General features: G+C 60.7%; 58 protein-coding genes (2 of these 58 only partly in view). 32 read left to right on the top strand and 26 right to left on the bottom strand.

The genetic code is table 11. From position 1 onward, the window contains the following. The 5 genes from ACK509_RS10495 to ACK509_RS10475 form a co-directional block, all read right to left on the bottom strand. Positions 1 to 949, bottom strand: the 5' portion of a protein-coding gene (locus ACK509_RS10495) for a hypothetical protein (protein ID WP_410766489.1). It extends 26 nt beyond the left edge of the window; 949 of the gene's 975 nt are visible here — the first part of the coding sequence; the start codon lies at positions 947 to 949; its stop codon lies beyond the left edge, outside the window. A gap of 147 nt (positions 950 to 1,096) precedes the next feature. Further along, complete coding sequence (locus tag ACK509_RS10490; protein WP_410766488.1) at positions 1,097 to 2,290, bottom strand: hypothetical protein; 1,194 nt, start codon at positions 2,288 to 2,290, stop codon at positions 1,097 to 1,099. A gap of 67 nt (positions 2,291 to 2,357) precedes the next feature. Beyond that, positions 2,358 to 4,589 carry a DUF3488 and DUF4129 domain-containing transglutaminase family protein gene (locus ACK509_RS10485; protein ID WP_410766487.1) on the bottom strand — a complete coding sequence of 744 codons (2,232 nt, stop codon included), beginning with the start codon at positions 4,587 to 4,589 and terminating at the stop codon, positions 2,358 to 2,360. After that, positions 4,586 to 5,587: a DUF58 domain-containing protein gene (locus tag ACK509_RS10480; RefSeq protein WP_410766486.1), complete on the bottom strand. Its 1,002-nt coding sequence runs from the start codon at positions 5,585 to 5,587 to the stop codon at positions 4,586 to 4,588. Before ACK509_RS10480 ends, ACK509_RS10485 begins: the two co-directional genes overlap by 4 nt. Continuing rightward, a complete protein-coding gene (locus ACK509_RS10475) occupies positions 5,584 to 6,540 on the bottom strand; it encodes an AAA family ATPase (protein WP_410766485.1) in 957 nt (318 codons plus the stop codon). Before ACK509_RS10475 ends, ACK509_RS10480 begins: the two co-directional genes overlap by 4 nt. A gap of 175 nt (positions 6,541 to 6,715) precedes the next feature. Between ACK509_RS10475 and mutS the strand changes: the two genes are divergently transcribed. The 3 genes from mutS (at position 6,716) to ACK509_RS10460 (ending at position 11,441) form a co-directional block, all read left to right on the top strand. Beyond that, complete coding sequence (gene mutS, locus ACK509_RS10470) at positions 6,716 to 9,352, top strand: DNA mismatch repair protein MutS (RefSeq protein WP_410766484.1); 2,637 nt, start codon at positions 6,716 to 6,718, stop codon at positions 9,350 to 9,352. Then, positions 9,349 to 11,001 (top strand): DNA mismatch repair endonuclease MutL, encoded by a 1,653-nt coding sequence (gene mutL / locus ACK509_RS10465; RefSeq protein WP_410766483.1) that lies wholly within the window; start codon positions 9,349 to 9,351, stop codon positions 10,999 to 11,001. Before mutS ends, mutL begins: the two co-directional genes overlap by 4 nt. A 68-nt stretch (positions 11,002 to 11,069) precedes the next feature. After that, positions 11,070 to 11,441: a hypothetical protein gene (locus ACK509_RS10460; protein ID WP_410766482.1), complete on the top strand. Its 372-nt coding sequence runs from the start codon at positions 11,070 to 11,072 to the stop codon at positions 11,439 to 11,441. A 40-nt stretch (positions 11,442 to 11,481) separates the two neighbouring features. On the opposite strand, the gene ACK509_RS10455 is transcribed toward ACK509_RS10460, so the two are convergent. Further along, entirely contained in the window at positions 11,482 to 11,700 is a 219-nt protein-coding gene (locus ACK509_RS10455) for a hypothetical protein (RefSeq protein ID WP_410766481.1), read from the bottom strand. Between the two features lie 90 nt (positions 11,701 to 11,790). On the opposite strand from ACK509_RS10455, the gene ACK509_RS10450 reads away from it, so the two are divergent. Further along, positions 11,791 to 12,033, top strand: a complete 243-nt coding sequence (locus ACK509_RS10450) for a hypothetical protein (protein ID WP_410766480.1) — start codon at positions 11,791 to 11,793, stop codon at positions 12,031 to 12,033. On the opposite strand, the gene ACK509_RS10445 is transcribed toward ACK509_RS10450, so the two are convergent. From ACK509_RS10445 to ACK509_RS10435, 3 genes are all read right to left on the bottom strand, one after another. After that, on the bottom strand, positions 11,981 to 12,973 hold the full coding sequence (locus tag ACK509_RS10445) for a 5,10-methylenetetrahydromethanopterin reductase (protein ID WP_410766479.1): 993 nt from the start codon (positions 12,971 to 12,973) through the stop codon (positions 11,981 to 11,983). The genes ACK509_RS10450 and ACK509_RS10445 overlap by 53 nt on opposite strands. After that, positions 12,973 to 13,728 carry a coenzyme F420-0:L-glutamate ligase gene (locus ACK509_RS10440; RefSeq protein ID WP_410766478.1) on the bottom strand — a complete coding sequence of 252 codons (756 nt, stop codon included), beginning with the start codon at positions 13,726 to 13,728 and terminating at the stop codon, positions 12,973 to 12,975. Before ACK509_RS10440 ends, ACK509_RS10445 begins: the two co-directional genes overlap by 1 nt. Positions 13,729 to 13,844: 116 nt before the next feature. After that, the gene (locus ACK509_RS10435; protein WP_410766477.1) at positions 13,845 to 14,345 is read right to left on the bottom strand and encodes a metallophosphoesterase family protein; all 501 of its coding nucleotides are present in this window, start codon (positions 14,343 to 14,345) and stop codon (positions 13,845 to 13,847) included. Positions 14,346 to 14,404: 59 nt separating this feature from the next. Between ACK509_RS10435 and ACK509_RS10430 the strand changes: the two genes are divergently transcribed. After that, positions 14,405 to 15,643 (top strand): NUDIX domain-containing protein, encoded by a 1,239-nt coding sequence (locus ACK509_RS10430; RefSeq protein ID WP_410766476.1) that lies wholly within the window; start codon positions 14,405 to 14,407, stop codon positions 15,641 to 15,643. Here ACK509_RS10430 and ACK509_RS10425 read toward each other — a convergent pair. The 4 genes from ACK509_RS10425 to ACK509_RS10410 all read right to left on the bottom strand — a co-directional run bounded on the left by ACK509_RS10425 (position 15,640) and on the right by ACK509_RS10410 (position 19,827). Further along, entirely contained in the window at positions 15,640 to 16,962 is a 1,323-nt protein-coding gene (locus ACK509_RS10425; RefSeq protein ID WP_410766475.1) for a permease, read from the bottom strand. The genes ACK509_RS10430 and ACK509_RS10425 overlap by 4 nt on opposite strands. A gap of 158 nt (positions 16,963 to 17,120) precedes the next feature. Further along, entirely contained in the window at positions 17,121 to 17,576 is a 456-nt protein-coding gene (locus tag ACK509_RS10420; RefSeq protein WP_410766474.1) for a VOC family protein, read from the bottom strand. Positions 17,577 to 18,594: 1,018 nt separating this feature from the next. Then, positions 18,595 to 19,203 (bottom strand): hypothetical protein, encoded by a 609-nt coding sequence (locus tag ACK509_RS10415; protein WP_410766473.1) that lies wholly within the window; start codon positions 19,201 to 19,203, stop codon positions 18,595 to 18,597. Between the two features lie 6 nt (positions 19,204 to 19,209). Continuing rightward, complete coding sequence (locus ACK509_RS10410) at positions 19,210 to 19,827, bottom strand: hypothetical protein (RefSeq protein WP_410766472.1); 618 nt, start codon at positions 19,825 to 19,827, stop codon at positions 19,210 to 19,212. A gap of 506 nt (positions 19,828 to 20,333) precedes the next feature. On the opposite strand from ACK509_RS10410, the gene ddh reads away from it, so the two are divergent. Then, the gene (gene ddh / locus ACK509_RS10405; RefSeq protein WP_410766471.1) at positions 20,334 to 21,260 is read left to right on the top strand and encodes a D-2-hydroxyacid dehydrogenase; all 927 of its coding nucleotides are present in this window, start codon (positions 20,334 to 20,336) and stop codon (positions 21,258 to 21,260) included. 67 nt (positions 21,261 to 21,327) lie between these two features. Here the strand turns inward: ddh and engB are convergent, their stop codons facing one another. Beyond that, a complete protein-coding gene (gene engB, locus ACK509_RS10400) occupies positions 21,328 to 21,945 on the bottom strand; it encodes a GTP-binding protein EngB (RefSeq protein WP_410766470.1) in 618 nt (205 codons plus the stop codon). Positions 21,946 to 22,052: 107 nt separating this feature from the next. Continuing rightward, a complete protein-coding gene (locus tag ACK509_RS10395) occupies positions 22,053 to 22,535 on the bottom strand; it encodes a hypothetical protein (RefSeq protein ID WP_410766469.1) in 483 nt (160 codons plus the stop codon). Between the two features lie 210 nt (positions 22,536 to 22,745). Between ACK509_RS10395 and ACK509_RS10390 the strand changes: the two genes are divergently transcribed. Further along, on the top strand, positions 22,746 to 23,411 hold the full coding sequence (locus ACK509_RS10390; RefSeq protein WP_410766468.1) for a helix-turn-helix domain-containing protein: 666 nt from the start codon (positions 22,746 to 22,748) through the stop codon (positions 23,409 to 23,411). A 6-nt stretch (positions 23,412 to 23,417) separates the two neighbouring features. Here the strand turns inward: ACK509_RS10390 and ACK509_RS10385 are convergent, their stop codons facing one another. After that, complete coding sequence (locus ACK509_RS10385) at positions 23,418 to 23,903, bottom strand: GNAT family N-acetyltransferase (RefSeq protein ID WP_410766467.1); 486 nt, start codon at positions 23,901 to 23,903, stop codon at positions 23,418 to 23,420. Between the two features lie 84 nt (positions 23,904 to 23,987). Here ACK509_RS10385 and ACK509_RS10380 point away from each other — a divergent pair, with 84 nt between their 5' ends. From ACK509_RS10380 to ACK509_RS10370, 3 genes are all read left to right on the top strand, one after another. Then, a complete protein-coding gene (locus ACK509_RS10380; RefSeq protein WP_410766466.1) occupies positions 23,988 to 24,713 on the top strand; it encodes a 5-formyltetrahydrofolate cyclo-ligase in 726 nt (241 codons plus the stop codon). A gap of 37 nt (positions 24,714 to 24,750) precedes the next feature. Next, complete coding sequence (locus ACK509_RS10375; protein WP_410766465.1) at positions 24,751 to 26,055, top strand: TIGR00341 family protein; 1,305 nt, start codon at positions 24,751 to 24,753, stop codon at positions 26,053 to 26,055. An 89-nt stretch (positions 26,056 to 26,144) separates the two neighbouring features. Beyond that, positions 26,145 to 26,918 (top strand): SIMPL domain-containing protein, encoded by a 774-nt coding sequence (locus ACK509_RS10370; RefSeq protein WP_410766464.1) that lies wholly within the window; start codon positions 26,145 to 26,147, stop codon positions 26,916 to 26,918. Positions 26,919 to 26,933: 15 nt separating this feature from the next. Here ACK509_RS10370 and ACK509_RS10365 read toward each other — a convergent pair whose 3' ends face one another. Then, the gene (locus tag ACK509_RS10365) at positions 26,934 to 27,746 is read right to left on the bottom strand and encodes a hypothetical protein (RefSeq protein WP_410766463.1); all 813 of its coding nucleotides are present in this window, start codon (positions 27,744 to 27,746) and stop codon (positions 26,934 to 26,936) included. Positions 27,747 to 27,824: 78 nt separating this feature from the next. Continuing rightward, positions 27,825 to 28,802, bottom strand: coding sequence for an NOG1 family protein (locus ACK509_RS10360; protein WP_410766462.1), 978 nt, complete (start codon positions 28,800 to 28,802; stop codon positions 27,825 to 27,827). Between the two features lie 123 nt (positions 28,803 to 28,925). On the opposite strand from ACK509_RS10360, the gene ACK509_RS10355 reads away from it, so the two are divergent. Continuing rightward, positions 28,926 to 29,288 carry a DUF5518 domain-containing protein gene (locus ACK509_RS10355; RefSeq protein ID WP_410766461.1) on the top strand — a complete coding sequence of 121 codons (363 nt, stop codon included), beginning with the start codon at positions 28,926 to 28,928 and terminating at the stop codon, positions 29,286 to 29,288. A 363-nt stretch (positions 29,289 to 29,651) separates the two neighbouring features. Here the strand turns inward: ACK509_RS10355 and ACK509_RS10350 are convergent, their stop codons facing one another. Beyond that, positions 29,652 to 30,149 (bottom strand): DUF367 family protein, encoded by a 498-nt coding sequence (locus tag ACK509_RS10350; RefSeq protein ID WP_410766460.1) that lies wholly within the window; start codon positions 30,147 to 30,149, stop codon positions 29,652 to 29,654. A gap of 80 nt (positions 30,150 to 30,229) precedes the next feature. On the opposite strand from ACK509_RS10350, the gene ACK509_RS10345 reads away from it, so the two are divergent. Continuing rightward, positions 30,230 to 30,577 (top strand): nuclear transport factor 2 family protein, encoded by a 348-nt coding sequence (locus ACK509_RS10345; RefSeq protein ID WP_410766459.1) that lies wholly within the window; start codon positions 30,230 to 30,232, stop codon positions 30,575 to 30,577. Between the two features lie 18 nt (positions 30,578 to 30,595). Here ACK509_RS10345 and serS read toward each other — a convergent pair whose 3' ends face one another. Continuing rightward, positions 30,596 to 31,975: a serine--tRNA ligase gene (serS, locus tag ACK509_RS10340; protein WP_410766458.1), complete on the bottom strand. Its 1,380-nt coding sequence runs from the start codon at positions 31,973 to 31,975 to the stop codon at positions 30,596 to 30,598. Positions 31,976 to 32,074: 99 nt separating this feature from the next. On the opposite strand from serS, the gene ACK509_RS10335 reads away from it, so the two are divergent. The 3 genes from ACK509_RS10335 to ACK509_RS10325 all read left to right on the top strand — a co-directional run bounded on the left by ACK509_RS10335 (position 32,075) and on the right by ACK509_RS10325 (position 37,129). Further along, the gene (locus ACK509_RS10335) at positions 32,075 to 32,983 is read left to right on the top strand and encodes an MBL fold metallo-hydrolase (protein ID WP_410766457.1); all 909 of its coding nucleotides are present in this window, start codon (positions 32,075 to 32,077) and stop codon (positions 32,981 to 32,983) included. Positions 32,984 to 33,088: 105 nt separating this feature from the next. Continuing rightward, positions 33,089 to 35,092, top strand: coding sequence for an AMP-dependent synthetase/ligase (locus tag ACK509_RS10330; RefSeq protein WP_410766456.1), 2,004 nt, complete (start codon positions 33,089 to 33,091; stop codon positions 35,090 to 35,092). Between the two features lie 129 nt (positions 35,093 to 35,221). Further along, positions 35,222 to 37,129 (top strand): cation:proton antiporter, encoded by a 1,908-nt coding sequence (locus ACK509_RS10325; RefSeq protein WP_410766455.1) that lies wholly within the window; start codon positions 35,222 to 35,224, stop codon positions 37,127 to 37,129. A 22-nt stretch (positions 37,130 to 37,151) separates the two neighbouring features. On the opposite strand, the gene ACK509_RS10320 is transcribed toward ACK509_RS10325, so the two are convergent. After that, entirely contained in the window at positions 37,152 to 37,619 is a 468-nt protein-coding gene (locus ACK509_RS10320; protein ID WP_410766454.1) for a hypothetical protein, read from the bottom strand. Between the two features lie 162 nt (positions 37,620 to 37,781). Next, on the bottom strand, positions 37,782 to 38,864 hold the full coding sequence (locus ACK509_RS10315; RefSeq protein WP_410766453.1) for a phosphotransferase family protein: 1,083 nt from the start codon (positions 38,862 to 38,864) through the stop codon (positions 37,782 to 37,784). Between the two features lie 108 nt (positions 38,865 to 38,972). On the opposite strand from ACK509_RS10315, the gene ACK509_RS10310 reads away from it, so the two are divergent. Next, positions 38,973 to 40,667 carry an aldehyde ferredoxin oxidoreductase family protein gene (locus ACK509_RS10310; protein ID WP_410766452.1) on the top strand — a complete coding sequence of 565 codons (1,695 nt, stop codon included), beginning with the start codon at positions 38,973 to 38,975 and terminating at the stop codon, positions 40,665 to 40,667. Positions 40,668 to 41,193: 526 nt separating this feature from the next. On the opposite strand, the gene ACK509_RS10305 is transcribed toward ACK509_RS10310, so the two are convergent. Further along, positions 41,194 to 42,327: a thiolase family protein gene (locus ACK509_RS10305; protein ID WP_410766451.1), complete on the bottom strand. Its 1,134-nt coding sequence runs from the start codon at positions 42,325 to 42,327 to the stop codon at positions 41,194 to 41,196. 253 nt (positions 42,328 to 42,580) lie between these two features. On the opposite strand from ACK509_RS10305, the gene ACK509_RS10300 reads away from it, so the two are divergent. Genes ACK509_RS10300 through ACK509_RS10285 form a run of 4 tightly spaced genes read left to right on the top strand, consistent with a single transcriptional unit; the run spans position 42,581 to position 45,337 of the window. Continuing rightward, positions 42,581 to 44,008: an ATP-binding protein gene (locus tag ACK509_RS10300; RefSeq protein WP_410766450.1), complete on the top strand. Its 1,428-nt coding sequence runs from the start codon at positions 42,581 to 42,583 to the stop codon at positions 44,006 to 44,008. 51 nt (positions 44,009 to 44,059) lie between these two features. Next, positions 44,060 to 44,884, top strand: a complete 825-nt coding sequence (locus ACK509_RS10295) for an MBL fold metallo-hydrolase (RefSeq protein WP_410766449.1) — start codon at positions 44,060 to 44,062, stop codon at positions 44,882 to 44,884. A gap of 33 nt (positions 44,885 to 44,917) precedes the next feature. Then, a complete protein-coding gene (locus tag ACK509_RS10290) occupies positions 44,918 to 45,127 on the top strand; it encodes a hypothetical protein (RefSeq protein WP_410766448.1) in 210 nt (69 codons plus the stop codon). Positions 45,128 to 45,157: 30 nt separating this feature from the next. Continuing rightward, a complete protein-coding gene (locus ACK509_RS10285; RefSeq protein WP_410766447.1) occupies positions 45,158 to 45,337 on the top strand; it encodes a hypothetical protein in 180 nt (59 codons plus the stop codon). A 3-nt stretch (positions 45,338 to 45,340) separates the two neighbouring features. Here ACK509_RS10285 and ACK509_RS10280 read toward each other — a convergent pair whose 3' ends face one another. Further along, positions 45,341 to 46,324 (bottom strand): DUF5787 family protein, encoded by a 984-nt coding sequence (locus tag ACK509_RS10280; RefSeq protein ID WP_410766446.1) that lies wholly within the window; start codon positions 46,322 to 46,324, stop codon positions 45,341 to 45,343. A gap of 107 nt (positions 46,325 to 46,431) precedes the next feature. On the opposite strand from ACK509_RS10280, the gene ACK509_RS10275 reads away from it, so the two are divergent. The 10 genes from ACK509_RS10275 to ACK509_RS10230 all read left to right on the top strand — a co-directional run bounded on the left by ACK509_RS10275 (position 46,432) and on the right by ACK509_RS10230 (position 53,451). Then, positions 46,432 to 47,241 (top strand): hypothetical protein, encoded by an 810-nt coding sequence (locus ACK509_RS10275; RefSeq protein ID WP_410766445.1) that lies wholly within the window; start codon positions 46,432 to 46,434, stop codon positions 47,239 to 47,241. Positions 47,242 to 47,370: 129 nt separating this feature from the next. Then, positions 47,371 to 48,606 (top strand): translation initiation factor IF-2 subunit gamma, encoded by a 1,236-nt coding sequence (locus tag ACK509_RS10270; protein WP_410766444.1) that lies wholly within the window; start codon positions 47,371 to 47,373, stop codon positions 48,604 to 48,606. A 22-nt stretch (positions 48,607 to 48,628) separates the two neighbouring features. Beyond that, positions 48,629 to 48,997, top strand: coding sequence for a DUF188 domain-containing protein (locus ACK509_RS10265; RefSeq protein WP_410767249.1), 369 nt, complete (start codon positions 48,629 to 48,631; stop codon positions 48,995 to 48,997). A 7-nt stretch (positions 48,998 to 49,004) separates the two neighbouring features. Beyond that, positions 49,005 to 49,577, top strand: a complete 573-nt coding sequence (locus tag ACK509_RS10260; protein WP_410766443.1) for a DNA-directed RNA polymerase — start codon at positions 49,005 to 49,007, stop codon at positions 49,575 to 49,577. Further along, positions 49,577 to 49,774 (top strand): transcription elongation factor subunit Spt4, encoded by a 198-nt coding sequence (gene spt4, locus ACK509_RS10255; RefSeq protein WP_410766442.1) that lies wholly within the window; start codon positions 49,577 to 49,579, stop codon positions 49,772 to 49,774. Before ACK509_RS10260 ends, spt4 begins: the two co-directional genes overlap by 1 nt. A gap of 1 nt (position 49,775) precedes the next feature. Next, on the top strand, positions 49,776 to 50,315 hold the full coding sequence (locus tag ACK509_RS10250; RefSeq protein WP_410766441.1) for a GTP-dependent dephospho-CoA kinase family protein: 540 nt from the start codon (positions 49,776 to 49,778) through the stop codon (positions 50,313 to 50,315). 60 nt (positions 50,316 to 50,375) lie between these two features. Beyond that, the gene (locus tag ACK509_RS10245; RefSeq protein ID WP_410766440.1) at positions 50,376 to 50,699 is read left to right on the top strand and encodes a 30S ribosomal protein S24e; all 324 of its coding nucleotides are present in this window, start codon (positions 50,376 to 50,378) and stop codon (positions 50,697 to 50,699) included. A 36-nt stretch (positions 50,700 to 50,735) separates the two neighbouring features. After that, the gene (locus ACK509_RS10240; RefSeq protein WP_410766439.1) at positions 50,736 to 52,388 is read left to right on the top strand and encodes a bifunctional N(6)-L-threonylcarbamoyladenine synthase/serine/threonine protein kinase; all 1,653 of its coding nucleotides are present in this window, start codon (positions 50,736 to 50,738) and stop codon (positions 52,386 to 52,388) included. A 102-nt stretch (positions 52,389 to 52,490) separates the two neighbouring features. After that, a complete protein-coding gene (locus ACK509_RS10235) occupies positions 52,491 to 52,769 on the top strand; it encodes a DUF5808 domain-containing protein (protein WP_410766438.1) in 279 nt (92 codons plus the stop codon). A 49-nt stretch (positions 52,770 to 52,818) separates the two neighbouring features. Further along, positions 52,819 to 53,451: a non-canonical purine NTP pyrophosphatase gene (locus ACK509_RS10230; protein WP_410766437.1), complete on the top strand. Its 633-nt coding sequence runs from the start codon at positions 52,819 to 52,821 to the stop codon at positions 53,449 to 53,451. A 36-nt stretch (positions 53,452 to 53,487) separates the two neighbouring features. On the opposite strand, the gene ACK509_RS10225 is transcribed toward ACK509_RS10230, so the two are convergent. Next, the gene (locus ACK509_RS10225; protein WP_410766436.1) at positions 53,488 to 54,288 is read right to left on the bottom strand and encodes an alpha/beta fold hydrolase; all 801 of its coding nucleotides are present in this window, start codon (positions 54,286 to 54,288) and stop codon (positions 53,488 to 53,490) included. A 92-nt stretch (positions 54,289 to 54,380) separates the two neighbouring features. Between ACK509_RS10225 and ACK509_RS10220 the strand changes: the two genes are divergently transcribed. Next, a complete protein-coding gene (locus ACK509_RS10220; RefSeq protein WP_410766435.1) occupies positions 54,381 to 54,773 on the top strand; it encodes an ACT domain-containing protein in 393 nt (130 codons plus the stop codon). Here ACK509_RS10220 and ACK509_RS10215 read toward each other — a convergent pair whose 3' ends face one another. Next, positions 54,774 to 55,250 carry a PIN domain-containing protein gene (locus tag ACK509_RS10215; protein ID WP_410766434.1) on the bottom strand — a complete coding sequence of 159 codons (477 nt, stop codon included), beginning with the start codon at positions 55,248 to 55,250 and terminating at the stop codon, positions 54,774 to 54,776. A gap of 245 nt (positions 55,251 to 55,495) precedes the next feature. Here ACK509_RS10215 and ACK509_RS10210 point away from each other — a divergent pair, with 245 nt between their 5' ends. Further along, positions 55,496 to 55,521: the 5' portion of a substrate-binding domain-containing protein gene (locus ACK509_RS10210; protein WP_410766433.1), read on the top strand. It continues 991 nt past the right edge of the window; the window shows 26 of its 1,017 coding nt (coding positions 1-26); its start codon is at positions 55,496 to 55,498; its stop codon lies beyond the right edge, outside the window.

The raw sequence follows: 55,521 nt of genomic DNA, 5'->3' as shown, positions 1-55,521 counted from the left end.
CTCCGTCTTGAGACGAGTCACTCGTCGTTGTCGTCGTGGTGGTCGTCTCGTCGTCCGTCGTCCCCGAACTATCGGACGTGTCGTCGCTGTCGGTTGTCACCGTGGTGCCGTCTGCGTCTTTCGCCTGTTGACCACGGTTCGCGTTGTCGTTCGCGCTCTTCGAGTTGTCCGACCCACCGTCCGAGGGGCGGCGGTCAGACGCGTTGTCGCTGCCGTTACCGCGTTCTCGTTCGCTGTCGGCACCGTCTCCACGGGCGGTACTCGTCTCGTTTCGCTCGTCGTCTTCCGAGTCCTCGCGTCCGAGTCCTTTGCCGGGTGCGTCACCAGTGAGGTCACGGGCGATAGCCGAGACTTCGGGGCCAGTGAGGTTGTTCGCTCGGGTTCGAAGGTCTTCCAGTTCGGTAGTGTTCACACCGCGTTCGCGGAGGTCCGATTCGGGAACCGTCGTGGCCGCCGATTCGGTACGGTTGAGAATCGCCTTCGTCTGTTCGAGGTCGGCGACGATGCGCGTCATCTGCACGCGGTAGCGTGCTTCCGAGATGTTTCCTTGCTCGTAGAGCGTCTCTAATCGCTCTTGTCGCTCTTCGAGCGTTTCGAGTCGCACGCTAGCGCTCTGGAGTTGGCCAGCGACGACGGCCGCTTTCGAGGCGTTCGAATTCGCGTTTTCGAAGCGCCGGTCGAAGCTTCGTCGCTCGATTTCACCGTTCGTTTCGGAACCCTGGACGCCGATAACCCCGGCGAGTTTCTGCCCCGGCGGTGTCGCATTGGCGGTGTCGTTGGTCGGGCTCTCGGTGGTCGTGCTGTTGTTGGCAGCCACCTGTGGAGCGACCGACCCACTGGGGGCAATCGCGGTGTTTGCGGGACCTGCTGGCGCAGCCAAAGCGAGCGGTGCACCCATCGACACCACGACCAGCGTGGCGACGAGGAGCGCAACAATTCGTCGGCTCATTACCAGCCTCTTTGAACCGTTATCAGATATAAACGGGCGGTCTTCTCGGTGAATCAACGACGTTCAACGGGATTTTCCACCGTTCAAAAATGTCGCCGTTGTCGTGCGGTTAGTAGACATCGACCGATGTGAACGGTCGTAAGGTATTTATTCGAGGTTCGATTCGGCGTCTTCGTCCGACTCGGGGAGTCGAAGGACGTTCTCGCGGCCGAGACGGAAGCCTTCGATAGTTCCTTCGTCGCGCATGCCGCGAACGACCTTACTCGTCTTCGCGTCGGTCCAATCGAGTGCACCCGCGACTTCCTGCTGTTTGACGCGGCCGCCCTGTGATTCGATGAATTGCAGGACGCGCTCTTCGTTGCTGAGCAGTTCGGCGGGCGTCTTTTCAGTGCCACCCTCGCGCTCGTCGCTGTCGGTACTCGTGGTCGAGTCGGATTCATCGCCCACGTCAGTTGCCGCCGCGGGCACTCCTGTACGAGCGGAGTCGGAGACTGGGTCGTCGGAAGTCAGCTCCGAATCGTCGCCGAAGACGCCGCGAGAGCGAGCATAGAGGACGCCCCCGACGAGGAGTGTGCCAACGATGGCGAGCGCCGCAAGTGCCGTCGTCGGGAACGGGTCGTCAGCGACGTTGCCGTCACCGCCCGGCGTACTGTCTTCTGTGGTGGCTGTCGAAGGCGCACCCGCGCCCGGTTCGAGGACGACCTGTGGCTCGCCGGAGACGAACTCGGTGTCCGAACCGCGCCAGATGACGGTGTTCTCGCGAGTTTCGTCCGGCGACGGGGCGACCGAAAGGGTGCCGTACGATTCGGGCCACGAAATCATCAACCGAGAGTCGGCATCGAGGAAGAAACCCTCGATTGCGTCGCCGACGACGAGTTGGTCGCCATCGACGGCGGCGAAGTTCGACCACTCGAACGAGTAGGTCACGACCCCGTAGCTATCGGGCAGTGAGCGAGTCTCGGCCGCGACAGTGACGTTGGAGACGGCCATCTCGCGCCCGGTAGAGTTCTCGGCGGCCGCGACGGTGCCTTCGATTCGGTCACGGAAGTCGGTCGTGTAGTTGTCCGGATTCGACTCGATGTCCGCACTGAGCGAATCGAACGCCTCGGTGGTGTTCTGGTCGTCGAGTCGAGTCCAATATTGGATTTGCCAGTGGGCAGAGCCATTTTCTCGGATATCGACGGTGATGCGTGTGCTATCCGGAACGACACCCTGCTGAACGAGTGGTTCGACGCCGGGACCGGCGGCAGACCCCTCTTGGGTGGCCGCGACGGGGGCGACCATCGCAAGCACGCAGAGCAGCGCAAAGAGCATCGCGGGGACAGCGTCTCTTTTTGCCATTGCACAGTCCTCCACAGGGGAGCATCAAAAAGGGACGAGGTTCAGTGTGCCGGGGCGGCGTGTCGGTTCAGCGTCCCCAGCGCTTGAACACGGGCAAGCGAGACCGAACCGCGGCGTTGGCGATGGCTATCGCTTCTTTGGCGTCCTCGCGCGAGACGCCGCGTCCGTAGCGTGCGCGCTCGTACAACCCACCGAGTGACTGCGTTCGGCTATCGACACCGACCCGCGAGAGTGAGTCGAGGTAAGCACGTACGGTCTCTCCCGAGCGTCGCGGGCGATAGGTTCGTTCGAGGATTCGTTCGAGGCGGTCGTAGGCCCGAAGCACGTCCGCAGTGGGATGACCTGTCCGCCGCTGGAAGGCGAGATAGAGGAGCAACCAGAGTTTGTACGGTAGACGCAAGCGTCGCGCACCGGCGACGATGCCAACCAGTCCGGCGAACCAGACGAACATGGTCTCGCGCGATGGCGTCGTCGAGAACAGGCCGCCATCAGACTGCGAACTCCCGACCGGCGGTGGCGTGATGCCGAGTCGGTCACCCAAGCCAGGTCCGATGTTGCTCTCGTTCGAGTCGTTCGAGACGGGCGTGTCGGTCGAATCCGTCGAATCCGAGGGCGTCGGCGTGTCGGTCGAATCTGTCGAGTTTTCGGTCGTTTCGGGGCGCGTTTCGTTTGTATCGACACCCTGTTCGCCTTCGTCGCGTGCCTGCACGAGACGTTGGTTCTCTGCGGCCTGTCGAGGCTCGGTCGGCGTCGGGTCGAACCGCACCCAGCCGGTGTCCTCGAAGTACACTTCCACCCACGCGTGGGCGTCGAGGCCGCGGACGACGTATCGGTCGTCTTCGACGGGTTGACCGGTCGTGTAACCGGTGACGAAGCGTGCAGGGACGCCCTCAGAACGCAATAGGACGACCATACTGGAGGCGTAGTAGGTACAGTACCCCGAGTCCATCTCGAAGAGGAATCCTTCGACGATGTCGCCCTCGGGACGAGTCACCTGTAGTGAGTACTCTTTGTTCTCTTCGAGCCACCGCTCGACGGCGACCGCCTTGTCGTAGGGCGTCTCCGCATCGGCAGTTATCGTTGCTGCCTGTTGGCGAACCCGGTCGGACGTACTGTCCGGCAGCGCGAGATAGCGGTCACGAATCTCTTCTGGGTAGTCGGTTCCTGTCCGACGAAGCGACGCGGCGGTGTACTGCGGAACCGCACTCGTCACGGTGTAGTTTTCACCCGCTGCAATCGACCGACCTGGCCGGATGCTTCCTTGCGACGTGACGAGGGTGTCCGAGGCGACGTCACCCTCGACGTTGATGGGACGCCACGCCGCAGGCATCGCATCGAGCGGCGTCGCGGGCGTCACGGTCTGGCGGATGCGACGCGACGGTCCGGGCGGTTCGTCCAATCGACCACCGGTGTAGGGAGCAGTGTTACCGGTTCGGACCCATCCATCACCGGTGTAACGGTCGAACGATGCCGTTTGCCAGTACGACGGCGTCGTGCTTTCGACTTCGAATCTGACCTCCGGTGAGAGACTGATGCTCCCGACGATGCCGATGTTGTCGCTCGCGCTCACGAGGCTGGCTTCGACGGTCGGTTGGTCCGAGAGGCCGCTGTTTGGAATTATCGGCGCAGCACCTGCACCGGGCAGAACACTCACCGTCGCGGCGACGACAATCATCGTGGCGATGACGACGGTAAGTGCGTCGAGTTGGCCACCGTCCGAACCGAACCGGTCGAGCGAGTCGAATCCGAGTGTCGCCGCCCCGGCGCACACACCGACGAGCGTCAGCAAGCCATCGGCGTCGCCCGTCAGGACGAACAGGCCGAGGCCGACACCCGCGACGATGACTGCGGGGCCGTAGCGTCCGCGAACGGCGAAGTACCACGCGAGAAACAGCGGCGCGGGCGTCACGGCCAGTGCCCACACGTCGGCTGCGACCAACCGAAGCACCGAGAGGCCACTTGCCAACGCGAGCGAGTCGGCCGCGAGTTGGTCGAACGAGAGAAGCGCCAGTTGGCTCTCTGGGAGCGACAGGATGTAGGCAGCGAAGCCACCGCCCAGAATGAGCAGGGTCAACGTGAGTGCAACCACCGGTCGAAGCGTCTTTCCGACGAGCGTCGCCGCGACGAACGTCGCAACGACGAGTAGGACGAACTGGTCGCGGCGACCGACGATGTTCGTCACGTCGTAGAGGACCGCCAAGAACGCCCCAAGCAGGACCAAAAGCGACGCTACTGCGAGATAGCGAGTCGGAATTCCGAGGGTCGTCCTCGGCGTCCGAGTCGCTGTTTCGGTACTCACGAGACCACCTCTGAGACAGGCGACTCACCGACCGCAGCGTCGAACGCACTATCCTCACGGAGTTGTTCGAACGTGAACTCCTGGCCGCTGAGAGAGATTACTGTCTGTGGCGTCTCGCCGCGAACGACGACTTCTGCACTCGGTTCGGGCACCGAACCGGGGCGGAACTGCGCGAGATGGGAGAGAACGTGGCGACGGTTCCCCGGCACCGCATCGAGCGTCCCGACCGGCGTCGAGAGATTGATGGGTATCTCCAATTCGAGAAGGGAACAACAGACAGCGGCGGCCGCTTCGGCAACGTCGTCTTCGGTCCCATCGACGCCGCCGACCGAGACTTGGACGGCGCTCGGGTCGGTACGGTCGGTGAAGGCTTTGACCACGAGGTCGTCGGATTTCGCGCTCGACTTCCAGTGGATGTCGCGGAGGGGGTCGCCGTGGACGTAGCCCCGAAGACGGTCGAACTCGCCGCGTTCGTTCGTGACGCCGCTATCGGAGAGTCGCGCGAGCGTCCGTCGAGCGGGCGTCGAGAGCGCACGCAGACGCGGGAAGACGAGTACTTCGGTACGCGAAGAAACGTCGAATTTTCGCGAGAAGAACCTGAGAATGTCGTACCCGACGAGTGTGGTCGGGCCAAGCGTCTGCCGACCACGCGTCAGGTACTCGACTTCGTACGTAATCGGGTCGTCGCCGACGACGGCTTCGACGGTCGAGTCGCCAGTCAGTCCAACTGAAAGTTGGTCGGTCACGCGTGCCGGAAACGCCGGGGTCGAATCGAACGACAGTTCGACGGTGTGTCGTTCGTCAGGAAACCCATCGTCCAGTGGATTTCGGGTGACGCGAGGCGGAGAGAGACGGCGGATTTGAATCGCAGAGATGACGAGAGCGACGACGACGGGGACGACCACCGCGTTGAGCGCCCGCGGGCCGAACGCGACGGCGTTACCGATACCGACCGCGACGATTACGAGCGCAAACCACCCACGACGTGTTGGTCTCATTCGACTTCGATATCGTCGAGTGCCCGTTCGACGATCGTTGCGCCGGGTGTTCCGTCAGAGGTGCGAATCCGGTGTGCCCACACGCTCTGAATTTCGCGTTGCACGTCGTCGGGGACCACGAAGTCCCGCGCATCCAGTGCGGCACGTGCTTGGGAGGCGCGGATGAGGGCAATCGACCCGCGGGGACTGACGCCCAGATGCGCGTATTCGCGGGTGGATGCCGCGAGTCTGGAGACGTATGCTCTCACGGGTTCGCTCACGGTGACGCCGACAACGGCCTCACGGGCGCGACGAACGTCGCTCGCGGTGGCAACCGCCGAGAGCGACTCGATTGGGTGGTGGCCCGAGACCCGGCCGAGGAGTTCGGCTTCGTCCGCGACGCTCGGATAGCCGAGGTGGATTTTCTTCATAAAGCGGTCGAGTTCGGCGAGCGGGAGGTCGTAGGTGCGGTCGGGTTCCACGTCGTTCTGGGTGGCGATGACGGTGAATGGGTCGGGGACGCGTCGTGTGGTTCCATCGACGGTCACTTGCAACTCCTCCATGACTTCGAGGAGCGCGGCCTGTGTCTTCGGCGGCGCACGGTTGATTTCGTCGCCGAGGACGACGTTGGCGAAGACGGGGCCTTGGCGGAATTCGAACTCGCGGGTTTGTTGATTGAACACGTTGACGCCGGTCACGTCCGAGGGGAGGAGGTCGGGCGTGAACTGCACGCGCTTGAACGAGGCGTCGATGGAGGTGGCTATCGCGCGGGCGAGCATGGTCTTACCCACGCCCGGCACGTCCTCCAAGAGGAGATGCCCACGGGCGAAGAGGGCGACGAGAATGTCTTCGATAGCGTCGTGATGGCCGACGATGACCTGTTCGACGTTGTCGGAGATACGTACAGCGAGGTCTGCTACCGACTCGACAGAGAGGGCGGGGTCTAAGTCGGATTCTGCGTGTGCGTCAGTCATTGATAGAGGGAACAGTCCGGAGTACCGCGGTGGACTGATTCATTGTTCACGTATATTAGCCGGACATACCTAACGTTGCTGGATGTGTGCATACCACAATCAAAGGAGAACGAGACGCAATAGGGGGACGAGACGGCTTCCCGAAGCTTTTGTCCCTCGGCGACTGCGTACAGGTATGGACGCGGACGCCCCGAGCGCATCGGTCTACGGCGCCCCAGACGAGATGCTGGCGGTGCGCGAGGACCTCACCCCGATGCTTTCGCAGTACGCCGACTGCTGTGAAGCCCACGACGACGCGCTCGTACTCTTTCAAGTCGGCGACTTCTACGAAGCATTCTGCGGCGCGGCCAAGACAGTCGCACGAACCTGCGAGGTAACGCTGACCCAACGCGAGGATTCGACCGGTACGTGGCCGATGGCTGGTATTCCCATCGAAAACGCCGCTGGCTACATCGAACGCCTGCTCGATGCGGGCTATCGCGTCGCCCTCGCCGAACAGGTCGAAGACGCATCTGAAGCATCTGGACTCGTTGACCGCGCGGTCACGCAACTCATCACGCCCGGCACTGTCGTGGACGAAGAACTCCTCGAAGCAGGCCGAGCGACCTACCTCGGGGCAGTCGCCCGCGACGGCGACACCTACGGACTCGCAGTTGTGGACGTTTCGACCGGCGAGTGTCTTGTTACGGGTGCAGACCGCGCACTCACCCTCGAAGAACTCGAACGCCTCGCCCCCGCCGAACTCGTCGTTGGCCCGAAGTTCGACCTCCCAATGCTCTCGTTCGACCCGATGGTGACACCCTTCGAGACGTCGGCGTTCGACCTCGACGTCGCCCGCGAGACGCTCTCTTCCTATACCACCCAACCCGATGCTATCGTCGAATCTGACGCCGAACTCCGGGCGGCGGGCGCACTTCTCTCCTATGCGGAGTACGCCCACGGCCAAACGACGCTCGAATACGTCTCTCGAATCACCCGCTTCGACCCGCGAGAGTTCCTGCAACTCGACGCGACCGCACTTCGAAGCCTCGAACTCTTCGAATCGAGAAGCGTCCGTTCCGGAAGCACCCTCCTCGACGTGTTGGACGAGACGGCCTGCGCACTCGGTCGCCGCCGGTTAGAGGCGTGGCTTCGCCGACCGCTCGTCGAACGCGACGAAATCGAGCGCCGACTCGACGCGGTGAGTGAACTCACCGACGACGCCCTCCTCCGTGACGACCTCCACCAGCACCTCTCTTCAGTATACGACCTCGAACGACTCGTCACACGCATCTCGCGCGAACGCGCCAACGCCCGCGACCTGCGCTCGCTGAAAGGCACGTTGGACCGCGTTCCAGAACTCAACGATGCGCTCGAAGACGCAGAATCCGACCTCCTTCGGTCGATTCGCGCGAACCTCGATGAACTCGAAGACGTTCGGAACCTCGTCGGCGACGCCATCGTCAGCGACCCGCCGCAGGAGATTACCGAAGGCGGCGTCATCGCGGATGGATTCGATACCGAACTCGACTCGATTCGCTCGACTGCGACCGAAGGCAAAGCGTGGGTGTCGAACCTCGAAGCCCACGAACAGGAGCGAACCGGTATCGACTCGCTCGAAGTCGGCTACAATCAGGTTCACGGCTACTACATCGAGGTGACGAATCCGAACCTCGACCGCGTGCCTGAAGAGTACGTCCGCCGTCAGACGCTCAAAAATTCAGAGCGGTTCTACACACCCGAACTCAAGGAACGCGAAGACGAGATTCTGCGCGCCTCCGACCGCGCCGACGCCCTCGAATACGACCTCTTCTGCGAGGTTCGTCGCGACGTCGGCGCCGAAGGCGAACGCGTTCAGGAAGTCGCCAGCGCACTCGCCGACCTCGACGTACTGCGGACACTGGCCGACGTTGCGGTCGCCAACAACTACACGCGACCGGAATTCGGCGGCGAAAATATCGACATCGACGCAGGCCGTCACCCGGTGGTCGAACAGGCCCAAGCCGAGTTCGTCCCCAACCCGGCGTCGCTTCCCCGCGGGTCGATTGCGCTCATCACCGGCCCGAACATGTCCGGCAAATCGACCTACATGCGACAGGTCGCGCTCATTTCGGTCCTCGCGCAAGTCGGGAGTTTCGTCCCTGCACGAAGCGCCTGTCTTCCGGTTATCGACCGTATCTTCACACGGATTGGTGCTTCCGACGACATCGCGGGCGGGCAATCGACGTTCATGCGTGAGATGAGCGAACTCACCGAAATTCTCCACAACGCCACCGAGAACTCACTCGTCCTCCTCGACGAGGTTGGGCGCGGAACTTCGACGACGGACGGCCTCGCCATCGCCCGCGCCGCAACCGAATTCCTGCACGACGACGTGGGCGCGACGACGCTCTTTGCGACCCACTATCACGACTTGACCGACGTGGCAGAGGAGCGAACCGGCGTGTTCAACCTGCACTTCACCGCCACACAGACAAAGGGCGAGGTGACGTTCCTCCACAGCGTCGCCGACGGACCGTCTTCGTCTTCCTACGGCGTCGAAGTCGCGCAACTCGCGGGTGTTCCACACACCGTCGTAGACCGCGCACAGGAACTCGTGTCCGATGGTGAACGAGTCGAGAAAGAACACGAAACGAAACCAACCGATGGGGAGACACTCGATGCCTACATCGACGGATTGGAGAACGGACAGGATGAGACTGAAACAGACGACGGCCAAACCAGTCCCGACCGGCAGGCCGTCGCTGAAGAACTCCTCGCCGCCGACCTCGCTTCGACAACGCCACTGGAGGCACTAAATCTCCTTTCAGACCTCCAAAACCGACTCCAATGATTCGCACACTCGATGCTGAAACCCGTGCCAAAATCGCCGCCGGAGAGGTGGTCGCTCGCCCAGCGAGCGTCGTCATCGAACTCGTCGAAAACGCACTCGACGCGGGCGCAGAGACGATTCGAATTGCCGTCGATGGCGACGGAACCGCCCGAATCCGTGTCGTGGACGACGGATGCGGGATGAACGAGAAAGACGCGAGTCTCGCCACCGAACGCCACACGACGAGCAAACTGTCCGACGCCGACGACTTGGAGACGGTCGAAACCCTTGGCTTCCGTGGTGAGGCGCTCCCGAGTATCGCCGCAGTCGCTCGCCTCGAACTGACGACCAACGACGGTGGCGAACGCGGAACCCGCGTCCTCGTCGAAAGAGGCCAAAAGAACGTCTCGCCTGCGGGACGAGGGCGAGGAACGACTGTCGAAGTCACCGGCCTCTTCGAAGAGCGACCCGCCCGAAAGAAGGCACTCGCCTCCCCGGAGACCGAGTTCGCGCGCATCACGAGCATCGTGACCCGATACGCACTCTGCCGACCCGACGTGCGATTCGTCCTCCGCCACGGCGGGCGCGAGACGCTCTCGACGCCTGGAAGCGGAGATTTCACCGCGGCGATGCTCGCGTGCTACGGGCGTGACGCTGCGGGTCAGGCATCGTCGTTCGACACAGCGCAAGTCCTCTCTGTTGGCAGCGAACGCGGCGAGTTTCGCATCGATGGCGTCCTCTGTCATCCGGCCATCAGTCGGGCTCGTCGGGACCACATCCACGTCTCGGTGAATGGACGGGCGCTCGCCGAACCACGAATTCGTCGGGCGGTTTCCGAGGGCTACGGGACGCTCCTTCCCGACGGTCGTGAACCCGTCGCCGTCGTTCGGGTGTCGCTCCCGCCGGAGTGGGTTGACCACAACGTCCACCCCGCGAAAGATGAGGTGGGCTTCCGCGACTCCTCGGTCGTCACGCAAGCAGTCGAATCGGCGGTTCGAGACGCGCTCTCGACAGCCGACTTGGCTCGGAGCGCCGACCTCGCGATGGACCTCGACTCGTCGCTTTCTGCCCGCGGCGAGGAATCCGTCTTCGACGACGTGGCCGTAATCGGGCGATTCCGCGACCTCTACGTCCTCTGCGAGGCGGGCGACGAGTTACTGATTATCGACCAGCACGCCGCCCACGAGCGGGTGAACTACGAGCGACTTCGGGAGGCGGTGGCCGACGCCGGCATCGACGCCGTCGAGGTGGACCCGCCAGCGCGAGTTCGGCTGTCTGCACCCGAAGCGGCGCTCTTCGAGGCGAATCGAGAAACGATTGCGAATCTGGGCTTTTCCGTCTCGGTGGTCGGGTCGGGAACCTATCGCGTCAAGGCCGTCCCCGCACCGCTCGGCCGGGCATTCTCGCCAACTGCCCTCGTGGACGTGATTTCCGACGTTGCCGCGGGCGACGCGAGCGACCCGCGAGACGAGGTGCTGAAAGACCTCGCGTGCCACCCGTCCATCAAGGCTGGCGACCAATTGAGCGACGAGGAGGCCCGGAAACTGGTCGAACGACTCGGTGCGTGCGAGACGCCGTACAGTTGCCCGCACGGCCGACCGACCGTGTTAGCACTCGAAGAAGACGCGTTCGTTCGCGGGTTCGGGCGGCGGAGTGGACGGCGCGGGTAGCGTCGTCGCCCACAGTTGAAATCCTCGAAGTCCGCCAGAAACAACTATCCAAGCGTGAATGCCAAAATATGTATCGTCGCCGTCTACTAACGGGGGTTGCTGTCGGTCTCGCCACTCTCGCTGGGTGTACAGGGACAACGACCCGACCGCTCGAAACCCGCATCTGTGAGTATTCGGCGGAGACCCAAAAGGCCGAACTGACGATTACTGACGAACAAAACTCGAAGGCGGTGGTCTCGAAGTCGATTCCGCTTCCGGGGAGTCGGTGCACGGAATTCGAAACTGAGATAGAACGAAGCGGCACGTACGAATTTCACATCGAGTTAGATACCGGACTCAGCGGTTCGTACACGTGGGAATACGAAGACGCGATTAGTATTCAGATAGACCTCAGGGCTGACGAAATCGAATTTAGGGAGCTACAAATCCCGGCACCGTAACGACGAGCGGACGACAACCTGAGTTCGTGTTATCGTTCTCTCACCACGACTTGCACTCGTCGCAGACGTACTCCTCGCCGTCGAGCCATCGCTTTTGGACTGAGGTTCCACAGCGTGGACACGCAGTCGCCTTGGGCGTCCAGCGATAGGTGGCGAGCGTGTCGATTTCGGACCCTTCGTCGTCTGGTTCGACACGCTCGGATGTGTCTTCCGCGTCCGCCTCGTCGCCGTCGAAGTCGTCGAGCGAGAAATTTCCCATGAGAGTCGAATCGCGTGTGCGGGGGCTTAGCCGTGGCGCACGCCGTGCGAAACCCACACAATCATTAGCCCCCGTTACCGAGAGTCGCGTATGGCTACGTTCACGGAATTCCTCGTGGCGCTCGTCCAGAGCGTCATCGAACTCACGGTCACGTTCGCCGACGTCGCGCTGAGCGACCCACTCTCGACGATTAGCTTCCTCTTCGGCAACATCTTCATCATCGTCTCGGTTGGGGTGTTCGGCTACCTCGTACTCGGTGCGCTCATCTCCGAGTTCGTCACTACGTCCGGTGCCGGTCGTCGGTCGCAGCGTAGGCCCGCGCAGCGAGAGTAATCGCCTCTTCTACGTCGGGTCCGAGCGGCGACCCGACGACCAAACCGTCCGCATGTTCGAGCACCGCGGCCATTCTCTCTGTAACTTCGTCGGGCGTTCCAGCCATCGAGAAGGCGTCTATCATCGCTGGGGTCACGAGACCGAACGCTTCTGAAAAGTCACCTGCCGAGATGCAGTCGCCGATTTCTGCGGCGCGCGATTTGTCGATGTTGTGTCTGTCGAGGACCGGCGGGGCCGCACCGGCGGTGATGAAAGCGACCGGCGGACGGGCGGCCTCACGGGCCGCTTCGGCATCTTCTGAAATCGAGACGCTAGCGTAGGCGGCGAGCGTGAACTCGCCGCGCGAATCGGGGCGGTCCTCACGTCCGATATCGACCTGTTCGCGTGCCCACGCGAGGTCGTCCGGGTGCGACCCGTTGAACAACAGGCCGTCTGCGTGTTTGCCCGCCATCCGGCACATGTGTGGGCCTTCGCCGCCGACGTAGACCGGAATCTCGCCGGGAACCTCGAAGTTGAGACCGGCGTCGTGGGCTTCGAAGGTTCCTTCGTGGGTGACGCGCTCGCCGTCCCACATTTCTTGGGCGACTTTGAACGCCTCCAGGACCGAACGAAGACCACGTTCGTCTTCGAGACCGAGATTTCGGAGGGTCGATGGGTCACCCGGCCCGATACCGAGCAGGCCGCGCCCGCCCGAGGCTTCGGCGATGGTTGCCACTTTGCCAGCCAGCGTGACGGGGTGCATCTCGTAGGGGTTGGCGACGCCGGGGCCAAGACGGATGTCGTCGGTCTCGGCGGCGAGTCGTGCGAGGACCGCGAAGGGGTCGCGGTTGTTGTAGTGACAGGAGACGAACAGCGAGTCGTAGCCCGCGTCTTCTGCCTGCGTTCCCAGTGCAACGAGGTCGTCTACCGGATGTTCCGGCGTGAGTTCGAGTCCGATCATTATGGGTCGTACCTCCAGTTTCGCAATGCTTGTCTGACAAAGTCGCCCTCCACGTCGCGGAAGTGGGCGTCGCTCTCTCCGTGGTCACCCCACTCGAAGTCGCGGACGACGACGATTGGGGTGCCATCTGCGCCTTCTCCTTGAAGAAGGTTCGCCGCGGCGGCGAGTTCGTCCACGACGCTCTCGACGGTGACGCCGAGTTCGCGCCCGTCTCGGTCAGGTTCGCCGCGCCAATCACGTGCCGGGGCCATGCCAGCCCACCCGATTGCGACGCCGCGCTGGCCGTGTCTGAATGGTCTCCCGCAGGTGTCGGTGACGATGACGCGCTCGGCGTCGATTCCGGCCCGGATGCGCTCGGCAGACTCGCTCGGGCGTTTCGGGAGCAAGAGCAAGTCGTGGTCGGGGACGTTCGAGCGGTCGATTCCGGCGTTGACGCCGATGTGGCCGAAGCGCGTCTCGGTCAGGAGGAATGGTTCCTCCATCACGAGGTCGACGCTCTCTTCGAGGACGGCCTGCGCGAATCGCGGGTCTTTCTCGTCGCCGGTCAACTCCGAAAGGCGACCTGCGAGTTCGCGGGCGCGCGGCCCGGCAGGAAAGTCCGCGAGGTCGAACAGGCGACCTTCGGCCTTCGAGACGACAGTGGAGGCGACACAAACCACGTCGTCGGGGCGCAAATCGACGCGTTCCGAGATGATGTCGGCGAGGTCGTCGCCCTCGCGTATCTCGGGCACGTCGAAGACCGGAAACAGCTTCATAGATTGGGGGAAGGGTAGCGGCCTCAAAAACAACGGGATGCTGGCGAACCGGGCCGGTATCGCAGGCAGAAAACAACCGAATCAGACAGTGGCAGTTCAGGCCAGACAGTGGCAGTTCAGGCTTGGCCGTTGCTGACGACCTGCACCGAGAGCGTGCCATCGACGATATCCCCAACCATCATCGTCGCCGCATCACCGACGTTTGCGCCGGTTGCACTGCCCGGATTGAGGATACGAACGTCGTCAAATTTCTCGTCGATGATGTCGTGAATGTGGCCACAGATACCAATCGCGCTGTTGCCAGCAGACCCGCGAACCATGTCGGCGACGCGGTCGACGTAGCCCGCTCGTGGGCCGGTCCCGTGGGTGACGACGAACGTGAGACCGCCTGCTTCGACTACTTCGACGGTCGGCAAGTCGACGTCATCTGCATCCATGTTTCCACGGACACCGACGAAATCCGCCGAGATTTCCCGAATATAGTCGAGCGTGTCAGGCGAATCGAAGTCACCCGCGTGGATGACCAAGTCTGCATCCTGAATGTGGTCTTCCACCCACGAGGGGATGGAATCCACTCGCCCCGGAACGTGTGTGTCGCTCAGGATAGCGAGTTTCATGCCCCCATATACGCGGCGAGCGAGATAGTCGTTTTCCCGCACGGTCTCGTATACGAACCATGAACCACGTCGTCACTGCGTTTCTCCGCCACGAGGGGCGGATTCTCCTCGCTCGCCGGAACGACGACGCCACGACCTATCCGAGGCGGTGGGCCGGAATATCGGGCTACGTCGAAGGCTCGACGACAGAGACCGAATCCGATACCCGACGTGAACTCCGCGAAGAAACGGGACTCACGAACCCGACACTCGTTCGCGCTGGCGACCCCCTACACGTCGCCGATGGAGAGTACGAGTGGGTCGTTCACCCGTATCTGTTCGACATCGACACCCGAGACCTGCGGCCGAACGAAGAACTCGCAACGACCGAGTGGGTCCATCCGACAGAAATCAGAAATCGAGAGACAGTCCCCGAGCTGTGGGCGGCGTACCGCCGCGTCGCCCCGATGCTCGAAGACGTTCGAGACGACGAAATCCACGGGTCTGCGTGGATTTCGATTCGCGCACTCGAAGTACTCCGCGACGCTTCCGCCGACGCCGAATCGTGGGACGAGGTGGTCGAACTCGCAGGAGCGCTCCGCGATGCCCGCCCGAGCATGGCCGCCGTGGAGAATCGAATCAATGGCGTCATGTCGGAATCCGACCCGACGCTCGAAGCAGTGTGCCAGCGCGCCGAGCGTGCAATCGATGCCGCAGTCGTCGCCGACGACGAGGCCGCTGCAACAGCAGTCGTTCGATTAGAGCGAGACGGAATCGAGCGCGTGGCGACACTCTCTCGGTCGGGAACTGTACTTTCTGTGCTTCGGGATGACCGGCCCTCTGTACTCATCTCAGAATCTCGCCCGGGTGGCGAAGGCGTCGTCGTCGCCGAATTACTAGCCGAAGTAGGAATCGAAACGACGCTCACGACGGACGCCGCGTTACCAAAACTCGTCCTCGATGGCGACGCCGACGCCGTCGTACTCGGTGCTGACTCGGTTCTCGCGTCTGGTGACGTCGTGAACAAAGTCGGGAGCGTGCCACTCGCACTGGCAGCGAATCGTGCAGAGATTCCTGTATACGTCGTCTGCGCCCGCGACAAGATACGCGGTGACGACACCTTCGTCGGCGAGTCTGGTGGGGCGCTCTCGACCGAAGCAGGCGTGACTAGCGAGAATCCGATATTCGAAATCGTGCCCCAAGTCCTCGTGACGGGCGTCGTGACCGAAGCAGGCGTACTCTCTGCCGACGACGTTGCGGGCGTCGCGGCCGAACACGCCGAACTCGGTCGGTGGGACGAAATGGAGAGTGTGGGTTAGTCGCCCACTTGCGCCGCCATCTCACCCGTCGAACCGACGGTGTCGCGCTGGTGAAGCCAATAGAGGAAGCCGAAGAACACCGTCGCCAGCACGTTCAAGACGGCTTTGTAGTTGAGTTCGATACTCACGTCCGCGATTTGGGCCGTCGATGGGTCCGGGATGAGGCCAGCCGTACTGAAGACGAAGTGGACGATGACGCCCGTGAGGACGGCGGCGACGAAAATCATCCCCGAGAGGATGGCCGCGAAGGAGGTGCCGTAGTACTCACGATAGGCGTCCATGATTGGCGGGACGATGAGGTCGGCGTAGATGTAGCTCAAGACGCTCCCGAATGGGAGCCCATTGGTCCAGAGAATCGTCCCGAAGGGGACGTTGCCGACCGAACAGACAAAGGTTGCAACGCCGATGACCGCACCGACGACTGCGGTCCAGAAGACGTACACTGGAACGCCAAACGTCGGCCCGGAGAAGACCGTCGTCCAGACCTCTTTCGGAATGAATCCGGCGATGAGACCGGCGAACACGAAGCCGATGGCAATCTCGTCCCAGAGCATGGCCCACTCTTTCCACTGCTTGTCGGCGAGGGCTTTCCACCCGCTGAGAGAGGTGGCCTGTCCTCGTATCGTCGTCTGCTGTTGCTCGGGGTCGAAGCTCTCCTGACACGACTTCGAGCAGAAGTAGTACGTCTGTCCACCTTCTTCGACCGAATACTCGGCCTCCTCCGGCGTGAGTTCCATTCCACAGACCGGGTCTTGGACCTTCTCCACTTCGTCTTGGATATTTTCGCGTGCCTGTTCGACCACTTCGTCGGGCACGAGATAGACGAATCCGAACGACATCAGGCCGATGAGGATGAACCCGCCGAGGATGTCGGCGGCGAGGAACTGCCACCCAAGCAGAATCCAGATGACCGCGCCGATTTCGATGACGAGGTTGGTCGAGGCGAACATGAACGCCCCGAGGGTGGCCGCCGCCGACCCGCCTTTCTTGAAGAGGTTCTTCGCCGTCGCGATGGCGCTGTACGAACACGACGAGGAGACGAATCCGAACGTCGTCCCGTAGCCGAGTTCGCGCAGGCCGTGGCCAGCAAGGAGTTCTGAAATCTCTTCGTCTGAGGTCCACGCCTCCACACCGCCAGCGATGGCAAAGCCAACGACGAGCGCCCACCACGTCACCCACGCCATCGCCGCGGTAGTTCTGAGGAACGTCTGTGTACTCTCGACGAAGAACGTTCCCAGCGGTTTCGTGGTCGTGAATACGCCGATTCCGATGGTCAACAGTGCGATACCTGCGAGCAGCGCGTACTCTGCTCGGTCCATGGGGCTTCTAGTACGGGCTCGATATTTTACCGATTTTCGGCTCAGAGAGTCGGAGTGAGAAGGACGTAGAGTTTGGATGTTGGATGGAATTGAACAACGAGGTTTAGATATCAGTGCAGAGTTCTCATCTGAGTTCGTTGCTAGCGGCCAGTAGACTCCTATTCGACAATATCGAGTGTGTCAAACGCTTGTTCGGGTGGTCGCGGTTTGGCGTTTAGTTCCCATTCGATTCCAAACCGGTCCTCGAACGTTCGGTGGTGTGATGCGTTGTATGAAACGGCACAACCGAAATCGGTTGCACGCTCCGTAATCGCCTCGAACTGAGTCTCACTGACTGCCAGTGCGAGGTGGTCGAATCGGCCCGACCCACACTCGCCGTCACTCTGTGCGACCGCGAGGAAGAAGTCGTCGCGGCCGAGAAACGTCATCGTTGGCTCGACGCCCTGTGAAATCGCGTCACTCCACGCCAGTCCATCGGGGAGCGTCCCCGGTTCTTCATCCACTGTTCCCTCTCTGAACAGTACCTCCATGTCGAACAGTTCTCGGTAGTATGTCTCGCCCTCGGGAACGCCGTCAACGAGTAGAACGAGGTGGTGAAGCCCGCGAATCGGCATACGTGACAGAATGAACGAGGTATGGTAAACGTAGGGGCGAGACGAGCCGTTGTAGTTTCGTCTAAACAGATGGACGCCACGCCACGCGAAACGTTGGGTTCTTCAAATCCGATGCGAAAGAACCACTCGGTGGCGATGAAGAAAGTTACCCCCACTCAGCCCTTTGTGATGATGGATTTTCCCTGAGCCACCACCTTACAAAAGATATCGAGCAACATCGGTAGAGTAGCGACACCCCAGAAGAACGAAGCAGGGAACTGTTCAGATTCGAATACCCAGCGGTTAGTTTGAAAACTGCATTCTCTTCGTCAATATTGAGATAGTTGCATTTCCACGCCACCAGTGAGCGTATTTGTGATTTTGAGCTTCGTAATGTTCACCTCTTCTGTGTATGCCATTAGCGGGCTCGAGGGTCAGCTTCGTCAGTGACATGGCCCGTGATTTTTCGGTTCCGACTCGGCTTCTAGGTAGAATATACCGGCTCAGCCTACCCATTCTGATATAATTTTTTCACGTCGTATCCGACGCCATTCTTTGACAGCATTCATTCATGAGTTCTAGCTGCTGCTCACGAGATTCCACATTGCTTGCTTTGTCTTTCTCGGTGAAGATGGCTTGCGCGAGCGACGTGAGCTCATCTTCTAACTCTTGGACACTTGCTTGGGCTTGTAGTGTATTGACTGTCATTTCAACTTGGTAGTCCGTGTCGAAAGCCAGTTTGATGACTGCTTCAGTTCAGATTATTTTTTCTCCATCTGCTCGGTGGCGAACGAGTCCTATCAAGTGACAGATGTCTTGAAGGTCTGCATGAAATTCTCTTGACGAATCATACGTACGAAACTCAATTTTTAGATCATCTGGAATAGTAGTATGGTCCCATCCACCCCACTCACGGAGTAGCTCGAATTCAATCATTTGGAAGTCTCCTGTTCGTTCATACGTTTCATTCAACAGTATCTCCTCAAATATTTGGCTTCAACGTGAGCATTGATAACCTTCGAGAGGAAGCTCTTTTGAGCTAATATTTACTGGGTTGGTACTCACCAGTCGTAACGACGGTTTCGATAGCTCTTGGAAGACGCTCTCGCTTTGCAGTGACGCGTTTCTCGAACGAGTCGAGCATGGATAGTTGCTCTTCGACGCTGACCGGGGACCCTGCTGCGTGCATCACTCCCCGGAAGAATTCGAATGCGTACTCGAAAATAGTCTCTGCCATCCACGCCGTGTCGGTCACAGGTTCATAGAGTTCGGCCGCTCTGTCATAGTGCGTCATCGCCACGTCCTCGTTTCCACGAATCAATTCCAAATCTGCGAGACACTCCTGAGCGAGTCCGTGAAGCACGTCGGGATGAAAGTAGTATTCGTCGAAATCTTCGACGATGAGAATCGCTTGTTCGACACGGTTGGCCGCACGAGCGGGATTGCCTGCCAATCGGAAGGTAAACGCCGCATTTTCGAAGTAGTAGAAAGTCCGGCCAAGATTCGCCCCTGTCGATATCATCTCGGGCTCCGGATAATCACATTTCAAGAGTGCTTCGTACGCGGCGAATGTGTACTGCTGGCCTGCTTTGGCATACGCTCGCTGCTCGCATGCATCCTCTGCTTTGTCCATGTATTGTATTGTCATCGGTCCTCACTTTTCCGGGAGTTTCCATTCACCGGAAGCGATGATTTGGTCGATAAATTGTCCGATGTACTCTTGTTTGTATTCGACCCAATCGGTTAGCTGGCCTTGGGTAGATTCTCTAATATAGTTATAATCGACATCAGCAACAAGGACGACAGTACTGAACGTGGCCTGGCTACTCATAATCGGACCTTCCGCGTAGTGGGCAGTGGGATTACCAGCCTGCTCGTACCTGTCTTTCGCCTGCTCGTATGCATCGGTCACGCCATCGAGACCCGCGATGAGTCGAAAGTCACCGACGAACTCGTGCCATGCTCCACGTTGAGCTCGATCTGGGGGATGTGAAGGCGTTGGGGGCGCCTCAGCCCGTTCTGCATATTCTTCTGCGAGGTCAATACCGAGCCAAGCAGCAAACTCACACTGCCTTGATTGCTTGGCTAATCGGTAACACAGGCAAGCCTTGAACAGTATTCGCAGCTCCATTGCCCAACTGTTCGAGCCAAACCAATCGCCGGCTTCTTCGAAGCTTGCTTTGACAAAGGTATCTCCGGCGCTACCGAAGTCCCCTTCCCGTGCAAGGGCTGTTGCTTCTTCTTCCAATTCCCATCGATGTCCACTTGTCATCTAACAATCAACCTCCTCTATTGGGCCGTTATTGTATTTTCATGCGACATTTTCCGCATCTTCCAAGTTCTTGAATACCGATTTATCATTCTTTGTGTCAGTAAGAAAAGTCTTTGCGCGATATTTTACAACTGAGCCACCACCCTTACTGGAACGAGGAATTGGCACCAATCAATCTATTAGTAGAAACGGTGTCTGCCCCACTTAGCCCCTTGTGATGAGGACTTTCGACCGAGCCACCGACCTACAGACGAAGAGCGGATGCGCTGTTTTTGCACCCCGTGCGACTGAGGCACACGACCTCATCGCCGTTTCCATCCCAACTCCCCGACAGAGAATATGGACCGCTGGCCATTTCTCGGACTGTGTGCCGCCACAACGGCGGGTCTCGCAGGCTACACAGAGGTGAGCATCCGCAGAGCGATACAGTGCTTCCGCCACCGTGGTCGAAGACTGGATGAGACGCCGCCGCAAGTTCCATTGGGTCCGACGGCGACGCCTCTCTCATGAACATCGAACGCGTCGCAGTCGACGAATCGGTCGCCCGCAACATGCCACCCGAACAGTTCGTCGAGGCGCTCTCCGCTCTCGACGTTCCCATCGAACTCGTCGGCGAGCGCGAGTCTTTCGGCCCGGGCGACGTCGTCGTCTCGTTCGGCCACCGCGACTCCTTTCTCGATGCAGCGTGGGTCCACTGCATTCGCGCAGGCTACGACGAGTTCCCCGTCGGCGTCTACGAAGAGGCCGGAACGTTCCTGACCAACAGTACCGGCATCCACGATACCACAGTCGGCGAAACCGTCCTCGGCTACATGCTCACGTTCGCCCGCCGACTCCACGCCTATCGTGACGGACAATCTGCGAACGAATGGCGACTCCCCGAGTACCACGAGCCGTTCACCCTCGACGGCGAACAACTGTGTGTCGTCGGACTCGGGACACTCGGGCGAGGAATCGCCGACCGTGCGGCCGCACTCGGGATGAACGTCGTGGGCATCCGCCACTCTGGTCGCTCAGTAGAGAACGTCTCGACAGTCTACACCCCGGACGAACTCCACGAAGCGATTGCCGAGGCGCGCTTTGTCGCACTCGCCGTTCCCTTGACCACAGAGACCGAGGGCATGTTCGGAACAGAAGCGTTCGAGACGATGCGTGACGATGCCCACCTCATCAACGTCGCACGCGGACCGGTGGTCGATGAGGCCGCACTTATCAGCGCACTCGAAGCTGGCACCATCGCAGGTGCCGCCCTCGACGTATTCGCCGAAGAACCACTCCCCGAAGAATCGCCGCTCTGGGACTTCGAAAACGTCCTCGTGAGTCCGCACTCCAGTTGGGCGACGAACCAGTTCCACGCGGACATGGCCGCGTTCGTCGGAGAGAACGTCGAAAAATACGAATCGGGTCAGACGCTGACGAATCGAGTTATCTGAAGTCGGCGACGCTGGCTATCGAAATCCGCCAGCCCTCGCTATCGAAACGAACCGCGTTCTCGACTCGTCAGAGGAACTTGAATAGGTCGTCGCGCTGCTGTTCGTGCAGGTGTGACCGAAGCGCTTCGTTCAGATTCGAGATGTCGCCGCGCTTGGCCGTAATCGGTGCGATGGTGTCTCGCCACTGCTTCCACGGTGGGAAGAGACCGAGGCGGTCACAGAGGTGGTTGAGGCGTTCGTCTCTGTCGCTTACTTTGTCCATCTTGTTCACCGCGACGACAGTCGGAATGTCGAGTTCGTCGAGGAAGTAGAACATCTCCACGTCGTGTGGAATCGACTCTTCGGTGGTGTGACGGTCGATGATGTCGATGACGCTCTTGCCATCAACGACGAGAACGGCCGCGAGGATGTTGTCCGCGTTTTCTTCGATGTAGCGGACGATATCCGTCTGAATGGCGTCTTGGGCCTTGGACTCGACGCCGGACATGAAGCCGAACCCCGGAAGGTCGGTGAACATGAACTTCTCCGGTGCCCAGTCGAAGTGATTGGGCGAGCGGGTGACACCGGGCTTCTTGCCAGTCGTGAACTTCGTGTGCCCAGTGAGTTCTCGCATCAGCGTTGACTTTCCGACGTTCGACCGCCCGACGAGAACGATTTCGTCACGGTTCGGTCGGTCTTCAAACATACTCGCGATTCGGGACGACAACAGATAAACAGGGCGAAAGTATCGCAGGATAGACGACAGACGATGCACGGGTGACAGCGAAGCACACCGCCGTTTCCGAACCAGTATTAGTCGCTCGGCAACTGGTCTGCGTGTTCGACGAGAAGTCGTAACATCGGTTCGATTTCGTGGAATCGTGGCCCGCGTTCGACGGCCCACGCCTCACGGTTCCAGCGGATGTAGCCCGCCGTATCGAGTTTCGGGAGATGGATGTGATACAACTCCGATTTGAGCTGTTGTGGATGCTTGCCGCTCCCACTCAACTCACGTACTGTCCTGTCGAGCGTGTCTGTTGGGTCGTGGAGAACTTCCAACAGAATCCGCCTGCGATAACCATTTGCAAGGCAGGAGAACGTCTCGTCGAGACGTACCGAGGGAATCATCTCCATCGTCGCGGCCACCATCTGGGTTCGAGTGGCCCCAACGGATGCTCGGAAGACGCCGAAGTGGAGCATCGAGGCAGACTCGAACAGTTCGCCCGCCAACACGGGCAGTCGGTTTCCACCACCATCAGCCGACGCCGACCGTGTTGGGGGGTCATCGAGAGACACGCACGAACTGGCATCTGCGTGTTGTCCCTATGGGCCGCAGTTGATAGTCGATGGCTGTGGACAGTCACAACGATTCCCTCAGCAACAATAGCTAGCAAAGCAACGTTGAACTTCTGCTTTCACAATACTGCTATTCAAAAGCAAACCATGGATGTTGCTATCCAATGACACGGCAATTCAATACAGCAGACCCCCAACGATACGCGAAGAATGGCCGTAATAATCGAACTAACAGTTGACGCCACCGACTTCGACCTCGGTCAGGTGACTGCCTTTGGCGATAACGTCGTCATCGAGCTAGAGCGGGTCGTTCCGACTGGAGGTGAAGTCATGCCATTTTTTTGGGTGTCTGGTATCGACTTTGACGAGTTTGAACGGACAGTCCGGGCGCGAGAACTCGTACAAGACCTGACGCCGATTGCGAACGTCAACGACCGCGTCCTCTACCACGTGTCGTGGGGGACCTCAGTGTCGAGTCTGACCCGTATCCTCATCGAGAGTGAAGCGACGATTCTCGAAGCGACCGGGACGACACCGTGGATGTTTCGTCTCCGATTTTCCGACCACACCTACGTGAGAGATTTTTATACGCAATGCCAAGAGTCGGATATCGATATCCACGTCAATCGGGTCTACACACTCACCGAGGAGGATACGAACGTCTACCAGTTCAACATCACCAGCCATCAACACGAAGCGCTCGTCACTGCCGTCTCTGCGGGCTACTTCAAGGTTCCACGCGGGACCACGCTCAGAGAGGTCGCTGACCAACTCGAAATCAGTCCACAGGCCGCCTCAGAACGGGTTCGCCGTGGGGCCGACAAAGTACTCCGAAGTGTGCTGCTAAGCGGGTCTGGACTGCCGTTTTCAGATTGAAACCCGTCAGATTGACCTAACGAATCGAATCGTTTCGACGGCGTCGTCGGAGGAGCGTCGCGTCGCTACGTCGAACCCTTGTTGGTCGTAAAACGACTGTGCAGAGTCGTCGCCATCGACACACGAGGCCCACTGCTCGCGTGCGCCGTCGATGACTTGTTGTGCAGTAATCGTGTGCAAGAGCGCAGTTCGCGCACCAGCGCCCGACCGTTCGGGGTGGACCATCAGTGAGTACACCTCACCTGCGGCAGAGTCAGTCATTCCACCACCGCCAGCAGCGATGACCTCGTCGTCTTCGACGGCGACGACCCACCCGTGCCAGTCGTCCGGAAACCGAATCTCTTTGCGGAGTGTGCGCTCGTCGAACCTGTCGGTAATCACTGCCTCAGCGGTTTCAACGCCAGCGCCGCGCGACGACACCTCCCGCCAGTGTTCGGCGCAGATGGTGGCGATAGCAGGCACATCCGTCTCTCGGGCAGTACGCACGAACATACACGAATATTTGTGAAAGTCCGGTAAAACCGTTTCGCGTGACACGACCACAGCACAGTAGGTGACACGCGGCGTGTGACGACTATGGAGAAACAAGCAATTCGAGAGCGTGTGTGGGACGCCCTCGAATCGTCGGGCGAAGCCCGCTTTCCATTTCCACCACACGGTCGGATTCCGAACTTCGCTGGCGCACGAGCGGCCGCCGACCGACTCACAGAGACCCCCGAATGGAAGTCGGCGACTGCAATCAAAGCGAATCCTGATTCACCACAACTTCCAATTCGACGGCGCGCACTTCGAGAGGGGAAAACGGTGTACATGGCCGTCCCGCGCCTCCGCGACGAGGAGTGTTTCTACGAACTCGACCCCGAGAGTCTCGACGACGACGTACTCGATAGCGCCCCGACCGTCTCACACGTCGCAACCCACGCCGAGAAAGTCGGCCCGGACCGACTGCCCGACATCAACCTCATCCTCTCGGGCTCTGTCGCCGTCACCGAACAGGGCGCTCGCATCGGAAAGGGAGAGGGCTTTAGCGACCTCGAATACGCGATTCTCCACGGTCTCGGTGCAGTTTCCGAAGAGACGGCGATAGTGACGTCCGTCCACGAATTACAAGTGTGCGACGACGCACCCGCCCCCGACGCGCACGACGTGCCGATGGACCTCGTCGTCACTCCCGAGCGAACGATTCGAACCGAGACGCCGTATTCGCGCCCGACTGGAATCCAATGGGAGGCGCTCTCGGACGAGCAAATAGCCGAGATGCCCGTCCTCCAGCAACTTCGACCCGAGCGCCGAAAGCAGTAGCCCGAGTTTATTTCACACCGGCGAGTGACCTCACACCGTGCGACTCGTCCAGGTGTTGGTGCCTACCGGCAAGCGAAACTCCGTCTTGCAGACGCTCGAATCGGAAGGCATCGACTACGCAATCTCTGAAGAAACCTCGGGCCGTGGATTCGCCGCCGTCGTGACGTTTCCGCTCCCGAAAACCGCCGTCGAACCCGTCTTAGAGCAACTGCGAGAAGCGGGTATCGAACGCGACGCCTACACCGTCGTCACGAACGCCGAAACGGTCGTCTCGAAGCGATTCGACCAGTTACAAGAGAAGTACGACGAGTCAGACCGAAACGGCGACCGAATCGCCCGCGAGGAGTTGGCATCGGCCGCAGAGAGTCTCGCGCCGTCGATGCGGACGTTTCTGACGATGACGATAATCTCGGTACTCGTCGCAACCGCCGGTCTCTTGCTCGATTCGCCTGCCGTCGTCGTCGGGTCGATGGTCATCGCACCGCTCATGGGACCGGCGATGGCCGCCAGCGTCGGCACCGTCGTGGACGACGACGAACTGTTCGTCCGCGGCGTGCGTTTGCAGGCCGTCGGCGGCGTCGCGGCCATGGCGACCGGCGCGCTCTTCGCGTTCTTCCTCAAGACGACCGGTGCAGTGCCGTTGTCGGAGGCAGAGGTGTTCGCCATCCCCGAAATCAACGAACGTCTCGCACCCGACATGCTGGCACTGGTTATCGCCCTCGGAGCGGGTGCCGCGGGCGCGTTGTCGCTCTCTTCCGGTGTTTCGACGGCACTCGTCGGTGTCATGATTGCCGCGGCACTGGTGCCGCCGACTGCGGTCGTCGGTATCGGTCTCGCGTGGGGGTCACCGGAGTCCGTCGTCGGGTCGGCAATTCTCGTCCTCGTCAACTTTCTGTCTATCAACTTCGTCGCTATCGCGGTCCTCTGGCAACAGGGCTACCGACCGGAGCGATGGTTTCGCCGTTCGAACGCCCGGCGGACGACACTCATTCGGGTTGCCTCGCTCGGTATCGGTCTGCTCGTCCTCTCGTCGTTCCTCGGCGCGGTGACGTACTCGACCTACCAGAACGCCGGGTTTCAGGCGGATGCGCAGGACGTCGTGGGCGACGTACTCGCAGAGGAGAACGCGCGCTTGCTCTCAGTGGATGTGACCTACGGCACCGGGCCGTTACAAGAACCGACAGAGGTGGTCGTGACGATTGGGTACGACCCGTGGACTGACCCACCGAGGGTGACAGACGAGTTACGAACGCGAATCAACGAGGTTGCACCGCAATCGCTGACCCTGTGGGCAGACGACCGAATCGACGTCGAAGTGCGATATGTGGCCGTCTCCTCCTGAATATCGGAGATTGGGAGAGCTGAGCGAAGAGTACAATCGTTCTTTGTCTCTACAATGCGTTGATTATCTCATCTGTCGTTCTGTTCAGTATGAAACGACAGTTCATCGCACCACTCGTTCTCGCTGGATTGGTTCTCATGGCAGGGTGCCTCTCCGCACCGCTTCAGAGTACGCCCGGCGCGAGTACCGACGGCGATACCGCCCCGACGATTACCACCTCTGGCGTCGGTGAAGTCACCACAGAAGCCGACCTCGCTATCATCTATCTGAGTGTGACCGCGACCGCAGAATCCGCAGACGAAGCCCGCGGGATGGTCGCTGAAGACGTCGCATCTGTCAGACAAGCCCTCACCGACGCGGGTATCTCTGACGACAACATCCAGACGACCGGCTTCAACATCTGGCCCGAGTACCGCTACGGCGAACGCCAGGAACTCGTCGGCTACCGTGCGACCCACACGATGAAAGTCGAAGTCGCCCCCGACCAAGCCGGTGAGGCTATCGACCTCGCGGTCGGTGCCGGTTCGACCAGCACCATGGGCGACGAGTTCACCCGTGCGATTCAAGTCCAGAACGTCCAGTTCACGCTGACCGACGAACGCCGCGACGAACTCCGGTCGGAAGCCCTCCAGAACGCAGTCCAAAACGCTCGCGCTGACGCCGACAGCATCGCCGAGGCTGCGAACGTCCAAATCACGGGCGTCCAGCAGGCATCGACTTCGAACGGCTACACGCCGTCGCCGTACTACCAAGTCGAATACGCTGAAGACGCCGCCGCTCGGAGCGGTGGTGCGCCAACTGAACTCTCGCCCGGTCCCGTGACGGTGCGCGCCACCGTCAACATGGTCTACACGATTGGCTGAATCGAGCGAATCGAATCACTCACTCACTGAAAACGACGCTCGTTTTTCCCCAAGTCCCCAGTCGAGAATCGCAGTCATGCTCGATTTTTCTGTGTTCGTCCGTCCAGAGAGTTCACGACTGACCGTTTCACCGACAGGGACGGGAAACGAGAACGTCGAAACCAGCGGAAGGCTACTCGGTCCGGTCCCCAAGACGACGCCGAGGAAGCGGCCATCTCGGTCTCCAGTGTTCGAAACCGAGAGCCGTACCGTGAACGGCTCGCCCCGTTCAACGGTGTCTGGAACACTAAACTCGGTGACCGAAAACCGTGGTTCGCTATGGAACTGTTCGACGACCGACTGTGGAAGTTCCCACCGATACGTTTCGTCAGCCGATGGCTGCCACTCGATTGCGGCACGTTCAGCCTGAGCGAGTGGGACTTCGACGCTCAGAGGGGCCGGATTCTCGGGTGAGAAACCGTGTCTGTACGTTTGACTCTCGTATCGCTCTCCGTCGATCATCGGACTCAGTTGAATATCGGAGTATGGCGTCCCACCAGACTGCACTGAGAGTGTGAGAAACTGAGAATTTGAATACCCTGCTGGATAGACGTGACCAGTGGCCCCCACATCGAGTGTGGAAATGAGCTTGTTCACCTTCGGGTCAGAAAGTCGCAAGAACATGTCGTTCGGTCTCGTGGCTTTCTCGCCCATCGAGAGCGCGCGATTCGAGGTTGTCTGCGACTCGTCGTTTTCGCCACTCTCTGCCAGACAGCCAGCAGTTGCACTCAGGAGACCACACCCACCGAGACGGAGGAGCGACCGTCGTGTAAACCGAGGAGAGCCCATCAGTGAACTGACGAGTTCACGCCCACGGTATGAGTTTTGTGCCGGAGAACGCCAGACCGTAAAGAGAGATTCGCTCGCTTACTCGTTGCGCGACGGCGGCAGGTCCGTCTCGAATTCGACGGCGTCGGCGAGTGCATCGAGGACTTCTTCGACGTTCTCGCCGGTCTCGACGCTCATGTAGAGGTCCGCTTCGACGTCCGTCGAGCGGTCGCTCTTGTTGCAGACGGTGATGACCGGGATGTTGCGCTGTTCGAACCGTGCTTTCACGGCATCGCGGAGTTCGAGTTGCGCGTCGATTGGGTAGCCGCACTCCCCACTCGCATCGACGACGAACAGCACGCCGTCCGCGAGGTGTTCAATTGCGCTGACAGCCTGCTTCTCGATGTCGTTGCGCTCGTCTTCGGGACGGTCGAGGAGACCGGGCGTGTCGATAATCTGGTAGCGGATGCGGTCGCGCTCGAAGTGGCCGATTTGGACGCCCTTCGTCGTGAAGGGGTACCGCGCGATTTCGTTGGAGGCGCGAGTCACGTCGTTGACGAACGAGGACTTCCCGACGTTCGGGTAGCCAGCGACGACGAGTGCGGGCTCGTCGGGGCGGATATCGGGCAAGTCCTTGAGCGCGTCGCGGGCGGCACCGATGGCGAGCAAGTCGTCTTCGACCTGTTCGACGATGCTCGCCATGCGAGCAAACGCCTGCTTTCGGTGTTTTCTGGCGGTGTCTGCGTTGGTTTGGCGGAGTTTCGACTGGTACTCACGGGCAACGTTGTCGATGGTCCGCGAGGCCCACATCACCTGCGCGAGGCTCTGTCGGAGTTCGTCGACGTCGACGATGGCGTCGGCGAGTTCGTAGTAGAATGGATCGACGAGTTCGAAGTCCGGCCATTCGACGACGACGTTTTCGAGGTTGTCCGAGAGGATGTTCGATGCTGTCTGGAGCATGGACTGCTGGGCCTCCAGCTTGTCCTGTTTCGCTCGCCCCGAACGTGCGGCCCGCGAAAAGGCCTTGTCGATAAGTTCGTCCGACCGGGGCGTGGTCGGGAGAGACTCGAAAATCATTGTACTCAGTTACTCGACCGAACCGTAAAAGCCCGTTCGTTTGGTTCTCGGCGTTTCGTGCCCCGGTTTACCACGGCGCGCGTCCGCCACGAAGCTCATACGTCGCCGTGACGTACAACTGGTATGATAGACTGGAAAGCAGTTGCCGTCGGCTTCGTCATCATCGTCGTCGCCGGTATCGTCGGGTTCTCCGTACCCATCTTGGGCCACGCCGTCGCGGGCCTCATCGGCGGCTTCGCGGCAGGCTATCTCGCCGGTGGCTCACTCGGAAACGGCGCGTGGAACGGTCTCATCGCCGGGTCTATTTCGGGTGTCATCGTGACCCTCATCGCCGCACTCCTCGGTGGCGCGCTCGGCTTCGCCGCTGGCCCGCTCGGAACCCTCGTCGGCGGACTCGGTGTCCTCGCTATCGGTATCTTCCTGACCGTCATCTTCGCACTCGACAGCGCGTTGGGTGGGGCGGTTGGTGCGTGGGCGAAGGCGTAGGTCGGTAATCACTTTCGAAATATCGAAAATTGTGTTACGTTCTCAGCGTACTGCACCGGGGTCACTGGTTGTCACACGATTGCTTCCACATCTTTCACAACGGTCAGGCCGACTGCCTCTCCCGAGGAATTGACCACATGCTGCGCAGTACCAACTTTCGTAGGCTACGTAGAGCAAGACACCACCGATTACGGTTGTCGTCAAACTGACGTACATGAGCTCGGTGAACTGACTCGGTAGACCACTTATCCACAACAGTATACCGAACCCTAGGAGCATGACGCCGTATTTTACTTTAGGCCTCATATACGAAATCTTGTATGTGGATGTGATTGATATTTCCTTCGCCGCAATTATCAGATATTACTCCGCCCGGTCCAGATACTCCTGCTGAATCTCGATAATCTCGGTCGAATCCTCGCACTCCGAGTAACGCCGAAGCGGTTCTTCGTTGAGTTCGAGGAAGGTATGGCCCCAGTTGAATTTGGACAGAATTTCCTCGGCGTGTTCCTTCTCGTCGAAAATCACGAGTGCCGCGGCCAACGCCTCCACAGTCGTGAGTTGCATCGGTCGCCCGAAGTTGACGGGGTTGGCGGCGACGAGATACGGGAGCGCCCGGTGTTCGCCGGGGAGCGAAAACATGGCTTCGCCTGCCGATTCCCACGAGCAGTCGAGCGCGACGAGTGCCCCCGAATCCTTGTCGGCGGGCGAGAGCGCCTTCTCGGCGTGGGGATTGAGGACGACGCCATACGGTGTTGCACGGTCCGACCGGTGGAGCGCCGCGAGGTCGAATCGGTCGAGTTTCTTCGCGGTACACTTCTTGGGGTCGTCATCGCCCTCGTATCGAACGTGCAGGTCCACGGTCGAGATATGGGTGTCTGAGCAAAAAGCATCCCGAAGGTCGGCAAGAGATTCTTGGCGATTCGGTTCGCACTTCGTGTGTGGACTCCGACGTGACCGACCTCGCCCGGCGCTACTACGACGCGATAGACGACAAGCGGTACGACGACCTCCGCGACGTACTCGCACCCGAGTTCGTCCAGTATCGCGGTGATATGACATTGGATGGCCGCGACGAGTTCGTCTCGTTCATGCGCGACGACCGACCGAACAAGGAGACGAGCCACGTCCTCGACGAAATCGAGGCTGAGAGTGACGACAAGGTGGTCGTCGAAGGGCGGTTACTCGATTCGACCGGTGAGACGATGTTCGGATTTCTCGACCGATTTCAGGTTCGTGGTGGGAGGCTCACCGAACTGAAAACGGTCGCGCGACCGGTCGAAAACTGAGAAAAGTCGAGTCGAAAACTAGTCTTTCTTGCCAGCGCCGACGGCGGCCTCGCCGACCGGTTCGTGACCTTCGATGACTTCGCGACCACCCATGTACGGCTGGAGAGCTTCGGGGATATCGACGGTGCCGTCCTCGTTCTGATAGTATTCGAGGAGGGCGACCATGATACGACCGACAGCGGTTCCTGACGCGTTGAGCGTGTGGAGGTACTCGGCCGATTCGTGGCGCTCGGGGCGGTAGCGAAGACCGGCGCGGCGAGCCTGGAAGTCTTCGAAGTTCGAGGCCGACGAGACTTCGAGCCAGCGGCCGCCCTGCTCGGGCGCGTTGTCCGACTCGGTGCCGGGTGCCCAGACTTCGAGGTCGTAGGTCTTGGCCGACGAGAAGGTCAGGTCGCCCGTACAGAGCGAGAGGACGCGGTAGGGAAGACCGAGACGGTCGAGAACTTCGGTGGCCTCGTCCACGAGTGCTTCGAGACGGTCGTAGCTGTCTTCGGGTTCGACGAAGTTGACGAGTTCGACCTTGTTGAACTGGTGGACGCGGACGATGCCACGGGTTTCGGTGCCGTGTTCGCCTGCTTCACGACGGAAGTTCGGGGTGTACGCCTGGTGCTTGAGTGGGAGGTCTTCTTTCAGAAGGATATCGTCGGCGTACATGTTCGTGACCGGAACCTCTGCAGTTGGGCAGAGCCACAGGTCGTCGTCTTCGTAGTCCTCGGTCTCCGACCCGCCGATGCGGTAGGCATCCTCGGCGAATTTCGGCAACTGGCCGGTTCCGACCATCGAGGTCGTCTTGACCGGAATTGGCGGGAACACGTCCACGTAGTCCTGTTCGCGGTGGACGTCGAGCATGAACTGAATCAGGGCGTGTTCGAGCATCGCGCCCTCGCCCTTCAGGAAGTAGAAACCCGACCCCGTGGTCTTCGCGCCGCGTGCCTCGTCGATGATGTCGAGACGCTCGCCGAGTTCGTAGTGGGGCGTGACTTCGGCGGGGAGTTCGCGCAGGTCGTCGAAACCGACCCGGCGAACCTCTTCGTTGTCCGATTCGTCGGCACCGACCGGAACCGACTCGTTCGGGACGTTGGGGATTTCGAGCAGTCGCTCGTCGAGTTCCGATTCGAGTTCGTCGGCGCGAGTTTCGAGTTCCTGCAGTTCTTCTTTGAGTTCGCCCGACCGGTCGATGGCGGCCTGTGCTTCCTCGTCTTTGCCCTCCTGTTTGAGCGTGCCAATCTTCTGGCTGACCTCGTTGCGCTCGTGGCGCAGGTCGTCGCCCGTCGCCTTCAGCGAGCGCCACTCGTCGTAGGTGTCGATGAGATGGTCGAGGTCCACGTCGGCACCGCGGGCCTCCAATGCCTCTCGGAGTCGCTCCGGTTCGTCGCGGAGCAGTTTCCTGTCAATCATTGCTCCGTGGTACAAGGGAGAGCGGGAAAATCGTATCGCATCGCCCGGTCGATGAAACGCCGACCGAACGCTTTTGTCGTCAGCAAACCGCCGTCAACCATGGCGATTGGCGACGTCGAACGTCTTCCAGGGAGTACGGACATCTACTACGTCGATACGGGCATGTACGAGGTGGAGAAATACGGGTCAGTCTATCTCATCGACGCCGAGAAACCGGCGCTCATCGACACCGGCATCGCCGCCGACCGCGAACACGTCTTCGGCATGCTCGACGAGGTTGGCGTCGAAGACTTGGCCTACATCCTGCCGACGCACATCCACCTCGACCACGCGGGCGGCGCGGGCTATCTCGCCGAGAAGTACCCCGATGCGACCATCATGGTCCACGAAATCGGTGCGCCGCACCTCGTTGACCCGACGCGACTCATCGAGGGGACGAAAGCCGCCGTCGAAGACCAGTGGCAGTTCTACGACGAACCACTCCCAATCGACGAGGGGCGCATCGAATCGCTCACCGGCGGCGAAGAAATCGACCTCGGCGACCGAACCCTCACAGTCTACCATGCTCCCGGCCACGCGCCGCACCAAGTGATGTACCACGACGACGGCGACGACGCCCTCTTCGTCGGTGACGCGATGGGTATCTGGGAGCCGAAGACCGAGACGATTCGACAGACATCACCGCCTTCACAGTTCCACCTTCAGAAGGCGCTGGACGACGTGCGAACTATCGAAGAAATCGACCCCAAGACCGTCTGTTTCGGTCACTTCGGTCCGAAGTCCTACAGCGAAGACCTCGCAGGCGAGTACAAGCGCGTCCTCGTGGAGTGGGTCGAAGCGATTCGACAGAAGCGCGACGAACTCGAAGACGACGACGCAGTCATCGACTACTTCATCGAACACACGAACATGGACGAGGTGTGGGGGTCACGAAAGGCCGGTGACGAAGAGCGCCTGAACACCCGAGGCGTCCTCGGCTACCTCGACTACATCTCGCGCGACGAGTAGTCTGAAAACAGAATATCGGCGCAAATCGGCCCGTATACGACGAATCCTCTGTTTCAACCTTTCCAACGTACATAGTTTTAAATGTTGAATTAGAACTAACAGGTCATGGATTGGCGGGATGCGGAGGCGACGTTCGAAGACCCGGTCCTCGAGCGAACAACGCTTCCACAGATGTTCGAACAGAGCGCAGACCGAAACGCCCAGCGAAGCGCACAACGATACAAAGGGGGTATCTACAACCGCTCGCTCGTCAGTGAGGGTGTCGTTCCCGCCGCACCGCGTGGTGATTACGCCGAACTGACCTATCAACAGATGCAGGGTATCGTCCGCAATCTCGCCGCTGGCTTCCGTGACCTCGGCGTCGATGCGGGTGACCGAATCGGGATTCTCGCCCACACGCGCATGGAGTGGGCACAGACGGATTTCGCACTGCTCGCGGCCGGGTGTACCGTCACGACCGTCTATACGTCGTCTTCAGAACGGCAAGTGCAGTATCTTCTCTCTGACCCCGGTGCGAGTGGCGTCGTCGTCGAAAATCAAGAACTACTGGACCGCGTCGTCGCCGTCGAAGACGACCTCGACCTCGAATTCATCGTCGTCGTAGACGACTACGAGGGCTACGACGACCGCGACGAGATTCTCACATTGGGCGAACTCCACGAACGCGGCGCGGCCGTGTTCGACCCCGAAACGTACGATTCGTGGCTCGAATCGCGCGACGTAGACGACCTTGCGAGCCTCATCTACACGTCGGGCACGACGGGACAACCGAAAGGCGTCCAACTCACCCACTGGAACTTCCGGTCGAACGTCAACGAGAGTTATCGGCGCTTCGGCCCACGCCCCGACAAAGAGGGCGTGCCGATTATCGGCCCGAACTCGGTCGCACTGTCGTTCCTCCCGCTCGCGCACGTCTTCGAGCGCATGGCAGGCCACTTCATGATGTTCGCCGCTGGCGCGACCGTCGCCTACGCAGAGAGTCCCGACACGCTCCGCGAGGATTTCCAACTCGTCCGTCCAACTGTCGGCACGAGCGTCCCTCGCGTCTACGAGAAACTCTACGACGCGATTCGGACGCAAGCGAGCGAATCGGCTGTGAAAAAGCAAATCTTCCAGTGGGCCGTCGGCGTCGGCCAAGCCTACCACACCACCGACTCACCCGGTTACCTGCTCGAAGCGAAGCACACGATTGCCGACCGTCTCGTCTTCCAACAGGTCCGCGACGCACTCGGCGGCAACGTCGAGTTCTTCATCAGCGGCGGCGGCAGTCTCTCAGCCGAGTTGTGTGCGCTCTATCACGGGATGGGCCTGCCGATTCTCGAAGGCTACGGCCTCACCGAAACCTCACCGGTCATCTCTGTGAACCCGCCTGAAGAGCCGAAAATTGGGACGATTGGCTACCCACTCCGCGACGTCGAACTCAAACTCGACGCGAGCGTCGTCGGCGACCAACTCGGCGAGGCCGGTGGCGAGGTTGGCGAGTTGCTCGTCAACGGTCCGAACGTGACCTTGGGCTACTGGAACCGACCCAACGAGACAGAGGCCGCATTCGTCACCGACGATGACGGAACGCGCTGGTTCCGAACCGGCGACGTGGTCGAACTCCGACCCGACGGCTACATCGCCTTCCGCGAGCGTGCGAAACAGATTCTCGTCCTCTCGACCGGTAAAAACGTCGCACCCGGCCCAATCGAAGACGCCTACGCCTCGTCAGAAGTCGTCGAACAATGTATGGTACTCGGCGACGGTCGGCGATTCATCTCGGCGCTCATCGTCCCGAGTTTCGAGGGCCTGCAAGCGTGGGCGCAGAGCAAGGGAATCGACCTTCCAGACGAACCGAAGGCCATCTGCCGCGACGAGCGCGTCCGCGAGCGAATCCAAGCCGAAATCGACCGTGCGAACGAGAATTTCGAGTCTTACGAACAAATCAAGCAGTTCCGCCTCCTGCCCGAGGAATTCAACGAGAACAACGACCTGATGACGCCGACGATGAAGAAAAAGCGCCGGAACATCCTCGACCGGTATGCCGACGAAGTGACGCTCATCTACGACGAGGATACCCAAGCAGAGAAGGAACGGACCCGCGGCGATGCTGCCGCCTCGCAGTAGAATCGTACAGGTTAAACTTTTTTGCTGGATTAGCGGACAAACATTATCGAATTTCGCCGTAAATCGCGTCCGAAATGTATGCTTTTATCTTCTATGGACACATGGCCAAAAACAATGGAGGCGAATTAAGTGGCTGCCGCTGGAGGAGCGAATCTCATCCCGCTCGTGGCTGCGATCATCGGCATCGGCGTCATTGCGCAGGTGCTCTCGGACCGATTCCAGGTCCCGAGCGTCGTGTTTCTTATCGCGTTCGGGATTCTCCTCGGACCGGAGGTTCTCGGTGTCATCACACCGGACTCGTTCGGCAACGCGCTGCAAGCAATCGTCGGTCTCTCGGTCGCGATTATCGTGTTCGAGGGGGCTTTCCACCTGCGCATCGGAAAGTTGCGGGAAGCACCCGCAGCGACGCTGAGACTCGTAACCGTCGGGGCCGCAATCGCGTTCCTTGGAACTGGTATCGCCGTTCACTTCGCACTCGGTGCGTCGTGGCCGGTGTCGTTCCTCGTCGGCGCACTGCTCGTTGCAACGGGACCGACGGTCATCGCACCAATCCTAGAAGTCGTTCCGGTACGCGACCGCGTCGGGGCCGCCCTCGACACGGAAGGTATCGTCAACGACGTGACCGCCGCAATCGTCGCAATCGTCATCTTCGAAGCGATTATCGAAGGTGTCAGCAGTCCAAACGCGCTCGTGACGCTGTTCGCCGAACGACTCGGCGTCGGTGTCATCGTCGGCGCAATCGTCGCGGGGTTCTTGTACTACTCGCTCCGCTACGTTGACCTTTCTCCCGGAAATGCACCGCAGAACGCCCGTCTGCTCGTTCTCGCGGGCGCACTCGTCGCGTACGGTGCCGCCGACTTCATCGCCGCAGAGGCGGGTGTCGCCGCCGTCGCAACTGCCGGGATTCTCCTCGGCAACGCCGACGTTCCGTACGAAGAGGAGATTTCGGCGTTCAAAGGCGATATCACCCTTCTCGTCCTCTCCTTTGTCTTCATCGCCCTCGCGGCGTTGCTAGACTTCGAGAACCTTCTCGCGCTCGGCGCTGGCGGCCTGTTGGTCGTCGTCGCCGTCGCGCTGGTCATCCGCCCGCTGCTCGTGTTCATCTCGACGCGCGGTGACCGCTTTACCCGCGGCGAAAAGCTCTTTATGAGCTTCGTCGGCCCGCGTGGGATTATCCCCGCTTCGGTCGCGACGTTGTTCGCTATCGCGTTCCGCGAACGCGCGTCCGAACTCGCCGCAGAAGGCCTGACACAGCAGGCCGCCGTCTTGAACCAGAGCGCCTCGGTCGTCGTCGGAACGGTGTTTCTCGTCATCCTCATCACCGTCGTCTTCGAGGCCGGTTTCGCCCGTCAAATAGCAGAATACCTCGACATCATCCCAATGCGTGTACTCATCATCGGAGGCGGGAAGGTGGGCCGAACGCTCGCCGAACGCCTCGCCGACCGCGGAGAAAACGTGGTCCTCATCGAACAGAACCAAGAAGTCGTACAGACAGCCAGAAATCAAGGATTCACCGTCCACCACGGCGACGGAACCGACACAGACGTACTCAGGTCCGCAGGGGCCGGGAATGCAAAGGTCGTCGTCGCCGCAACCGGTGACGACGACGTGAACCTTCTTGTCGCCCAACTCGCCAGTTCGAAGTTCGACCCCGAGAGCGTCCTCGCGCGGGCGAACAACCCCGACAACGTGGACGCCTTCGAGGAACTCGGTGTCCGTACCATCTCCTCGACTATCGCCACCGCACAGGCGATGGACAACTACATCGAGCGTCCCGCGATGTCCAACTGGATGGGCGAAATCGGTCGCACCGGCGACGTCCAAGAAATCGAGGTCACCTCCGAGAGTCTCGTCGGCAAGACGATTCGTGAGGTCGGCCCGGAACTCCCCGATGGGTGTCTCATCACGCTCGTCTCCCGCAACGGCGATACGAGCGTTCCGAATGCAGACTTCACCCTCCAGAAAGGCGACCGCATCACCATCATCGGCGAGCGCGATGCTGTACGGAAAGCCGAGAATCTCGTCTGCGAAGAGTAAGTCACGAACGCTGTTTTTTTGATTACTCCGGCGACGAGAGTGACGTCTCTGGGTTGAGGCCGTAGAGAACGTACGAGTCTGCGAGTCTCTCACTTCGCTCGGTCTCGCTGGCGTTTATCACCGAAATTCCGGCGACTGTGCTACCTGCTTCTTCGACGAGTGTCGTCGCCGCCTCCATCTGGGCCGCCGTCTCCATCCAGTCATCGACGACGAGGACTCGTCTTCCGGGCGTGAGCCGAGTCGAATCGACTTCGAGTGTCTTCTTTTCACCCGTGTAGCCGGTCAGCGCACACTGAAGCAAGTCAGTCTCTGGAATTGGGAGTTTGCCACCTTTTCGAATCGGGAGAAAGCCGACGCCCAACTCCAAGGCGACGCCGGTCCCGAGAACGAGAACGGTGAGATGTCGGCTGTCTCGAAAGCGTTCGTCGAGCACGTTCAACGCATCTTCGGATACGACCCCACCGACGACCTCTCGAACGTTCGAGTTCATCCAGAAGAAGCACCACGGCCGGTGATGTTCCGCGACCCAGCGAGCGAGCGATACATCGCAGTCGCTCCGGTAGTCGCCGAGTAATTACCGACGAGACGCGTTACAGTCTGGCGTGACGCGTCGAACTAATTTCCAAACGGCGTATTCGAGAGCCGTCGAAATTCAGAGATACTGCGACACGAATTGCCGATGTTCTTTCTCGCGCTGATCTTTCTCCTCCGGAGATGCATCCTGATGCCAGAGCGGCAGACAGGCCATCGCACCCAATCGACAAGCGAGTGTGTACAGCTCCATCCGCTCTTTTGTCTCTTCGTCGAACGACCACTCCGTTCGCGCCTCAGTGTAGGCAGTGCGAAACACGGTGCGCAAGTGGTCGGTCACTTCGGGGCCGTCTGATTCGGGGTTCAGCAGATAGAACTCTGTATTTGCGAGGTTGCTCGCCGGTTCTGTCGCCGAGAGGTTTGCCCAGTCGAGGACGGCCTTCGTCTCACCAGTTTCGGGGTCGATGAGGAGGTTCCCGTATCGATAGTCCCAGTGGCAGTAGGTCGGTTCGTCGGGCTCGGGAAGCGTTGGAATCGCTTCTCGCACGAACTCCCGAAGGTCCGGTACGAGGTCGGCAAACCGCTCCGGTTTCTCCGCGAGGTCGGGGAAGAACCCGCCCGAGTCGAGGCTATCGAGCGTCTCCTCGCAGTCGTCCAATAGCTTGTCTCGGTAGTCGTCGTATCGGGGGTTCTCTTCGGTGTCCAACACGGTCAACTCACCATCTTGGACTCCGACTTTCCCCGTCGCTGGAAGCGGTCCGAGTTCGTGGAGTTCAGCGAGATTCTGGCCCGCCTCGCGCAGAATCGACTTGCGAGCGTCCACCGAGAGAGATCCGGATTCTCCTTCGAAGTTCTCGCCGCCGACGAACGACATCAGGTAGAATGGCGTGGGATACTCGTCGTGGTCGTCGCAGGAGCCGAATACTGTTGGGACGGGAATATTCGTACTCTGTCCCACGAGTTCGAGCAACCGAGGCTCTGCTCTCGCTATCTCTGGGGCAACGAGGTCTGCCGTCGTCGCTTTGAGAACCACCGTTCGACTTTCGTCGGGAGTTCGAACGTCGAGTATGGCGACCAAATCGGTCCCATGCTGACTCCGCTCGATAGAATCGACGTGCCAGTCAGCTTCGAGTTCCGCAACCATTCCGCGTATCGCAGAGCCGGTGACTCCTTCGGCGGGTGAGTCGGGTGACTCCGTCGTCATACGGGTACTCCCAACTGAACGCCCAGAAATGTTGCGGTGGCGACGTGTTCGGACGAGAGTACCCGCTGGAACACTAATCATTATTCAGCAGGTACCCGAAAGACACCTATGCGCCACGCAGCGGGCCCCCTGTGTTCGGTCAACCTTTCGACACAGACTGCCGAGGAACACGACATCGACGACGTACTCGAATCGTTCATCGGCGGTCGCGGCGTCGGAACGAAACTCGTCCACGACCGCGTACCGTTCGATGCAGACCCACTCGGCTCCGAGAATCGACTCGTCCTCGCGGCCGGGCCGATGCAACAATCGCAGATGAGTTTCACCGGGCGAGCGAGTCTGACGAGTGTCTCACCGCTCACAAACGGACTCGTCTCTTCGAACGCGGGTGGCTTCCTCTCGCGGCATCTCGTCGGAACTGGCTACGGAGCCATCGAGTTCACCGGCACTGCCGACGAATTGCTTGCAGTCCACATCCGCCCCGAAGGCATCGAATTCGAGGCCGTTCCGGACCTCGAAAAAGCGGAAGTTCCAGAAGTTACCGAATATGCCGACGAACGGTGGGGACTCGACCCCGAGCAACTCATCTGCATCGGCCCTGCGGGTGAGAACGAAGTTCGGTTCGCCAGCGTGATGACCACCGAGTCGCGGGCGTTCGGTCGTGGCGGCCTCGGCGCGGTGATGGGTGCGAAGAATCTCAAAGTCGTCACGTTCGCGGGCGACGCCACCCCCGACGTTGAAATCGAGTTCCCCGCCGAGGCGATGGACGTCCACCGCGAGGCGGCCACCTCGGACCACGTGATGAAACGGCAGGGAACCACCGCCGGGACCGACTACGCGAACGCCGTCGAAGCGTTCCCGACGCGCTACTTCTCCGAACGCGAGTTCGAGGGCGTCGAAGGCATCAACGGCGACAGTGTGGAGTCGAAGAAGTACAAGAAAGCTACCTGCTCGCAGTGTGCGTTCGCTTGCAAGCTCCCGACCAAAGACGAAGAGCGCGGCGTCGAAACCGAAGGCCCCGAGTTCGAGACGGTGATGTCCTTCGGGTCGAACTGCGCCGTGGACGACATCGTAGACGTGATGAAGTCCAACGAGTTGTGCGACCGCTACGGCGTCGATACGATTTCGTGCGGCGACACCATCGCGGCGTATCTGATGGCGAACGACGAGTTCGGTAACGTCGAACTCATCCACGAACTCGTGGAGAAAATCGCCTTCCGTGAGGGTGTCGGCGACGACTTGGCCGAAGGGACTCACCGCGTCCACGGAGAGTTGGGAGTCCACGACTGGACGGTCAAAGGTATGGAGTTCCCGGCCCACGACGGACGCCACCTCCACGGCCAAGGCTTGAGTTTCGCCACCTCGAACCGCGGTGCGGACCACATGTACGCGTCGTTCTACGCCATCGAGTACCCCTACGTGGACAAGTCGAAGGCGATGGATGCCAACGGACTCGGTGGGAAACCCGAGCGCTTGGTGGAAAAAGAGAACCACAACGCCGTCCTCGACAGCGGCGTCGTCTGTAAGTTCTCTCGGGACTTCATCGACGAGGAGATGCTGGCGACGTTGCTCGACACCGACTACGACCACCTGCAATCGATTGGAAGTGAAATCGTCACGCTCGAACGTCACTTCAACAACCAGCGGGGGTTCGACCGGGCAGACGACACGCTCCCCTACGACATTCCTGGCTTCCCGAGCGCACTCTCGGAGTATTACGACCTTCGCGGCTGGAGCGAAGCGGGAGTCGTTCCGGAGTCGGCAGTTGGTGGCGCGAGTGGAGCGACGCCCGCAGACGACTGACGAACTAGTCCCCTTGGTTGGGGAATTCTAGACAGGGCGTTGATACGCTGAGGTTCCGTTGACGGAAGTCTGCGGGGTTAGTTCGTCGAGAACGCCGCCGGAACCTCGGCCCAGGAACTCGATTATGCTGAGATGGAACTGAAAACATAGTAGGCGCGCAAAACACCTCCTTCAGAACTTGTGAACCCAACTCGGAGGCCCATCGAGAATTTCCGAGAGAGGTACTACCCGTTATTTTGGGCAGCGAGTTGAACCCTATCCTCTGCATTGGGTGCAGTGCCGGAGTGCCTCTGACAAGACCCCGGCCACTCGCCTACTCGGGGGTTGCCCGCCCCGTCATGGCGTTTCAACGAATCTCCCAACAGGACAGAGTACCGTCCCGTGCCACCCTTTTCGCTCGATTCGCTTGGCAACAATCGGTATGCAACAATCCGTATTTGTGAGCGTCAGCGAGCAACTGCTCGTGAGACGCAATGCCTCACACTGTGGTACAACACTCGTGAGAAAGCGGGGCCGGTGAGGAAGCTTACCGGCTGAACTCGATGGCCGCACCCTGTCCGAATCCAACACAGAGCGAGGCGAGACCACGGTCGGAATCGCGCTTGACCATCTCGTGGATGAGCGTCACGGGGAGACGCGCGCCGGAGGCACCCAATGGGTGGCCGAGGGCGATTGCGCCACCGTTGACGTTCAGGCTGTCTTCGTCGATACCGAGTTCGCGGCGGGAGTACTCACACTGACTGGCGAACGCCTCGTTGATCTCGAAGAGGTCGTAGTCGGAGATGTCGCGCCCGGCGCGTTCGAGCAGGCCTTCAGTCGCCGGGACAGGGCCGATTCCCATCACCGTCGGGTCCACGCCTGCGACGTTGTTCGTGCCGACAGAAGCGAGTACGTCGAGACCGTGTTCGTCTGCGAATTCACGGCTGGTGACGAGGACTGCGGCCGCGCCGTCGGTGATTTGCGAGGAGTTCCCCGCAGTGACAGAGCCGTCGCCGGTGAACGCGGGCGAGAGGCCGGAGAGGGCTTCGACGGAGGTGTCGCGGCGGATACCTTCGTCTTCGGTGACGACGCCGTCCTCGGTCTGGATTGGGACGATTTCGTCGTCGAAGCGACCGGTATCGGTGGCTTCGGCGGCGCGCGTGTGGCTTCGGACGGCGAACTCGTCTTGGGCCTCGCGGGAGACTTCGTACTCGGCGGCGACTTTCTCGGCGGTCATCCCCATCTGGAGTTGGAAGAGGTTGTACTGCTCACTCAGTTCGGGGTGGAGGTGCTGGTAGGAGTCGCCGTCCATCGGGACGCGCGACATGCTCTCGACACCGCCTGCGATGATGCACTCGCGGTTACCCGCGGCGATGGCGTCGGAAGCCGAGATAATCGACTGCATGGACGAAGCACACCAGCGGTTGATGGTCGTCGCCGGGGTTCCTTCGCCGAGTTGGGAGAGGAGGGCGATGACGCGCGCGACGTTGTTGTCCTGTTCGGTGCGCTGCTGGGCGACGCCCCACATGAGGTCTTCGACGTCGTCGGCGTCGATACCGTGTTCGTCGAGAATGTGGTCGATGAGGGCGACAGAGAGGTCTTCGCTTCGAACGTCGGCGAAGACGCCACCTGCCTTTCCGAATGGCGTTCGATACGCGGCCGCGATGACTGGTTCAGGCATGATACAGCATCAGTCTTCGAACACCATAAATAGTTTAGAACTCGCAAACCTTCGAAACGAGTTTTTTGTTTATTGGAGAGTGTCGAAGCGAGCCAACAACGACGTCGAATCACGTGTCGTATTCGGATTCCGTGTTTTTCGAAGGTAGAACCAACGATTCGGGTGAGTAGGGTAGAGACAGCGAAACTGGTGTGGAATTGCTCGCAGACGCGCTCCGACGCTCTTATGCGTCTTGCCCGGCAATTTTGCGCGGATGAGTGAACGGGCGCTCGAAGTTATCGAGTTTCTGCTGACGGCCCACCTATATAGCAAGGACCGAACGCTTGACGAAAACGACCTTCCTCCGCGGTACCGCCGGGTGTTTTGGGCGACACCGGACGACGAGGAAGAAGCAACAGCGGGTGGAATCGAGCGACCACTTGTCGCGACCGATTCGATTGCACGCAAGGCGACGGGTGTCGAACATCCCTGGGATGCCATCTCCGACCTCATGTTCACCCAGCGCGAGGACTTCTCTGGGCGACTGTCGCTGACACAACCCGAGATGGCCCTCGAATGGTTCGTCAAACGCGCGGACCGAGACCGACTGGTGACGAACCCGACGATTGCCAACGCCGTCGAGGACCGCGACGACGTGGACGTGACCCACGCCGAAGCGCGCGACCAGACGCGACCAATTCACGCCGACCGCGTGTGGATTGACAGCCTCTTGGACGAGTACTTCGACGACGAGGAAGACGCCGAGATGCTCGACCTCGTACACGTGCGCGCACCCGAGGAAATCGAGATGACGCTCGACGACCTCGTTCTCACGACGGACCAAGAAGGCGAGATTCACAAGCTCATGAAGGCTATCGAACACCGCGAGTACCTCGCGCAAATCGGCCTCCGTGAGATTGGAAAGATTCTCTTCGTCGGTCCGCCGGGAACCGGGAAGACGACCGTCTCGCGTGCGCTCGCACACGAACTCGGTCTTCCTTTCGTGGAGGTCAAACTCTCGATGATTACGAGTCAGTACCTCGGTGAGACGGCCAAGAACGTCGAAAAGACGTTCGAAGTTGCGAAACGGCTGTCGCCGTGTATCCTCTTTATCGACGAGTTCGATTCAGTGGCGAAGACGCGTCGCTCGGACGAACACGCCGCGCTCAAGCGCGCTGTCAACACGCTTCTCAAGAGCATCGACGACATCTCGCTGATTCGGGACGAAGTCATCCTCATCGGCGCGACGAACCACCCCGACCAACTCGACTCGGCGGCGTGGCGACGCTTCGACGAGATTGTCAACTTCCCCAAACCCGACCGCGGCATGCGCTCGGACATCCTGCAGGTCATCACGAACCGGATGGAGATTTCGGAGTTCGACCCCGGCGCTATCGCCGACGTAACAGAGGGACTCACTGGGTCTGACCTTCGTCTCGTCCTCCGCGAGGCAGTCCTCGAAGCACTCACCGAAGAGCGCATGGAACTCACCCAAGAGGACCTCTTGGAGGCCGTCGCCGACTTCGAAGAGCGCGACAACCTCAAAAATCTGGACATGATGTCCGATTCGTCTGAGTTGGTCGCCGGGTCCGGTGACGGCGATGGTCACGGTCACGATCATGACCACGACGACGACCACGACCACAGCCACGCGGACGAAAACGAAAGCGCGAAACAGAAAGACGCTGGCGCGGCGCAGTAATCCGACCCTGGTCGGCCACGTTTATGCCCCCACCCCTCTCTTTGCTACTTAATGCGCGTGACCCTCCTCGGGACTGGGGATACGACCGGAACACCGACCGTCGGGTGTGACTGCGACACCTGCCGCGAGGCCCGCGAGCGCGACATCGAGCGCAGTCGATTCTCGGTCCACGTCGAAAACGAGCGAACCGACGAGTCATTGCTCGTGGATTTCAGTCCCGACTTTCGACACCAGTTTCTCACACAGGAGGCCCCGATTCCCGACGCCGCAATCGTCTCACACATCCACTTCGACCACATCGACGGCCTCGGCAACGTCTATCGCCTCCTCGACCACCTCGACGTCCACGCGGCAGACGAAATCGACCCCACAACGGGAGAGAGCGTCGCCGACACGATTCGCTCGAAGTTCGACTACCTCGACCGGATTTCGGTTCACGACCAAACACCCTTCGAGACGTTTCGTACCTGCGGACTCGACGTGACGCTCGTCCCGGTGGTCCACCCGCCGCTTCTCTGCTACGGACTCGCCATCGAAGACCCCGAATCGGGCGCAAAGCTCTCGATTTCGGGTGATTCGACCTACGCCATCTCAGAAGAGTCGCGGGCAGTGCTGGCCGACCCCGACTTGCTTCTCGCCGAAGCAATCGTCCCGGCATCGGTCTGCGAGTACCACCCTATCGGCGGCGACGACTACGACGAAGACGGCGTCCCGCGAACCTTCGGCACGAAGCACATGACCCGCGAAGGGGCAATCGCACTCGGCGACGATTTGGAGGCCGAAATCACGCGACTCGTCCACGTCGCCCACTACTACCCGGTCGAAGAGGCGTTCGAAGAACCGCTGGCAATCGACGGCGAAGTGTACGAATTATAACTGGTTTCAGTTCGAGGTCGGTAGTGGAACCGTATGACTCTCCGTAGCCTCCTGTCCGACCGTGCGTTTCGATTTCTCGTCTTCGCCGGGGCGGTGGCGTCAGCGACGAACCTCGTCGCCACCTTCGTGGAGTCGAGTGAACTGGCCCTGTTTGACGCCGCACTGCAATTCGTCTTCGTCGCAGTCTTTGGTGTCTTACTCGTTACCTACTGGAACTACATGGAGCGACGGGCAGCAGCGTGATTTTTCTGAGCCGAAAACCAACGACGAGTCGTGGCTGAAATCGTCTCCGCGCTCCGGTATTCGATTCCGATGGCGCTCGTCGCGGGCACCGTCTGGTACCTCGTCTCGTCGCTGACGGGGGAACCAAACTTCGTCGATGGCGCGGTATTCATGCTCGTCTTCGGTATCGTCGTCACCCTTGGATGGTTTTACTCCAGCGAGCGCGAGTAGTAGTTAGAAAAAGCGGCCCAGTCCGGACTGCCGCCGAGTGACACCGCTGGGGTCCGAAACCCATCGCGTCCGCGACTCACGGAGCGACGCGCGGTCGAACTCGGGTGAGTCTGCCGGGTCGAAGCCTGCACACGATTTTCCGCACTCTGCACCGGGGTCGATGACGCGCCCGAAGTGGTCGCACACTGGCCGACCGACCGAATCGACACTTGCGTGGGCGCACGCGGGAAGGTCGTACTGTCGCCACCCCTTTCCGTAGGCTCGTTCTGCGAGTCGGATTCGAGCGGTTCGTTTGTCGGCAGGCGAGACGAGTGCAACGTCGGTGTGGAGCGAGTGATACTCAACGGGTTCGACGCCGGTTGTTCCGGTGGGCAACGTCTTCGCCTCGCGGACGATTTCTTTTGCTCCTGTGTCGGGGTCGAATCGCCACACCCCGACTGCATCGGGGATGCGGTTGAGGTGTGCGCCGGTCACGTAACTTTCGGTCGCGAGGACGACCTCGTCGAAGAGTGCGAGACTCACATCGAGGCGGAGTTGCCGGAGCAAGTCACCGGGTGACCCGAGGTCGGGTTTGTTCTCGATGCCGACGAGTTTCGAAAACCAGTCGTCAGGGTAGCGAACGGCGCGGCGGACGTACTCGCGGCCACGTCGAAATTCGGATTCGAAGAAGCCGACTTCGACGGCGTGGTCTGTCGCGCGTCGCGCCTGCGCGGGATGACAGTCGAAGGCGTCGCGCCAAAAGACGGACTTGCCCGCGCCGACAGAACTCTCCACCGCGCGTGCGGGGATATCCTGCTCGGTGATTGCGGTTCGCTCGTCGAACTCGGGGCCGGGAACCACCGCACAGATGTCGATGATTCGGCTTCCGGGGGAGGCAACCGCCGCACCGAGTTGTCGGGCCGGAAGCCAGTCGGTCGTCTCTTCGAGGTGCGAACACAGCGCCAACTCGAAGGCGAACTCCGACGGCGACGACACCGGCGTAGGCACACCGGAGATGCGAATGCGAGACAGAAAAACCTCGCTCTCCGACGTGTCTGATTAGTAAATTGTCACGATAGCCAAACTATTTGAGCGATGCCGCATCAGGTCGCACAATGTTGGGCAGAGATGGAACATCCGACCGTGTGAGGCGCCGAACCTACCTTGGACTGGCCGCAAGTGCCGGATTGGCCGGGCTTGCCGGGTGTAGTTCGGGTGGGACCGCAAGCGCCGCGCGTGGTCCACCAACGGTCCCCGAAGGGCAACTCGCCGACGGTGGCTGGGAGAAAATCGACGAACAGACCGTGGACCCGCTGTTCGAGCGCTCGTTCGGTCCCGTCGAGGTGACCGCGGCGATGCGGACGTTCGTCTACGAAGATATCGCACTGAAAGAGGAGTTGAGAGAGAAGACGCTCGGACAAGCAGAGGGACAGTTTGCGATGTTCTTCGCCTCGCGCGTGAGTCTCGACCCGAGTATGGCGAACATTCCGGATGCCGTGAGCGGGCCCGTCATCGACCAGACCGAAGGCCAAGCGCGCGAGCAGTTCGAAGCGCAACTCGAAGACGCCGGTCTCGTCGAGATTCAGCAGTCTTCGACCGGAACTATCGAAATCGACACCGGCGAGACGGCGCGTCTCACCGAGTACACAGCAGGCTTCCCGTTCCCCGGCATCGAGTTCCCCGTAAACGACGAGCGAACACTGACGTTCGAAGGCGAGACCATCGGCGTCACCGGCCTGCTCGCCGTCTGGGAACACCGAGGGTCGATTCTCATCGCAGGAGGCGCACACCCCGGCGAGAACCTCGATATGGAACTCTCGAAAGCACCGACCGACGCAATCGAAGTCACCGTCGATATCGACCTCGGTCTCACGCCAGAGGCGTATCTCGAAGAACTCCGTTCGCTCATCACCGCAGTCGAGTAATCGACTGTACAACCGCTGTGCCGCGACTCACTCCGGTCGTTCACAGAGCCGACGAGCAAACGCTCCGAGAACAGCACCTTTATCAAGCGTTCGGGGCGAATTTCACGCAAGATTACTCTCAGGAGGTCAATGGTGACTCAAAACCCACAACAACCGGAGGTGAACATCGGACTCGTCGGTCACGTCGACCACGGAAAGACGACGCTCGTTCAAGCGTTGTCCGGCTCGTGGACTGACCAACACTCCGAGGAGATGAAACGCGGCATCTCCATCCGCCTCGGCTACGCAGACGCGACGTTCCGGCAAGTGCCGGGCGAAGACGCCCCTGCGTGTTATACCGTCGAAGAAGAGACTGAAGATGGAACCGAGACAGACGTGCTTCGCACCGTCTCGTTCGTCGACGCCCCGGGTCACGAGACCCTGATGGCGACGATGCTCTCGGGTGCCGCCCTCATGGACGGCGCTATTCTTCTCGTAAGCGCCACCGAGGAAGTGCCACAGGCCCAGACCGCAGAACACCTGATGGCACTCGATATCATCGGCATCGAGAACATCGTCATCGCCCAGAACAAGGTCGACCTCGTCGACCGCGAGAAGGCGATGCGCAACTACGAACAAATCAAGGAGTTCACGAAGGGAACTGTCGCCGAAGACGCGCCAATCGTTCCCATCAGTGCGCAACAGGAAGTCAACCTCGACTTGCTCATCGAAGCAATCGAAGAGGAGATTCCGACGCCCGACCGCGACGAGAGCGAAGACAGTCGCATGTTCGTCGCACGCAGTTTCGACATCAACCGCCCGGGGACGACCTGGGACGGCCTGATGGGCGGCGTTATCGGCGGCAGCGTCGTCGCCGGAAAGCTCGACGAGGGCGACGAAATCGAACTTCGCCCCGGTCGCGAAGTTGACGAAGAAGGCCAGACCGAATGGCGACCAATCACGACCGATATCCGCTCCCTCCAGGCTGGCGGCAACATGGTCGATGAGGTCCGTCCCGGTGGGCTGTGCGGTGTCGGGACGGGTCTCGACCCGAGCCTGACGAAAGGTGACGCCCTCGCAGGACAAGTCGCAGGCAAGCCGGGAACCCTCCCGCCGACCCGCGAAGAGTTCACGATGGACGTTGACCTGCTCGAACGCGTCATCGGTGGCGGCGACGACGACAACGTCGAAGAGATTTCGACCGGCGAGCCCCTCATGCTCACTGTCGGAACGGCGACGACGGTCGGAGCCGTCACGAGCGCGCGCAGCGGCGAAGCCGAAGTGAAGCTCAAGCGTCCGGTCTGTGCGGCCGAAGGCGCAAAGATAGCCATCAACCGCCGTGTCGGCGCTCGCTGGCGTCTCATCGGTATCGGGACGCTCAAGTGACGTGAGCGCCACCGTCGTTGTCATGGACACGAACGCACTCATGATGCCGGTCGAACTCGACGTTCGCGTGTTCGACGAACTCGACCGGCTCTTTGCGGCCGACGTAGACCTCGTCGTCCCCACGGCCGTCCTCGACGAGCTGGAGAAGCTCTCAGAGGGCGCAGGGGCCGAGGCAGTCGCCGCGAGCGTGGGTGCGGACTTGGCAACGCGGTGTCGTGCGGTCGAAACGAACGAATCATACGCGGACGACGCAATCGTCGAACTCGCCGACTCGGGCGAGTGCGATTACGTCGTGACGAACGACAAGCCCCTCCGTGACCGGGTACTCGACTGCGGAACTCCCGTCGTCGGCATCCGGGGGCACGCCACACTGGCGGTCACGGAACCATAAGCAAACAATGTACAAACGGGTACGACTCAAGGATACGGTCGAAGTTCCCCCGCGCCACCTGGGCGATGTGACGCCCGAGCGGGTCAAGCGACTGTTGCAAGACAAGTTGGAAGGACGGATGGACGAAGACGTTGGGAGCGTCGTGAGCGTCGTGGAGGTCCACGACATCGGTGAGGGCACCGTGTTGCCCAACCGCCCCGGCGTCTACTACGAAGCAGAGTTCGACGCCATCTCGTACGACCCCGAGATGCAGGAAGTCGTCGACGGTATCGTCGTCGAAGTCGTCGAGTTCGGTGCCTTCGTCGGCATCGGGCCAGTCGACGGCCTGCTCCACGTCTCGCAGATTTCCGACGAATATCTCGCCTACGACGGCGAGAACCAGCAACTCGCTTCGACGGAATCGAATCAGACGCTCGCCGTCGACGACGAGGTGCGCACGCGCATCGTCACCAAGAGCATCGACGAGCGCAACCCGCGCGACTCCAAGATTGGGCTCACCGCCAAGCAGCCCGGTCTGGGCAAGCACGGGTGGCTCAAAGAAAAGCGCCAGCAGAACGAGGCCTCAGCGGAGGGTAACTGATGGCGAGAAAGCGCATCGCGTGCCGCGAATGCCACTTCGTCAACGACCCCGACTCGCAGACCTGCGACAACTGCGGTTCGACCAGCCTCACCGAGGACTGGGCAGGCTACGTCGTCATCACCCACCCCGAGCGGAGCGAAATCGCCGAAGAGATGAACGTCTCTGAGCCGGGTGGCTACGCGCTCAAGGTCCGCTGAGATGCTCACGCTGCCGACGGCCCTTCGCGGCGCGTTCAAAGAGCCGTTTGGCCCCGTCTACACGGACCCCGAGGAACTGCTTTCCGACGCATCGAGCGAAGCGACCGGCGCACCACTCGTCGCAGTCGGCGACGTCGTCACTTACCATCTCCGCCGCGCGGGCCGACCGCCATCGGTTGCGGTCATCGACGGCAAGACCAAGCGCGAGGCCGTCGGCGACGAGATTCGAGACGCCATCGAGACCGGCCACGTCGTCGAAGTCGCAAACGAGCCAGGGACGATTTCGCGCGAACTCGTGAGCGCGCTCGTGGACGCACTTGCCGCCGACGAGCCGACGACACTCCTCGTCGCGGGCGAAGAAGACCTTGCGACGCTCCCTGCGGCGCTCGCCGCGCCCGTCGATTCGACCATCGTCTACGGCCAACCGGACGAGGGAATGGTCCGGATTCGAGTCACAGAGGCCGTCAAAACCGAGATGCGTGACCTACTCGACCAGTTCGAGGGGGATGTTGCCGACGTGTTAGCACCCATTCAGGGATAACCGTCCTTCCCCTTCGAAATCCTTTTACTTGCTTCGCGGGCAAATACAGGTAACTGAACCATGGATATCGAAATCATCTCCGAAGAGGAGAACCCCATGTTGCACCGAACGGACGTTCGGTTCGAGATCGTTCACGAGGACGCAACCCCCTCTCGTCTGTCGGTTCGCGACTCCCTCGCGGCGAAACTGAACAAGGACTCCGACGAAGTCGTCGTCCACGAACTCAACACGAAATTCGGCATGCGCAAGACCGCAGGCTACGCGAAGGTCTACGCGAGCCCTGAGTTCGCCCGCGACGTCGAACAAGAGCACATGCTCGAACGGAACAAGATCACTGCCGAAGACGCCGACGTCGACGCCGAAGCCGAAGCCGAAGAGGCATAACCCGGCGCTAACTCGTCGTTTTCGACCAGCTATCGAATGCGTATTCTTGGAATCGAAGGAACAGCGTGGGCCGCGAGCGCAGCGGTTTTCGAAACGGACGACCCCGAGTCGCTCCGCTCCGAAACCGCCCGCACGCCCGACCCTGCTTCCGACCACATCTTCATCGAATCGAATCCCTACCAACCCGACAGCGGCGGCATTCACCCGCGCGAGGCGGCCGAACACATGTCGAACGCCATCCCCGAGGTCGTCGAAACCGCGCTCGCTCACGCCGCCGAACGACACGACGGCGACGGTCCTCTCGTCGATGGCGTCGCGTTCTCCCAAGGACCGGGCCTCGGTCCGTGTCTCCGCATCGTCGGCACTGCCGCGCGCTCTGTCGCACAGACGCTCGACGTGCCGCTCTTGGGGACGAACCACATGGTCGCCCACCTCGAAATCGGGCGCTACCAGTCCGGGTTCGAATCCCCTGTCTGTCTGAACGCCTCCGGCGCGAACGCTCACTTGCTGGGCTACCACAACGGCCGATACCGCGTCCTCGGCGAGACGATGGACACCGGCGTGGGCAACTCTATCGACAAGTTCACCCGCCACGTCGGGTGGACACACCCCGGCGGCCCGAAAGTCGAGAAGGCCGCGAAAGACGGGTCGTACATCGATATGCCCTACGTCGTCAAGGGGATGGACTTCTCCTTCTCGGGCATCATGAGCGCGGCGAAGGACGAAGCGGACGACGGCACGCCCGTCGAGGACATCTGCTTCGGCCTACAAGAGACCATCTTCGGCATGCTCACCGAAGTCGCCGAGCGCGCGCTCTCGCTCACGGGAACCGACGAACTCGTTCTTGGAGGAGGAGTCGGCCAAAACGCCCGCTTGCGAGGGATGCTCGCCGAGATGTGTGAGCAACGCGGCGCGAAGTTCCACGCGCCCGAGCCGCGCTTCTTGCGCGACAACGCGGGGATGATTGCCGTCCTCGGCGGTCGAATGCTCGCCGCGGGCGACACGCTTCCCATCTCGGAGTCGCAGGTGAATCCGAACTTCCGACCCGACCAAGTCGAAGTCACGTGGCGCGGCGAACACGAATCGGTCGCACGCGCACACACTGACGACGGCGCGATTCGCGGTGCGGAGGCAACCGTCGATATCGGTCCCGAATCGGTCGTCAAACGGCGGGTTCCGAAAACGTATCGACACACCGAGTTGGACGACAGACTCCGCCGTGAGCGGACGAAAGCCGAAGCACGACTGACGAGCGACGCTCGGCGTGCCGGTGTGCGGACGCCCGTCGTCCACGACATCGACCCCGTCGAAGGCGTGATTACCTTCGAGACGGTCGGCGAGGGCGACTTAGCCGAACACCTCGATGCCGACTCGGTGCGCGTCGTCGGCGAGTACCTCGCGCGACTCCACCGAGCAGGAATCGTCCACGGCGACCCGACGACCCGAAACGTTCGCGTCGAATCGGGTGAGGAGAATCGCGTCTACCTCATCGACTTCGGCCTCGGCTACCATACCCAGCACGTCGAGGACCACGCGATGGACCTCCACGTCTTCGCTCAGAGCATCGAAGGCACGGCTGACGACGCCGAACCACTCCTTGCGGCGTTCGAAGCAGGCTACGAAGAGTACGGGTCGCAGGAAGTTCTGGACCGCCTGCGCGAGGTCGAATCGCGCGGTCGGTATCGCTGAACTCGACTCCCATACCAGTTAGTTCGCCTCAGGCGTTCGATTTAGTCTCCAACTGGACAGAAGGCCAAAATGATTTATCGTCAGCTGGCGTATCTGTCTCGTATGGTAGACAAACCGCAGCGCGGAACGCTTTTCGGCATCCCGTACAACTTCGAGCGACCCAGTGCCGGTCGTATGCTCTCTTCGTACTGGCAGCCCGGTAAGGGCATGCTCGTCGAGAAACCGTTCGGTATCGGCTACACGCTGAACCTCGCCAGCTGGCGCTCGTGGATTGTCCTGCTCGTCGCTGGTGGCCTCCTCTGGAACGAGCGCCAGAAGGGCAAAGCGAAAGAAGACGAAGCCGAGGCCGACGACGGTCCCGTCGAAGTCATCGTCGATTAAGCGCACAGACACCGACGACTTTTCACACCCCGCCCGCAGAGTGGCGGATATGCTCCGATACGTCACCACGAACGAGGGCAAGGTCCGCGAGGCGCTCTCGTACCTCGACGACGACGTGACGCAACTCGACTTCGACTACACCGAGCTTCAAGCACCCGAACTCGGCCCCATCGCGGCCCACGGTGCCCGCGAAGCCTTCCGCTACGCCGACGAGCCGGTACTCGTCGACGACGCGGGACTCTTCATCGAAGGCTTCGACGGCTTTCCCGGTCCGTACTCTGCCTACGTCGAGGACACCCTCGGCGTCGAAACCGTCTATCGACTCGCCGCCGCCGAACTCGACGAACCCCGGCGTGCCTCCTTCCGATGCATCCTCGCCTACTGCGACGGCGAACCGTTCGAAGCCAGTCCGGACCCCGTGGACCGCGACGACCGAACCCTCGCGGCCGCCCGTGGTGCAGAACAGGACCACGAAGAGACCCAACCACTCCCCGTGAAGCTCTTCGAAGGCGTCGTCAACGGTCGAATCGTACCGCCCCGTGGTGACGATGGCTTCGGCTACGACCCGATTTTCGAACACGATGGGACGACGTTTGCGGAGATGACGCCCGAAGAGAAGAACGGCATCTCCCACCGTGGGCGGGCGTTAGCGAAGTTTGCAGGTTGGTACGCCGAGCGGTAGCGAGGCGTACGGTCGAACTCTCTGAGTCTCAGAGGGTCACTCTCTACTTCTCACTTCGTCGTCGAACGTGAGTACCGCGTCGATGACGAGTTCTGGGGCGGTGTTCATCGCGGCGTGGGCTTGCCCTTCGAGGAGTACAATCCGACTATCTTCGAGTGTCTCGTCGAGGGTGCTGGATGCTGCTGCGTGGAGTGGAGCCGTCTCACCGCCGACCAACAGTAGCGTCGGTGTCGTCAAGTCTTCGAACCGGGCAGGGTCGAACTCGTACTCGGTCCGTGCGCGCTCCTCTCGAATGACGGTATGGGCGGCCTCGACGCGAGCAGGCCAATTCGGGGCCGACCGAAGCGCATCGAGTTCGAACAGTGGTATCTCGGCAATCTCCCGCAGGAAGCGAACGAGCGCGTCTTCGTCTTCACCCCGCTCGTGGAGCGCGGCAATCTCGGCGAGGGTACCCTCGCTGTCTGGTTCGAATCCGACGACAGGTATCGGGGGTTCGTAGAGGACGAGGGCGCAGAGCGTGGAGAGTCGCAAGGCGGCCTCCAGCGAACACATCGCCCCGTACGAGTGGCCGAAGAGAGTCACGGGTTCGTCAATTGCTTCTACGACCGCGACGATATCTTCGACCTCTCGCTCCATCACGTATTCCGGAGAATCACCACTCGCGCCCCGCCCGCGGCGGTCGAGCGCGTAAACCGTAAATCGCTCCTCGAAGGCGGGGAGGATAGGGTCCCACCGAGTGTGGTCCGCGGTACTCCCGTGGACGAGTACGAGTGGCGGCCCATCTCCCGTTCGCTCGAATACAATCGGTGTTCCATCTGTTGATTCAACTGTCTCCATCGTTGCTCAATCGTACTAGTAGGCGCCCGAGTCATGTCACAGTGTCGCACACAGGATCGAGGAGTTTTCACCACTCACGAGAAGGACATCACGTGAACCCGCGAGACTTCTTCGAAGACGGAACCGTCACCATCTCCACGACGACGTACACCGTCTACAAGACAAAACAGCCCGAGGAAACTGCGTTTGCGACGATTCAAGATGCGAACGAGACGACAGTCGTCGCTGAAGACGGAACCGTAGACGAGTCGAACGTCGTCGAGTCCGAACCCGGGTGGAAACTCCTCACCTTCGAGATGGTTCTCCCGTTCGAACTCGTCGGGTTCTTGGCAGTGGTCGCCAGCGAACTCGCAGACGAAGACATCTCTATTTTCGCTCTGTCGGCCTACTCAACCGACCACGTTCTCGTGAAAACAGACGACGTTGCGGCCGCGACGAAGAAACTCGAGTCGCTTGGGTGTACCGTCAGAGTGACCGCGAACTAGTCACGCACGGGGGTCACGGTCGGGGCCGGGATAGTCGCCGGATTCGACCTCCAGATACAGACTCTCGGGAGCAAAGAGTGTCGCAAACGCCTGTGGGTGGCGGATACTGACCGGGAATCGACCGCCGAGTGCGGCCCCGGCGCGGGCAGATTGTAGTCCTTCGTCGAACGTCAGCACGTGCATCGCGCCGCCGCGATAGGCCGACGCGAGCGCCGGATGGTCACTTTCGGGATGTGAGACGAGTTCGACCCACGTCTCGATTTTCTCGCGCCAGTCGGCCGCGAGGTCAGAGTCGGCGAAGTCTGCGATGAGCGCCTCTGCATCGTCGAGGAGTGCGTCGCTGGCGACGAGCGTCGTCCATGAGTGTTCGCGGAGGTGGTCGAGTGCGTCGCGGGATGCACCGCCGACGAGTACGTCTGCGGCGAGTACGTCTGCGTCTGCGACGACGCGCGCAGGAGAGGGGTCTGTCTCACTCATCGTCGCTTCTGCGCGCTCGGAGGGCCTCAGCAATCGCCTCTTCGGTCGTCTCGTACGCCGTACCACGCTCGAACAGCGATTCCCACGTCATAGTGAACGCGAAGCAAGCGACGGCCAAGAACCTGTGGAATCGCGGAGGACGAAACCAGATGCCGTCCCAATTTAGTTTCTATTTTAGAAAATGAAATTGAATCCAATTACGTTAGTTGGGAAACAGTTAATTGCCGTTCGGCATACTCACAGACATGACGATTCAGCGACGCCGCTTCCT

Origin of the sequence: Haloferax sp. DFSO60 (assembly GCF_046557615.1) — an archaeon.
Classification (GTDB): domain Archaea; phylum Halobacteriota; class Halobacteria; order Halobacteriales; family Haloferacaceae; genus Haloferax.
The sequence above is the reverse complement of the archived record's forward strand: the minus strand, read 5'-3'. Positions and strand labels throughout refer to the sequence as shown.

Bases quoted from the DNA above. Each gene is read 5' to 3' on its own strand.
- ACK509_RS10490 (WP_410766488.1), bottom strand. From the start codon at position 2,290: ATGGCAAAAAGAGACGCTGTCCCCGCGATGCTCTTTGCGCTGCTCTGC.
- ACK509_RS10480 (WP_410766486.1), bottom strand. From the start codon at position 5,587: ATGAGACCAACACGTCGTGGGTGGTTTGCGCTCGTAATCGTCGCGGTC.
- ACK509_RS10475 (WP_410766485.1), bottom strand. From the start codon at position 6,540: ATGACTGACGCACACGCAGAATCCGACTTAGACCCCGCCCTCTCTGTC.
- mutS (WP_410766484.1), top strand. From the start codon at position 6,716: ATGGACGCGGACGCCCCGAGCGCATCGGTCTACGGCGCCCCAGACGAG.
- mutL (WP_410766483.1), top strand. From the start codon at position 9,349: ATGATTCGCACACTCGATGCTGAAACCCGTGCCAAAATCGCCGCCGGA.
- ACK509_RS10460 (WP_410766482.1), top strand. From the start codon at position 11,070: ATGTATCGTCGCCGTCTACTAACGGGGGTTGCTGTCGGTCTCGCCACT.
- ACK509_RS10455 (WP_410766481.1), bottom strand. From the start codon at position 11,700: ATGGGAAATTTCTCGCTCGACGACTTCGACGGCGACGAGGCGGACGCG.
- ACK509_RS10450 (WP_410766480.1), top strand. From the start codon at position 11,791: ATGGCTACGTTCACGGAATTCCTCGTGGCGCTCGTCCAGAGCGTCATC.
- ACK509_RS10445 (WP_410766479.1), bottom strand. From the start codon at position 12,973: ATGATCGGACTCGAACTCACGCCGGAACATCCGGTAGACGACCTCGTT.
- ACK509_RS10440 (WP_410766478.1), bottom strand. From the start codon at position 13,728: ATGAAGCTGTTTCCGGTCTTCGACGTGCCCGAGATACGCGAGGGCGAC.
- ACK509_RS10435 (WP_410766477.1), bottom strand. From the start codon at position 14,345: ATGAAACTCGCTATCCTGAGCGACACACACGTTCCGGGGCGAGTGGAT.
- ACK509_RS10430 (WP_410766476.1), top strand. From the start codon at position 14,405: ATGAACCACGTCGTCACTGCGTTTCTCCGCCACGAGGGGCGGATTCTC.
- ACK509_RS10425 (WP_410766475.1), bottom strand. From the start codon at position 16,962: ATGGACCGAGCAGAGTACGCGCTGCTCGCAGGTATCGCACTGTTGACC.
- ACK509_RS10420 (WP_410766474.1), bottom strand. From the start codon at position 17,576: ATGCCGATTCGCGGGCTTCACCACCTCGTTCTACTCGTTGACGGCGTT.
- ACK509_RS10415 (WP_410766473.1), bottom strand. From the start codon at position 19,203: ATGACAATACAATACATGGACAAAGCAGAGGATGCATGCGAGCAGCGA.
- ACK509_RS10410 (WP_410766472.1), bottom strand. From the start codon at position 19,827: ATGACAAGTGGACATCGATGGGAATTGGAAGAAGAAGCAACAGCCCTT.
- ddh (WP_410766471.1), top strand. From the start codon at position 20,334: ATGAACATCGAACGCGTCGCAGTCGACGAATCGGTCGCCCGCAACATG.
- engB (WP_410766470.1), bottom strand. From the start codon at position 21,945: ATGTTTGAAGACCGACCGAACCGTGACGAAATCGTTCTCGTCGGGCGG.
- ACK509_RS10390 (WP_410766468.1), top strand. From the start codon at position 22,746: ATGGCCGTAATAATCGAACTAACAGTTGACGCCACCGACTTCGACCTC.
- ACK509_RS10385 (WP_410766467.1), bottom strand. From the start codon at position 23,903: ATGTTCGTGCGTACTGCCCGAGAGACGGATGTGCCTGCTATCGCCACC.
- ACK509_RS10380 (WP_410766466.1), top strand. From the start codon at position 23,988: ATGGAGAAACAAGCAATTCGAGAGCGTGTGTGGGACGCCCTCGAATCG.
- ACK509_RS10370 (WP_410766464.1), top strand. From the start codon at position 26,145: ATGAAACGACAGTTCATCGCACCACTCGTTCTCGCTGGATTGGTTCTC.
- ACK509_RS10365 (WP_410766463.1), bottom strand. From the start codon at position 27,746: ATGGGCTCTCCTCGGTTTACACGACGGTCGCTCCTCCGTCTCGGTGGG.
- ACK509_RS10360 (WP_410766462.1), bottom strand. From the start codon at position 28,802: ATGATTTTCGAGTCTCTCCCGACCACGCCCCGGTCGGACGAACTTATC.
- ACK509_RS10355 (WP_410766461.1), top strand. From the start codon at position 28,926: ATGATAGACTGGAAAGCAGTTGCCGTCGGCTTCGTCATCATCGTCGTC.
- serS (WP_410766458.1), bottom strand. From the start codon at position 31,975: ATGATTGACAGGAAACTGCTCCGCGACGAACCGGAGCGACTCCGAGAG.
- ACK509_RS10335 (WP_410766457.1), top strand. From the start codon at position 32,075: ATGGCGATTGGCGACGTCGAACGTCTTCCAGGGAGTACGGACATCTAC.
- ACK509_RS10330 (WP_410766456.1), top strand. From the start codon at position 33,089: ATGGATTGGCGGGATGCGGAGGCGACGTTCGAAGACCCGGTCCTCGAG.
- ACK509_RS10320 (WP_410766454.1), bottom strand. From the start codon at position 37,619: ATGAACTCGAACGTTCGAGAGGTCGTCGGTGGGGTCGTATCCGAAGAT.
- ACK509_RS10315 (WP_410766453.1), bottom strand. From the start codon at position 38,864: ATGACGACGGAGTCACCCGACTCACCCGCCGAAGGAGTCACCGGCTCT.
- ACK509_RS10310 (WP_410766452.1), top strand. From the start codon at position 38,973: ATGCGCCACGCAGCGGGCCCCCTGTGTTCGGTCAACCTTTCGACACAG.
- ACK509_RS10305 (WP_410766451.1), bottom strand. From the start codon at position 42,327: ATGCCTGAACCAGTCATCGCGGCCGCGTATCGAACGCCATTCGGAAAG.
- ACK509_RS10300 (WP_410766450.1), top strand. From the start codon at position 42,581: ATGAGTGAACGGGCGCTCGAAGTTATCGAGTTTCTGCTGACGGCCCAC.
- ACK509_RS10295 (WP_410766449.1), top strand. From the start codon at position 44,060: ATGCGCGTGACCCTCCTCGGGACTGGGGATACGACCGGAACACCGACC.
- ACK509_RS10290 (WP_410766448.1), top strand. From the start codon at position 44,918: ATGACTCTCCGTAGCCTCCTGTCCGACCGTGCGTTTCGATTTCTCGTC.
- ACK509_RS10275 (WP_410766445.1), top strand. From the start codon at position 46,432: ATGTTGGGCAGAGATGGAACATCCGACCGTGTGAGGCGCCGAACCTAC.
- ACK509_RS10270 (WP_410766444.1), top strand. From the start codon at position 47,371: ATGGTGACTCAAAACCCACAACAACCGGAGGTGAACATCGGACTCGTC.
- ACK509_RS10265 (WP_410767249.1), top strand. From the start codon at position 48,629: ATGGACACGAACGCACTCATGATGCCGGTCGAACTCGACGTTCGCGTG.
- ACK509_RS10260 (WP_410766443.1), top strand. From the start codon at position 49,005: ATGTACAAACGGGTACGACTCAAGGATACGGTCGAAGTTCCCCCGCGC.
- spt4 (WP_410766442.1), top strand. From the start codon at position 49,577: ATGGCGAGAAAGCGCATCGCGTGCCGCGAATGCCACTTCGTCAACGAC.
- ACK509_RS10250 (WP_410766441.1), top strand. From the start codon at position 49,776: ATGCTCACGCTGCCGACGGCCCTTCGCGGCGCGTTCAAAGAGCCGTTT.
- ACK509_RS10245 (WP_410766440.1), top strand. From the start codon at position 50,376: ATGGATATCGAAATCATCTCCGAAGAGGAGAACCCCATGTTGCACCGA.
- ACK509_RS10240 (WP_410766439.1), top strand. From the start codon at position 50,736: ATGCGTATTCTTGGAATCGAAGGAACAGCGTGGGCCGCGAGCGCAGCG.
- ACK509_RS10235 (WP_410766438.1), top strand. From the start codon at position 52,491: ATGGTAGACAAACCGCAGCGCGGAACGCTTTTCGGCATCCCGTACAAC.
- ACK509_RS10230 (WP_410766437.1), top strand. From the start codon at position 52,819: ATGCTCCGATACGTCACCACGAACGAGGGCAAGGTCCGCGAGGCGCTC.
- ACK509_RS10225 (WP_410766436.1), bottom strand. From the start codon at position 54,288: ATGGAGACAGTTGAATCAACAGATGGAACACCGATTGTATTCGAGCGA.
- ACK509_RS10215 (WP_410766434.1), bottom strand. From the start codon at position 55,250: ATGAGTGAGACAGACCCCTCTCCTGCGCGCGTCGTCGCAGACGCAGAC.